Below are 56875 nucleotides of genomic sequence, written 5' to 3'. Positions count from 1 at the left end.
CTGCTTGCCGGCGCACCGGCGCTGGCGCTGCTGCAGGCCGGCTGCGCGGCGCCACGCCCCGGCGCCGCGATTCGCGAGATCAACCTTGTCGCCGCCCCGGCGCAGGTTCACGTGCGCGGCGCGGGCCAGCCGGCGGTGAACGCGTGGGCCTACGCCGGCCGCGTCCCCGGGCCGCAGATCCGGGCGCGGCAAGGCGAGCGGCTGCGCCTCGTCCTGGAAAATCGGTTGCCGCAGGAGACCACGGTGCACTGGCACGGCGTGCGCGTGCCCAATGCGATGGACGGCGTGCCGCACCTCACGCAGGCGCCGGTGCCGCCGGGCGGACGCTTCGTCTACGAGTTCGACCTGCCCGATGCCGGCACCTACTGGTACCACTCGCACCTGCACAGCGCCGAGCAGCTCGAACGCGGGCTGTACGGGACGCTGGTGGTGGAGGAGGCGCAGCCGGTCCCGGTGGACCGCGAGCTGACCTGGGTGCTCGACGACTGGCAGTTGCTGCGGGACGGTCGGCTCAATGAGTCGTTCGGCAATGCCCATGACATGGCGCATGCCGGGCGCATCGGCAACGTCGTCAACGTCAACGGCGTGGTGGCACCCCAGATCGCGCTGCGCGCCGGCGAGCGCGTGCGGCTGCGGCTGCTCAACGCCGCCAACGCGCGCATCTTCGCGCTGCAGTTCGACGGCCATCGCCCGCTGGTGATCGCACTCGATGGCCAGCCGGTCGCCGCGCACGAGCCGGCGCGTGGCCGGGTCGTGCTGGCGCCGGGAATGCGTTGCGACCTGCTGCTCGACGCCTCGGGCCGGCCGGGTGAGCGCTACGCCGTCGGCGACCTGTTCTCGCCGCGCGCGGCCTACGACCTGCTCCACCTGGCGTATGAACCCGAACCGCTGCGGGCCCGGCCGCAGTCCGGGCCGCTGATCCTGCCACCCAATCCGCTGCCCGAACCGGACCTCGCCGCGGCGCAGGTGCACGAGGTCCGCTTCGAAGGGGGGATGATGGGGACGCTGCACCGCGCGCTGCTGGACGGCCGGCCCACCGACATGATGAGCCTGCTGCGCGCCGGCAAGGCCTGGGCGGTGAACGGTGTCGTCGCCGACGGACATCGAATGGAGCCGATGCTGACGCTGCCGCGCGGCAGTTCCCATGTGCTGCGCATGCGCAACGATACCCGCTGGTTCCACCCGATCCACCTGCACGGCCACACCTTCCGCGTGGTCGGCCGCAACGGGCAGCCGACGCGGCACCGCGAGTGGCAGGACACGGTGCTGATGGCGCCGCAGGAGCTTGTGGAAATCGCCTTCGTGGCCGACAACCCCGGCGACTGGATGTTCCACTGCCATGTCCTGGAGCACCAGGAGGGCGGGATGATGGGGGTCCTGCGCGTCGCCTAGACACGCGCCGCACGAGAAGAGTCTGCTGCCTACACCGGGCCCGGCGCCGGCAGCACGGCATCGAGCGGCCGGCGCAGCGAGCGCGGCATGACCGGTCCGCGCCCGAAACGGATCACCAAGTGCGGGCGCCAGCCGCCGATGGCGAGCCAGCCTGCGAGCTGCTGCCGCAGCGCGGGGACCTCGACCGGCTGGTTCAGGTGCGCGGTCCGCACGCCCAGCGCCGTCGCATGCAAGGCAAAGCGTTCGAACGCACGCCCCGCCTCGATCCATTGCTGCGGGCCGTCGCCGCGCGACGCGAACACGGCGATGCCGGCCGAACTGCGCACCTGCGCCGCGTACCTGTCGCTTTCGCTCTTCGGGGTGACCGCGAAGTCGAACAGCCGGCTGCCGAGCCAGCGCGGCAGGGCGGGATTGCCCGAGCAGCGGGAGAACAGCCCGTCGCCGGTGCGGACCGCCTCGGACTCGCCGAAGCGGATCCACGCCTTCAGTTCGGCGACGAACCCCGGATCGCGCCACTGGGCCTCGTTGCCCTGGGTGACCAGGGCCAGGACCTGTTCCAGCGCGTTGCGGTCGGTCAGGAGCAGCGGCTGGATCCCCGGGCGGCTGCCGGCATGCGACAGTTCCTTGAGTTCGGCCGGCAGCAACGGCCTGCCGTCGAACTCGCCCCGGGTGGACTGGCGGGTGGTGATCGCGTGGAACAGGTCCGAGCTCGCCGGCCGCATCGGCTCCAGCATGACCTCGATGCGGTCGTCGCGCGGCTCGGCATGCGCCATGAAGCCGTGCGCCGCTGCCGCCTGCACCATGTTCTCGACGGCGCAGCCGAGCGACACGAACAGGTGGTGATCGTCCGGATCGACCACCGGGCAGCGGCGGGCGAAGTCGGGCCGGACCGTGATCGAGCGGGAGGCGAGCCGGAACTTCCAGCATTGGGTGTTGTGGCTGGACGGCGCCAGGGTGGCGCAGCGCACCAGTTCGCGCATCACCGCGCCATGCGGCCGCGCCGCCGGCGCGACAGCGCGCCAGGTGTCGCTCGCCGCCTGCTCGTAACCCGACCCGCCGGTCCCCGAGCACGCCGCGAGCGCGCCGGTGCCGGCCAGTACGGACGCGGACCGGAAAAAGTTCCTCCTGGTGGCCATGGCGGGCGTGAACGGGAGCATGCTTGTAACCGCTCGCGAGCCGTTGGACCTGTCCTGCCTCAAGGAGGCGCGTTGCGCGGGCTGGTCAGGCCGCCAGCGCCTGCAGCCGCGCCGCGGCTTCCCGCTTGCCCATGCCGCGCAGCTCGGCGATCCGCGGCAGGTGGCGCGCGCGGGGGCGGATCTTGCCCGACTCCCATTTGTAGACCGACTGGCCGGACGCCCCGATCAGGGCGCCGAACGCTTCGGCGGAAAGCCCCAGCCGCTTGCGCTGCGAAGCCAGTCCCTTCGCGCTGAAGCGCAGCTTCAGGTCGGCCTCCTCGTCGGCGGCGACAGCGGGAGCCTCGCGTCCCGGCCGCGCGAGGCGTTTGACCTGCTGTTCGAGTGCGCCGATCCGCCGCTTCAGGCGCGCGATCTCGCCGCGATAGGAGGCGCTGGCCTTCTTCAGGCCCTGCAGTTCCGCGCGCAGTTCACGGCGCGCGACCCGAGCGATCTCGCTCTTGAGCATGCTTGCGAGGTTAGCCATGGCGCCATTGTGCCCCTGATGAGCGGCGCTGTCTTGGCCCCGGCCCGCCGGTCACCAGGGGTCGACGAAGCGCGCCGTCGGGCCGCCGCGACGGGTGGCCGACGCCAGCCCCCGCGCCAGCCAGTCACGTGTGTCGGCCGGATCGATCACCGCGTCGATCTCCAGCGTGGCGGCCATGTTCATCGCCTGTCCGTTCTCGTACTGGCGGGCCACCAGCTGCCGATAGAGCGCCTCGCGCGCCTCGCCCTCGGCGGCCGCTTCGAGTTCCTTGCGGAATCCGAGCTTCACCGCGCCTTCGAGCCCCATTGCACCGAACTCGCCGGTCGGCCAGGCGATCGTGAACACCGGCGCGTCGAAGCCGCCGGCGGTCATCGCCTGGGCACCCAGCCCGTAGCCCTTGCGCAGCACCACGGCGAAGAAAGGCACCGACAGGTGCGCCGCCGCGACGAACATGCGGCAGCAGTGGCGCACCTGCGCTCGCGCCTCGATGTCGGGACCGACCATGAAGCCTGGCGTGTCCGTCAGCGAGACGATCGGCAGGCCGTGGGCGTCGCACAGCTGCATGAAGCGCGAAGCCTTGTCGGCCGCCTCGGGATCGATCGCACCGCCCAGGTGGCGCGGGTTGTTGGCCATGACGCCGACCGGCCGGCCTTCGATGCGTGCCAGGGCCGTGACGATGCCGCCGCCGAAACCGGCCCGCAGCTCCAGCAGCGAGCCGGTGTCCACCAGTCCGCGCAGCACCGTGTGCACGTCGTACACCCGCAGCCGGTTTTCCGGGACGGCGTGGCGCAGCGCCCGCTGGTCGGCGCAATCCCAGTGGGCGAGCCGTCCCTGGAAGTAGGACAGATAGCGGCGCGCCGCCGCGACCGCCTCGGCCTCGTCGGCCACCAGCAGGTCGACCACGCCGTTGCGCGTCTGCACTTCGGCCGGGCCGATCTCCTCCGGCTTGAAGGCGCCCAGGCCGCCGCCCTCGATCATCGCCGGGCCGCCCATGCCGATGTTGCTGGCGCGGGTGGCGATGATCACGTCGGCGCAGCCGAGCAGCGCCGCGTTGCCGGCGAAGCAGCGGCCGTGCACCACGCCCACCACCGGGACCTGCCCCGAAAGCGCGGCAAACTGGCTGAACGTGTGGTTGTTGAGGCCGGCCACCACCGGCATGTCGACGTCGCCGGGCCGGCCGCCGCCGCCTTCGGCGAACAGCACCACCGGTAACCGCAGCTGGTGCGCCAGCCCCAGCATGCGATCCTTCTTGTGGTGGTTGCGCATGCCCTGCGTGCCGGCCAGCACCGTGTAGTCGTACGCCATCACGACGCAGCGCGAACGTTCCGGCCCGAAGTCGCCGGCGTTCACGGTGCCGATGCCGGTCACCATGCCGTCGGCGGGCGTGTTGGCGATGAGGTCTTCCCGAGCCCGGCGGCGCGTCTGCGCGGCGACGGCCAGTGCCCCGTACTCGATGAAACTGCCTTCGTCGCAGAGGTCGGCCAGGTTCTCCCGCGCCGTGCGGCCGCCGGCGGCATGCCGCTTCGCCACGGCCTGTGGCCGGTTGGCATCCAGCGTGAAGGCGTGCCGATCGATCACGCGCTGCAGATCGGGCCGGATGGCATCCGGGTCGGCCGCCGCGCCCTCGTCCACGTGCGTCGCCGCGTCTTCGCCGGCGTCTTCCAGCACCAGCAGCACGTGCCCGTCCGCCACGTAGTCGCCGGGCTCCGCGCCTACCTGCAGCACGCGGCCGCTGGCTGGCGCATGGACCACGTGTTCCATCTTCATCGCTTCCAGCACGGCCACCGGCGCGCCGGCCGCCACCCAGTCGCCTTCGGCCACCTCGAGTTCCACCAGCCGGGCCGCCATCGGCGCGCGCACCGCCGCCTGCCCGTTCGCGAGCACCGCCTCTTCCGTCGTCTGAGCGAGCCCGCCGGGCAGCAGTTGCGGGCGTGGCCGCGCGAACGCCTGCGCTTCGTCCAGCAGCTGAGCCAGGGCCGCTTCGACGAAGCCGGTGTCGACCTGCTGCTGCTCGAACTGCGGCCGCGCCGCGATGGCCTGCAGCAGCGGCAGGTTGGTTGCGAGGCCCTCGATGCGACACTCGGCGAGCGCCCGCCGCGACCGTCGGACCGCATCGGCGAACGACGGCGTGCGCGAGTGCACCACCAGCTTGGCCAGCAGCGGGTCATAGTGCGGCGAGTGCGCGGCGCCGGCGACGGCATGGCTGTCGACGCGGATGCCGGGACCGGCGGGCAGTTCCAGGTGCTCGATCCGCCCCCCGGCGGGCCGCGCCGTGCCGTCCGCCTCCAGGATCTCGGCGTTGATGCGCCACTGGATGGCGAAGCCGAGTGCCGGTGGCGGGTGCTGCGGATCGAGCCCGATTTCGCCCAACCGCGCCCCCGCGGCGACGGCGATCTGCAACTGCACCAGGTCGAGCCCCGTGACTTCCTCGGTCACGGTGTGCTCGACCTGCAGCCGCGGGTTGGCCTCGATGAACACGAAGGGCAGTTCGCCGTCGACGTCCTGGACCAGGAACTCGAAGGTCGCGAGGCTGCGCAGGCGGGCGGCGCACGCCAGCGCGAGGGCGGCCTGCTCCAGTTGCGCGCGCCTGGGCGCCGCCAGCGTCGGACTCGGGGCGATCTCGACCAGCTTCTGGAAGCGCCGCTGCAGCGTGCATTCGCGCTCGCCCAGGCTGATGGCTTCCACGCCGTCGCCCAGCACCTGCACCTCGACGTGGCGCGCGTGCCGCACCAGCCGCTCCACGTAGACGCCCGGCACGCCGAACGACTTTGCTTCCGACACGCAGCGCGCGTACGCGCCCGGCAGGTCCTGGGCAGCGGTGACGACGCGCATGCCGCGGCCGCCACCGCCGCCCAGGGCCTTGATCACGATCCCGGCGCCGCCGTGGGCGGTGAAGAACGCGAGGGCCTCTTCGAGGCTGACGGCGCCGGCGCTGCCGGGGAGGACACTGACGCCGCACTGGCCGGCCAGCGCCCGGGCGCGCACCTTGTCGCCGAAGAGGGCGAGCTGCTCGGGCGTCGGACCGATGAAGGCGATGCCTGCCTGCTCGCAAGCCTGCGCGAAATCCGCACGTTCGGCCAGGAAGCCGTAGCCCGGATGCACTGCGTCGCAGCCGTGCTCGCGCGCGATGGCCAGCAGCCGCGCAATGTCGAGGTACGCGGCCGGGCCGCTGCCGCCGAGCGCGGCCGCGGCGCTGGCGTGCCGCAGCTGCGGCGCCTGCGCATCGTCGTCGGCGAACACGGCGACGCTGGCGATGCCGAGGTCGCGCATCGCGCGCACCAGGCGCAGGGCGATTTCGCCCCGGTTGGCGATCAGGATTTTCTGGAACATGCGTGGCCCCGTGGCGTGGTGCGGACGAGCATGATGCGCCGCCCGCGGATGGTGGCATCGCGCCGCGGGCGAGGGCTGTCACGCCCGCGTCAAGGCGGCACAATCGGCGCATGACTCCCTTCGTTCCCCTGATCGAAGCCACCCGCGGCGGCACGCCCGAGTGCCTGCACTTCGGCGCCGTGGCGGTCGCCGACGTTCACGGCCACGTGCTGGCGCATGCGGGCGATCCGCGACTGGCCACCTTCACGCGGTCCACGCTCAAGGCGCTGCAGGCGCTGCCGTTCATGCAGGCCGGCGGCCCGCGCGCCCTCGGCTTCACGCGCGAGCAGGTGGCGATGCTGTGCGCCAGCCACAGCGGCGAGGCAATGCACGTGCAGCAGGTCGACGGCATGCTGCACAAGGCGGGGCTGTCGTATCGCCAGCTCCAGTGCGGCTGCCACGTGCCGTTCTTCGTCGAGCTGGGCCAGGCCGCCGAGCCATACGACGAGCGGCATCACAACTGCAGCGGCAAGCACTCGGGCTTCCTCGCCTGCTGCGTGCAGCACGGCTGGTCGGTCCAGAACTACCTGGCGCCGGAGCATCCGCTGCAGCAGGCGATCCGCCGCGACGTGGCGCGGGCCCTGGGCATGGCGCCCGACGCGATGAAGATGGGCGTCGACGGCTGCTCGGCGCCCAATTACGCCGTGCCGCTGGCGAACCTTGCCGCCGGCTATGCGCGGCTGGCGAGCGGCGAGGACGACGCGCAGTTCGGCGCCAGCTTCGCGCACCTGGCCGACGCAATGACGGCGCATCCGGAACTGGTCTCCGGGACCGGACGCAACGATCTCGCGTTCATGCGCGCCGGGCGCGGCGACTTCATCAGCAAGGCGGGCGCCGACGGCATGCAGGTGGTGGCCAGCCGCAGCCGGCGCGAAGCGGTGGCCGTGAAGATCGCCGACGGCAGCAAGGTCGCCGCGGCGGCCGCGACGGTGGCGGTGATGGACCAGCTCGGCTGGCTCGACGAGCAGCAGCGTGAGGAACTGCGGCCCTGGCGTGCCGAGGTCATCACCAGCATCCGCGGCGCCGCCGTCGGGGCGCGGCGGGCGGTGTTTGCGCTGCAGCCTTAGGCAAGCCGCGTCATCGCCGCGAAATCCGGCATGGCGCCACTCGCGAAGCCGGTGCACTGCAGCGATCCCAGCGCGATGCGCCCGCCCGCGATGCGCAGGCGCACGGCGCCATGGCTGCGCTCGTACAGGTCCGGATGGGCGGCGAGGAAGGCGTCCTGCTCGGCTTGCGGCTGCGCCGCCATGCCGTTGACGTAGTAGTGGCCATTGCGCTCGACATGGGCGATGCCCAGCAGGTTCACCAGCGCGAGGTCCTGTTGCACCGACAGCCCGGCCTGCGTGGTGAGATCCTCCGCCGACATGAAGTAGCGCGGCTCGCCGGCCTCGGCGTTCCATCGCGCGCAGCGTGCGGCATTCAGCACCGACTTGTAGAACCCCTTGCAGGTCTTGGACGACACGCCGGCGTAGCCGCGCTCGCGAGCCTGCACGAAGGTGCCCAGTTCGCCATCGGACTCGTCGATGATCACCGGCTTGCCCAGTTGCGCGCCCCGCAGGTCGGCCTGCAGCGCCAGCTTGCGCGCGATCGGCTGCTCGATGAAGAGGATCGACTGCCACAGCCGCGCCAGCGCCGGCCGGGCGCGCAGGCCGGCCACGAGTTCGGCGACGCCGGCGGCATCCGAGTACTGCTCGTTGCCGTCCAGGCTGGCGAAATAGGGATGCGGCAGGCGATCCAGCACCGCCGCGATCGCTTCCAGCCGTGCCAGGTCGGCATCGATCTGCCCGCCGACCTTCAGCTTGAAGTAGCGATGCCCCCAGGCAGCGATCACTTCTTCCAGCGTTTCCGGCAGGCCGTCATTGACACGCTCGTGCGCGTCGGCGGCCGTGATCGCGTCGATCATGCCCACCGTGTGCCGCGCCTCGATCGAGCCGGACGGTTGCAGCCGCGCGAGGAAAGCATCGAAGTCGAACGGCGCGAACTCGGGATGGGCGGCGCCCATGCCCGGCAGGTTGCCGCGCAGCGCCTGCGCGAACGACGCGCCCCGGCTGCGGCACAGCGCATCGAGCACCGCGCGGTCGATCAGCGCCGGCCCGTAGCTGGCCAGCAGCGGGTTGAAGCCGCGCGCCTGCGCCGCCGCGAGATGTCCGCCGTGGTGCCGCGCGAAGTGGCCGAAGGCCGTGGCCGGCGCGGCATCGGACAGGTACGCCTCGCGCGCCATGCGCAGCACGTCGCGCAGCTGGTCGAAGTTGTCCTCGTTGGACAGCTGCAGGTTCTTGTCGAACCACTTGGGCGCCATCATCTCGGCGGCGGCGCCCCAGGCACTGGCGCCGTCGGCGAGTTCGATGCGCGCGCGCGCGAACGCCTGCGGACATTCGCGCAAGGTGACGACGCCGAAGCGGAACGGCAGCCGCAGGACGACCGGGCGCTCGTAGAGTTCGATCTCGCGGATGCGAAAGCGCGGCGCGTCAGCCATGGTGGTCCAGACCTTCGACGATGCCTTTCAGGTAGCCGATGGCGCGGGCGGCGCAGCCCGGACCGTCCGGCACGTAGTCGAACGGCTCCACCGCGACCACGCCCTTGTACTGGCCGGCGCGCTGCAGTTGCAGCAGCTTGTCGAGGATGGGAGCGAACGCCATCTCGCCCTGGCCCGGTCCGCGCCGGTTCGGATCGTTCACCTGGACGTGGGCCACGTGGCCGGTTGGCACCCAGTGCGCCAGCAGGTCGGGGATCGAAGCCTTCTCCATCTGGCCGGCCGCGCTGCAGTCGATCATCGTCTTCAGGCCCGGCGAGCCGACCTCGTCGACGATGCGAACGGCTTCGGCCACGGTGTGGATCAGGTTGGTCTCGCGGGTGGACAGCGGCTCGATGCAATAGACCACCCCGGCCTTGGCGGCCGTGCTGCCCACCTGCGCGAAGCAGTCGGTCGCCCGCGCCAGCGCCTCCTCGCGGGTGGAACCGGGCGGGATCGAGCGCTGCTTGGGCGAGCCGTGCACCAGGTACTTGCCGCCCATCAGCGCGCACAGTTCCACCAGCCGGCGCATGAAGGCCACCGTGCGCTCGCGCACGGCCTGGTCCTCGGCGACGATGGACAGCCCGGCCGGCGCCACCAGCAGCCAGTGCAGGCCGTCGATGGTGAGTCCCTGGTCCTGTGCCATCCGGCGGAACGCGGCGGCCTGCGCGTCGGTGATGTGCTCGGGGTTGTCGGCCAGCGTGAAGGGCGCCACTTCGAGGCCGTCGTAACCGAGCGTGGCCGCCAGCCGGCACTGCTGGTCGAACGGCATCGGCTGCAGCACCTCGTTGCAGAGCGAAAAGCGCAGCCGGCCAGCGCCGGCGGACGGAACGGTCATGTGGTTTCCAGGCGAGGTCTGCGGCTGAAGAAGCGGCGCACCGTGGGCAGGCGCAGCAGCACGATCAGCACGATGGTCGTCGCGAGCACGGCCGAAATCGGCCGCGTGATGAAGGGCAGCAGGTCGCCGTCGGACAGCACCAGCCCGCGGCGGAAGTTCTTCTCCAGCAGGTCGCCCAGCACGATGCCCAGCACCAGCGGCGCCATCGGGTAGCCGTACTTGCGCAGCGCGAAGCCGACGAGGCCGAAGGCGACCATCACCCAGACGTCGAACAGCCGCGAGGCAAGGGCGAACGTGCCGATCGTGCACAGCACCATCAGGATCGGCACGATGATGGTGGTGGGCACGCGCAGCACCTGGATCAGGAATTTCGTCAGCGTCAGGCCGTAGATCAGGATGCCGAGCGTCGCCAGCATCATCATCGCCACCACGTCGTACACGAACTGCGGCGACTCGATCATGATCATCGGTCCCGGCTTCACGCCGTGGATCAGCATGGCCGCCATCAGCACCGCCGCCGGCGCGGAGCCGGGAATCTGCAGCGTCAGCACCGGGATGATCGCGCCGGGCACGCAGGCGTTGTCGCCGGTTTCGGCGGCCATCAGGCCTTCCACCGAGCCCTTGCCGAACTGTTCCTTCTCGCGGCTCGCGCGCTTGGCGGCCGCGTAGGAGGACCAGGCGGCCACGTCCTCCCCGACGCCCGGCACGATGCCGATGAACGTGCCGATCACGCCGGAGCGCAGGATGGTGCGCCAGTAGCGCAGCACGTCGCGGATCTTCGGGATCACGGAGTCGAGGCCGCTGATGTTGACCGGAGGGCGGCGCTCCTGCATCGCCACCAGGATCTCGGCGAACCCGAACGCGCCGACCAGCGCCGGCACCAGCGAGATGCCGCCGGCGAGGTCGCGGTTGCCGAAGTTGAAGCGCTCGAAGGCGTGAATGCCGTCCTGGCCGATGGTGGCGATGAAGAGGCCCGCGAAACCGGCGATCCATCCCTTGAGCGCATCGCCGCCGGTGAGCGTGGCCGAGATGATGACACCGAACACCGCCAGCCAGAAGAATTCGTAGGCGCCGAATTTCAGCGCCACTTCACCCAGCAGCGGGGTGAACAGCGCCAGGAAGAACATGCCGATCAGCGTGCCGAGCACCGAGCCGCTGGTGGCGATGCCCATGGCCCGGCCCGCCATGCCTTGGCGCGCCAGGGCATAGCCGTCCAGGCAGGACGCAGCGGACGCCGGCGTCCCCGGGATGTTCAGCAGGATGGCGCTGCGGCTGCCGCCGTAGATCGCGCCGACGTACGTGCAGATCAGGACCAGCAGCGCCTGCGACGACGGCAGCTTGAGCGTGAGTGTCGTCATGAGCGCCACGCCCATGGTCGCCGTGAGGCCCGGCAGCGCGCCGATGACCACGCCGACCAGGGTCGAGGCCAGCACGAAGAAGATCGACTCCGGCGTGAGAAAGCCCGCCAGCGAGTGCCCGAAGGCGATCAGTCCCTGGAACATTGGATGGATGTGCCCCTAAGGCAGCCTGACGTAGAAGATTTCCTGGAACGCGAACGAGATCGTCGCACTGGTGGCGACGCCACAGGCCAGCGCCAGCAGCAACTGGCGCGCCGTGCTGCGTCCGAGGCCGGACTGCCGCCGGCGGTCGAAGAAGAAGATGAAGGCCGTGACGAACACGCCCGTGGCCAGCCAGAACGGCAGCCCGTGGCCGACGAACACGACGGAGTACGCCAGCATCGCGGCCATGACCAGCGCCGTGTACGTCCAGCCGCTGCGGGCGGCGGGCTTCGCCGGGCCCAGCGCGCCGCGGCGGATCGAGCGGACCGCCAGCATGATGCCGAGCAGCAGCACGGCGCTGCCGAGCAGGCCGGGCACGAGGCCCGGCACTTCGTACTTGTTGATGTGCAGGTGCTCGAGGCGGTCCATGCGCCAGGCGCCGATCGCGATGGCCCCCCCGACGGCCATCCAGACGAGGGCGGAGACGAGGTCGGCGCGCGCCGACACCTCGCCCTCGGGGGCGGACTCCATGCTCACCGCGGGTCAGGGCTTGGGAATGCCGACCGTGTCCGGCGCGACCTTGGTCTTGCCCGTGGAGTGCAATAGCCAGGCGTTGGCCTGGATCGCCGGCATCGCCGCGGCCAGCGCGGCATCGCCCGCGACCGGCGCGAACAAGGCGCCCTTGTTGGTCGCGTAGGCCTTGATCGCGGCGTTCTTCGCGATGTTCTCGGTCCAGATCTTCTGCACCGTGCTCACCACCTCGGCCGGCACGCCCTTGGGAATGAAGATGCCGAAGTAGTTGGCCGCCGCCTTGAAGCCGGGGATGGTCTTGCTGATCGGCTCGATGGTGCCGAAGCCTTCGATCTCCAGCGGCTTGTCGGACACCGTGGCCAGCGGACGGATGCGCTTGCCGCGGATCATCTCGGCCTGCTCCACCGCCAGCTGGGTCGTCAGGTCTGTTTCGCCCGACACCGTCGCGACGACGGCGGGGTTGCCGCCGTCATAGGTGACGTGGCGGTACTTGACGCCGGTCGCGCGCGAGATCGCTTCCATGGCGTTGTGGCCGCCGGAGGTAACGCCGGCGGTCGCGACCTTCACCTCGCCCGGCTTGGCCTTCATCGCGTCGAGCAGTTGCTGCATGTTCTGGTACGGCGTGTTGGCGCCGACGCCGACGACGGCGATGTTGGCCACGCTCAGGAACAGGTGCCAGTCCCTGGCCGGCACGTCCAGCATGCCCAGCGCCTGGTAGGCCCCCAGGTCCTGCGCCGCGCCGGCGGCCCAGGTGTAGCCGTCCTTGGGCGCTTCCCACGCGTTCTTGGTGCCGATCGAGCCGGACGCCCCCGGCTGGTTGACGATGATGATCTTCTGCCCCAGCACCTTCTCGAGCTCCGCCGCCGTCACGCGGGTGATCTGGTCGGTCGAGCCGCCGGCGGCCCACGGCACGACCAGGTTGATCGGCTTGGTCGGCTTCCACTGGGCGGCCGCCGGCAGTGCGAAGCCGAGCGCCAGGGCGGCCAGGGACACGGAACGCAGGAAAAAGCGCTTGTTCATGGGGTCTCCAGTTGAGGGCCTCCGGCCCTAATTCCCTAAACGGTTAATTGGGACTCTAGAGAACCCCGCCGGGGCTGTCAACGACGAAACCCCGGGGTGCGGCGCGCGCGCAAATACCTCGTCGCGAGGCGGTGCTCGCGACGAGGTGGGGCCCGGCTTCAGTCGCGCCGGCGGCGCAGCAGGTACACCGCCAGCGCCGTCACCGCTCCGGCGATCGCCGCCTTGCGGATGAACCCGGCGCGGTTGTGGCGCCACTCCGAGGCCATGCCCATCTCGCGAAAGACGTTGGGCACATGGCCGTGCGCCAGGTCCTCCAGCAGGCCTTCGCCGACGTTGACGCGATCGGCCGCCAGCAGGATCAGCCAATGGCGGAGGTCGTTCTCGCTGTAGCGGAACGCCAGGGCGCGCATCTTCCCCGACAGACCCGATGGCGGCACGGTGCTGCCGAACACCGGCGTCATGCCGGGCCGCTCGTTCGAGTGGAACACGGTGACGTGCCGCGGCTGCGGCGCCGGCTCGTCCCAGTGGACGTTGTGCAGCCGCGGCGGCGTGCGCTCCATCGGCACCGCGGGCCGGTTCGCCGGATCCAGGTCGGCGCCCCATCCGGGGACGTCGGTGGGCCGGTGGGCTTTCTGCCTTGCGTCGGGATCGGTCTTTTCCGCGTAGACGCGGTCGTTGGCCAAGGTCGGGCTGTCCATTTGATTCCTTTCAGTGCACCGTCGGCATCACCAGCACGGGCTTGATGCAGTTGTCCAGCTTGCTCGAGAAGATGTGATACGCGTCGCCGATGTCTTCCAGCGGGATGCGGTGGGTGATCACCTCGCCCGGCTTGACGCGGCCGGCCTGGATGTGCTCGATCAGGCGCGGCAGGTGGCGCTTCACGCTCGCCTGGTTCATCCGCAGGGTGAGGCCCTTGTTGAGCGCATTGCCGATCGGCACGGCGTTGAACGTGGGACCGTACACGCCCACGATCGAGACCGTGCCACCCTTGCGTACGGAGTTGATGCACCAGTGCAGCGCGGTGGCCGATCCCGCCTGCAATGGCAGCACCACGCCGGTGAGGTGCTGCATCGCGTTGCCTGCGGCCTCGCAGCCGACGGCGTCGATGCAGACGTCGGCGCCGAGCCAGTCGGTCATGCGCTTGATGTGGATCGCCATGTCGCCCACTTCCTTGAAGTTGATGACCTCGCAGTTGGCGAAGTTCTTCACGAACTCCAGCCGGTACTCGACGTGGTCGACCACGATCACGCGGCCGGCGCCCATCCACCATGCAGACTTTGCGGCAAAGATTCCAACCGGTCCCGCGCCGAACACGACCACGGTGTCGCCTTGCTGGATGCCGCCCATCTCGGCCGCCTGGTAGCCGGTGGGGAACGCGTCGGTGAGCAGCACCGCGTCGTCGAGGTCGATGTCGGATGGGATCACGGTGGGTCCGACGTCCGCCATCGGCACGCGCACGTACTCGGCCTGGCCGCCGTCGTACCCGCCGGCGGTGTGGGAGTAGCCGTAGATCGCCCCCACGGCGGTGGCCGACGGATTGGTGTTGTGGCAATTGCCGTAGAGCTCTTTCTGGCAGAAGAAGCACGAGCCGCAGAAGATGTTGAACGGCACCAGCACGTGGTCGCCGCGCTTGACGTTGCGCACCGACGGCCCGACCTCCTCGACGATGCCGGTGAATTCGTGGCCGAAGGTGGTGCCGACCCGGGTGTCGGGCACCAGGCCGTGGTACAGGTGCAGGTCCGAGCCGCAGATACACGAGCGCGTGACGCGCACGATGGCGTCGTTGGGGTGCTCGATCTGCGGCTCGGCCTTGTGCGAGGCGCGCACGCGGTACGGGCCGCGGTAGTTCATTGCCAGCATCGGCGGTTCCTTTCGTTCTTGAAGAGGTGGAAATGAAGGTCTCGGCAATCGCGGTGCCCGGCCGCACCCGCCCCACGATCGCGCGAGCCGATTCACAATGCGGCCGATGAAGAACATCTCCCTCATCGGCGCGCCGACCGACGTAGGCGCCAGCGTCCGCGGCGCGGGCATGGGACCGGACGCGCTGCGGGTCGCCGGCCTGGTCGAGGCCTTGCGCTCGCAGAAATTCGAAGTCCAGGACCTCGGCAACCTCGCCGGCCCGCCCAATCCGTGGGCTGCCCCCAGCGGCGGCCTGCGCCACCTCGAGGAAGTGACCGCGTGGAACCGCGCGGTGTTCGACGCGGTGGCCGCGGTGCTCGCCGCCGGCGATTTCCCGCTGCTGATGGGCGGCGACCACTCGGTGGCGATCGGCTCGATCAGCGCCGTCGCGCGCCATTGCCGCGCGGAGCGCAAGCACCTGCGCGTGCTGTGGTTCGATGCGCACACGGACGTCAATACCGAAGCGATCAGTCCCAGCGGCAATCTGCATGGCATGCCGGTCGCCTGCCTGCTGGGCCATGGGCCGCAGGCGCTGGTCGGCTGGAGCGGCGAGCGCGCGGCGCTGCGTCCCGAGGACATGGACTTCATCGGCATCCGCAGCGTCGACGCCGACGAGAAGGAGGCGATCCGGCTGCTGGGGCTGCAGGTGTTCGACATGCGGCACATCGACGAACACGGCATCCGCAACACGATGACGGAAGCGCTGCACGACATCGACGAAGGCACGCACCTGCACGTGAGCTTCGACCTGGATTGCCTGGACCCGATGGATGCGCCCGGCGTCGGCACCGGCGTGCGCGGCGGCCCGACCTATCGCGAGATGCAGTTGTGCATGGAGATGATCGCCGACACCGGCCGCCTCGGCTCGCTCGACGTGGTGGAGATCAATCCGGCGCTCGACGTGCGCAATCGCACGGCCGAACTGGCGGTGGAGTTCGTCCAGAGCCTGTTCGGCGCGTCGACGCTGGCGCGTTGAGCGCGCTACGCTGCCTGCGCCAGCTGCTGGTTGGCCGGGGCGGCACGGGCGCGGCGCGCGGCGCGCTCGTGCGCCACGTACTCCGGCTGGAAGCAGCGGCGCGAGCCGTCGGAAAAGGCGACGGTGACCTGCAGCGTGTTCGCCTCCTCGACGATCCCGCGCCCGTAGCGCCTGACCTTCACGATGTCGCCGCGGGCGAAGCTCGGCTCGTTGGCGGCCTCGGCGCCGCCGGCCGGCTGCGCCGCCAGGTGCGCCAGCACCGACTCGTGCGCCGCGATGCGGCGGCAGTTGTCGCAATTGCCGCAGCGCTCAAAGGGCACTTCGCCTTCCAGGTGTTCGAGCAGCACGCGCCAGCGGCACTGGCCCGTCTGCGCGTAGAAGACCATCCGCTCCAGGCCCTCGCGATCCTGCCCGCGCTTGGCGCGATAGGCCGCCATCAGGTGATCGAGCGCGTCGTGGTCGAGCCCGGGCTGCTCCAGTCGCAGGTTGCCGTCGGCGTCCTGGCTCGCGACCTTCTGCCGCCGCAGCAGGCCCAGCGCCACCTGCAGCTTGCTGCGCGGCCGCGCGAGCCGGCCTTGCAGCAGCGCGAGATTCCAGGCATCGCCATCGGGCGGCGGCTCGTGCAGCGTCGCGTACAGCGCCTGCGCGTCTTCCTCGGTCGGATAGCGCCCGGCCAGGAAGAACTGCTGCACCGCCTTGTCGCTGCGCAGGAACAGGAGCGTGCACACCGAATGCTCGCCGTCGCGCCCGGCGCGGCCGGCCTCCTGGTAATACGCTTCCAGCCCCGGCGGCAACTGGTAGTGCAGCACGAACCGGATGTCGGGCTTGTCGATCCCGAGGCCGAACGCGTTGGTGGCGACCATCACCCGGCAGCTGCCGCTCATGAATGCCTCCTGCGCCGCGTGGCGCTCGGCCGCGGGCAGCCGGCCGTGGTACAGCCCCACCGATTCCCCGGCGACGGCCAGCGCCTCGTGCAGTTCCTGCGCCGCCTTGATGGTGGCCGTGTAGACCAGTCCCGCACCCTCGCTGGCGGCGACGATCGCCACCGCGCGCGCCAGCTTGTCCGCCTCGCGCCCGACCTGCTCCACGCGCAGGTCGAGGTTGGCGCGGTAGCTGCCGGTGTCGACGAGACCGTCGGCCGGAATGTGCAATTGTTCCGAGACATCGCGCACGACGTCGTCGGTGGCCGTCGCGGTGAGCGCCAGCACCACGGGCTGCCCCAGGCGCTCGACGGCGGGCCCGATCTCGAGGAATGCCGGCCGGAAGTCGTGGCCCCACTGCGAGATGCAGTGCGCCTCGTCGACCGCGAGCAGGCTGACCGGGTGCCGCTGCAGCAGCGCCATGAATTCGGGCTCGGCCAGCCGCTCCGGCGTGGTCATCACGATCTTCGCCGAGCCGTCGGCCACGGCCGCCTCGGCCGCCCGCGCCTCGTCGCCATCCACGGCGCTGTTCAACTGCACGGCGGCGACGCCGAGTTCGCGCAGCGACTCGCACTGGTCCTTCATCAGCGCGATCAGCGGCGAGACGACCACCGTGCGGCCCCGCAGCAGGAGCGCGGGCAGCTGGTAGCACAGCGACTTGCCCGCGCCGGTGGGCATCGTGGCCAGCGTGGAGCGGCCGGCCAGGACGCGCTCGATCACCGCCTTCTGGCCCGGCCGCAGGCGGCTGAGCCCGAACGTGTCGCGCAGCACGTCCCGCAACCGGCGTCCAGGGTCCGCCGGCTTCCTGCGTGGCGCTGCCATCTTCAGCGGTCGCCGCCGTCTTCGTCGACGTCGTCCAGCGGTTCGTCGGCGTCGATGTCGGTGTACTCCCGGCCGTCGACGTCCTCTTCGGGAAAACCTTCGCCGCTGCCGGCGCGCACGATGCGGTCCGGCATGATGTCGCCGCCTTCGACGGCGTCGCCCGGCGTCACCGAGCCGCGCTCGCCGGTACCGACGGCGTCGCTGTCGGCATGCGCCTCGTGGGTGCCGATGGTGTCGCTGCCGCTGTCCGAGTTGTCGCTCGGGCCGAGCAGGTCGGCGTCGCGGCCGCTGGGGTGGGCCGGCGCCGGGTCGGCGCCGAGGATGCTGCTGTAGGCCATGTGTTCCTCCTGACGATGGTCACAGTGTGGCCAGGGTGCTGGGCCGTTTCAGTCGGAGACAGGGGCGCGGCTGCGTCAGCCGCCGCCGTGGTCGACGTGGGAATCCGGCTACGCGGGTGCCACGCATTGTCCGCAAGCCAATGCCCCATCCCCCGCGCGAACCCACGCCTTCCCGCACCAGCGCAAGTCACCCACGTCGGATGAGAAATGCCGCCGGGTGCGCCCCCGCCGCGCGTCATTTCTCACGCATCCTGGAAACATTACGATACGTGTAGTGACATCTGGAAACGAGCGGGGAATACTCGACCGTGAGGAGAGGGGGAGCTCTCTCGCCGATCCAGGAGTTACTCATGCAGTCTTGCCGTGCAATCGCGGCCCTTCCGGCCCGGTGCACTCCGGGCGGCCTTGTCGACGCGCGCCTGCAGGCCGTCCGCCGCCGGGCTGCGGCCGCGGTCCGCTGATGGCGGCCCCGCCTGCCCGCTCCCGCGGCCGGATGTTGCTGCTGGCCGCGCTGGTGGCGGCCTGGGCCGCCGTCGTCGTGGCCGTGTGGCGGCAGGGTCCCGTACCGGCACGGCCGGCCGCGTCGGCCCCTGACGTCCGGCCGGCGCCGGCACCGGCGCTGCCGGCGGCGAGCGGGACGCGCGGGTCTGCGCGATGAGCGTGACGGAGCCCGGCGCAATAACGCTTTCTTTGTAGAACAAGGATCAAGGACGCGCGGTTTTCGCGCCCGCCGCCGCGTTCCCCCGGAGCGGCCCCGGTGACATCTTGATACGTCTTTGGCAAGATGCTCGACGGTCGCCCAGGACGGTCGACGCTTCACCTCGAGGAGTTCCCATGCAGATTTCGCTCATCAGAAAGGCAGCGGTGGCGCTGTTCGTGGCGGCGCTCGGTGCTGCGGCGTCGGCGCAGATGACCATCGATTTTTCGAGCGCCCGCGGCATCGGCACCGCGTCCGACAGGGTGCTGGTCGAGAACATCCGGGTCCTGACACCCGGCCCGGCCGGCAGCAGCACGCCGGTCGAGAGCGGGTATAGCGTCGTCTTCAAGTTCGACCCGCAGTGGCTCTACCTCGTGCCCGAGGAAATCAGGCTGACGGAGGGCAGCGGCGCCACCACCTGCGCCAACGCGGAGGTCTCCGTGTACAACTCGGTTCAGGGCAGCACGGCGCCGATCGCCGGCGCCACGGTCACCATCGGCTCGCGTATCGCCACCACCAACGCGCAAGGGATCGCCGCCTTCAGCGGCCTGCCGGCGGGGCTGAACGCCGTCTCCGTCTACAACACCGGCTACCGGGCGGCGGCGCAGTCGACCCTGATGGGTTGCGCGGACACCAACAGGATGGCGGTGGCCCTGTCGCCCTCGTCGGGGCAGAGCGGCGGTCTCACGACCGGACAGTTCCGCGTGATCCTCACCTGGGGTGCCAATCCGGCGGATCTCGATTCGCACATGACCGGCGGCGTCAACGCGGACATCTGGACCCGCTGGCACCTGTATTACTCCGACAAGACCGCCGGCGGTGTCTGCAAGCTGGATGTCGACGACACCTCGTCCTACGGACCGGAAACCGTGACCTGCCCCGCCACCGGCAGCACCACCAGCCTGCCCGACGGCCTGTACCGCTACTCGGTGCACCACTACTCTGGTTCCGGCACCATCGGCACTTCGGGCGCCGGCGTACGGCTCGAATTCGCCAACGGCGCCGTCTACAACTACACGCCGCCGGCCGCCGGCTGGACGGGGTCGAACAACGTCTGGACCGTGTTCGAGCTGAGCGTCTTCAACGGCGTCGTCACGGTCGTCCCGGTGAATTCGATCACCGGCGGCGTCAGCAGCGGATCGGTGCGCGCGCCGAAGGTACCGTACGGCCAGCCCGAAGCGGCGCGGTTCTTCCAGGGACTGGCCAAGTAGACGGATGGCCGTCCCGCGTGCACGGGCGGGCCGCAGGGCGCTGGCCGGGGCCCTCCTCGCCGGGGCCACCCTGGCCGCGGCCTTCGTCTGGTGGGCCGGCCCGCCGCAGGATGTGCCTCCGATCGCGCCGGCTCCCCCCGCCCCGCGCTACGTGGCGCCGGCGCTGGTCCATTCGGCGGCCACGGCGGCGGCCGAGGAGGCCGACGGCGACGCCATGCCGCAAGTGCGGATCCCGCCGGGCAGCGCGGGGAACGATCCCTTCACGGCCGCGCTGGCCGCGGCGCGCACCGTGCCGCCCCCGGTGCCCCCCCCGGCCATCGTGCAGGCGAAGTCGTTCGAGGAGGCGATCGCCGCGATGCGCGCGGCCCGGGGCGAAGCGCCGCCCGCAGCTGCAGTCGTCAGTCCGTTCGGCGCCCGGTAGGCGCGGTAGGCGCGGCCGCGCGTCCGCGCGTCCAGATATCATTCGCATCCCTCACCGGGCACCGCGCGCCAGCGCGGCCGCGCCCCGCCGTGCCAGCCCCGATTGCCTCACTCACCCATGAACGAATCCCCGACCGCCGACCAGCCGGCAATCGATGCCGCGCAGCAAGCCGCGCCCGCGCCCGCGGTCGACCCGCAAGCGCCCCCGCCGCGCGAGAAGAAGCGTGGTGCCGCCCGGGCAGCCGAGGTGCAGCCGACGCTCGAGAAGCTGGCCGGTTTCTACCCGCATCTGTTCGGGGCCGTGTTCCGGCCGCTCAAGCGCGGCATCTTCCAGGACCTGCTCGAGGCGCATCCCGACGCGTTCGACAAGGATGCGCTGAAGGAGGCGCTGTCGTTTCATACCCGCTCGAGCCGTTACCTCACGGCCGTGGCGGCCGGCCAGCAGCGCCACGACCTGCAGGGCCAGCCGGTGGAAGCAATGGCGCCCGAGCACGTGCATCACGCCTTGCTCGAAGTGTTCCGGCGCCGCCAGGCGCGCGGCGGCGAAGACCTGAGGCCGAAGCTGCGCGACCGCATCGTGCAGGCGTTCGAGGCGTCCGGGCTTTCCGCCGAGGACTATGGCCAGCTGGTGCGCGGGCGCGACGAGTCGGCCAACGCCTTGCTCGACGAGGCGCTGGCGATCGCGGCCGAGCGGCGCGCGAAGGACGAGGCGCTGCTGCGCGCCTTCGAGGCGAGCGGCGGCGCCAGCGTGGAAGCCTTCGCGCAGATGTACGGGCTGGACCCGCGCGCCGCGGCCGCGTCGCTGCAGCGGGCGCGGCGCAGGAAATGATGCGCGCGGCGACTGGTTACGCGCCGAGGCCCAGCCCGGCCAGGTAGGCGTCGATGGCCTGCCGGCCGGCCGCTTCCAGCTGGAACTCGCCGGGATCGAGCAGCCAGTCCTGGATCAGTCCGGCCACCAGCGCGTGCAGGCCGCGGGCCGCGGCGATGGCCGGCATCCGCAGGCGCCGTCCGCGCGCGATGGCGCTGCGCTGCAGCGCCTGCTTCATCAGCACCACGCTGCGCCGGCGCGCGTCCAGGTGGCGCTCCCGCACCTTGCCGAGCGCGTCGATGTATTCCACTTTCTGCGTGGCGACCTCGAAGACGCGCCGCGTCTGCGGATCGGTGGCGGTGCGGCGCAGCGCGGCCAGCAGCGCCGCGCGCAGGCGCGGCAGCGGGTCCTCGCTCGCCGCGCCGCGGGCCTGCGGGAGCGCATCCTCCAGCGGCAGGGTGACGCGGTCCATCATGGCGTTGAACAGGTCGGCCTTGTCCTTGAAGTGCCAGTAGACTGCACCGCGGGTGGCGCCGGCGGCGGTGGCGATGTCGTGCAGCGAAGTGCCCGACACGCCTTGCGCCTGGAACAGGCGCTCCGCCGCGTCGAGCAGCGACTCGCGGGTCGCCAGGGCGTCTTCCTTGGTGCGGCGGGGCATGCGGCGAGTATACATTCATGAATGCATGTATACTGCGGCGCTTTCCGCGGGCGCGCCAGCCCGGCCGGAAGCGCGTGCGCGACCGGAGTCAAGAACACCGCCTGAGGAATCCGATGCCTGCCTTGTCCGCGAACCCGAGGCCCCTGTCCGTTCTTGCCGCCGCGCCGCGCACGGCCGCGCTGCTCGCCGCGTTGCTGCTGGCCGCCTGCGGGCAGGACGCCGCCAAGGGCAATGCACCGGCCGGCGCCGCCGCCATGCCGCCGCCGGAAGTGGCGGTGGTCAAGGTGGCGCCGGGCGAGGTCGGCCTGGTCACCGAGCTGCCCGGCCGGCTCGAGGCCTCGCGCGTCGCGCAGGTGCGCGCGCGCGCCGCGGGCATCGTGCAGAAGCGCCTGTTCCGCGAAGGCAGCGACGTGCGCGCGGGCCAGCCGCTGTACCGCATCGACCCGGCGCCGTATGCGGCGGCCAGCGCCAGCGCGCAGGCGGCGCTGATGCGGTCGCAAGCCAATCTCGGGCAGGCCACCGCCCTCGCCGAGCGCTACAAGCCGCTGGTGGAGGCGAACGCGATCAGCAAGCAGGAATATGCCAACGCGGTGGCGGCGCAGAAGGCCGCCGAGGCCGAGGTGGCAGCAGCTCGCGCCGCCGTGCAGACGGCGCAGATCAACCTGGGCTACGCGTCGGTCGTGGCGCCGATCGGTGGCCGCATCGGCCGCGCCCTGGTCACCGAAGGCGCGCTGGTGGGGCAGGGCGAGGCGACGCCGCTGGCCGTCATCCAGCAGATCCACCCCATGTACGTCAATTTCACGCAGCCGGCCGCCGACGTGCTGCGGCTGCGCCAGGCGCTGGCTCAGGGACGCCTGAAGCGGGCTGCCGGCGCCGAGGGCGCGCTGGTGCGCGTGGTGCTCGAAGACGGCAGCGAGCATCCGCAGCCGGGCAAGCTGCTGTTCTCCGACCTGTCGGTGGATCCCACCAGCGGCCAGATCACGCTGCGCGCCGAGGTGCCCAATGCCAACGGCAGCCTGTTGCCGGGCCTGTATGTCCGCGTGCGCCTGGAGCAGGCCAGGGCCGGCGACGCCGTGCTGCTGCCGCAGCAGGCCGTGACGCGCACGGCCCAGGGCGACAGCGTGATGGTGGTGGGCGCCGACGGCCAGGTGAGCACGCGCAAGATCCGGGTCGGGTCAGCTCAGGCCGGACAGTGGGTGGTGCTCGATGGCCTGAAGGCCGGCGAGCAGGTGATCGTCGAAGGCTTCCAGAAGTTGCGACCCGGCGCGCCGGTGAAACCGGTGCCGTGGAACGCCGCGCCGGCCGCGGCCCCGGCATCGGCGGCGAAGTAAGGAGCAGGCCGTGGCGCGCTTCTTCATCGACCGGCCCATCTTCGCGTGGGTCATCGCGCTGTTCGTCATCGTGATGGGCGGCGTGGCCATCACCCAGCTGCCGGTGGCGCAGTATCCGCCGGTGGCCCCGCCGTCGATCGTGGTGTCCGCCTTCTATCCAGGCGCGTCGGCCAAGACGCTGGAGGAAAGCGTCATCAGCGTCATCGAGCAGGAAATGAACGGCTCGCCGGGCCTCATCTACATGGAGTCGGTGAGCCAGGCCAACGGCGGCGGCCAGATCACCCTGAGCTTCCAGCCGGGCACCAACCCGGACCTCGCGCAGGTGGACGTGCAGAACCGGCTGTCCCGCGCGACTCCGCGCCTGCCTTCGGCCGTGACGCAGCAAGGCGTGCGCGTGGACAAGGCGCGCTCGAACTTCCTGCTGTTCACGATCCTGTCGTCCGACGATCCGGCCTACACCCCGGTGGCGCTGGGCTACTACGCCTCGCGCGCCGTGCTGCCCGAAATCCAGCGGATCCCCGGCGTCGGCCAGGCCCAGCTGTTCGGCACCGAGCAGGCGATGCGCGTGTGGATCGACCCGGCGAAGCTGGTGAGCTTCGGCATCTCGGCGGGCGAAGTGAACGCGGCCATCCGGGCGCAGAACGCGCAGGTGTCCTCCGGCACCATCGGCGACCTGCCCAACATCGGCGGCCAGGGCATCGCCGCGACCGTCGTCGTCAACGGCCAGCTCGCCAGCGTCGAGCAGTTCGGCAACATCGTGCTGCGCGCCAACATCGACGGTTCCACCGTGCGCCTGCGCGACGTCGCGCGGATCGAGCTCGGCGCGCAGAACTATGCGACCTCGGCACGCCTGAACGGCAAGCCGTCCACGGGCATCGGCGTGCAGCTGGCGCCCAGCGGCAACGCGCTGGAGACCGCCGCCGCGATCCGCACCCGGATGGGGGAACTGTCGAAGTTCTTCCCGGCCGGCATGAAGTGGGACATCCCGTACGACAGCTCCCGGTTCGTGAAGATCTCGATCTCGCAGGTGGTCATCACGCTGCTGGAGGCGGTTGCGCTGGTGTTCCTCGTCATGTTCCTGTTCCTGCAGAACTGGCGCTACACCATCATCCCCACGCTGGTGGTGCCGATCGCGCTGCTCGGCACCTTCGGCGCGCTGCTCGCGCTGGGCTTCTCGATCAACGTGCTCACGATGTTCGGCATGGTGCTGGTGATCGGCATCGTCGTCGACGACGCGATCGTGGTGGTGGAGAACGTCGAGCGGATCATGAGTACCGAGGGGCTGCCGCCGCGCGAGGCGACGCGCAAGGCCATGGGCCAGATCCAGGGCGCCATCATCGGCGTCACGGTGGTGCTGATTTCGGTGTTCGTGCCGCTGGCCTTCTTCGCCGGCGCCACCGGGAACATCTACCGCCAGTTTGCCGCGGTCATGGTGGCGTCGATCGGGTTCTCGGCATTCATGGCGCTCTCCCTGACGCCGGCCTTGTGCGCGACCTTGCTCAAGCAGGTCGAAGCCGGCCACCACCACGAGAAGGGCGGTTTCTTCGGCTGGTTCAATCGCGGCTTCGCGAATACCGCCAAGGGCTACGAAAGCGTCGTGGCGCGCATCCTCAAGCGGGCCGCGCGCTACCTGGTCATCTACGCGGCGATCATCGGCGCCGTGGCGTTGATGTATTCGCGCCTGCCGACGTCGTTCCTGCCGGCCGAGGACCAGGGCACGATGCTGGTCAACGTGCAATTGCCGCCGGGCGCGACCCAGCAGCGCACCGGCAAGGTGATGGAACAGGTGGAGGCGTACATGCTCAAGCAGCCGGAAGTGCAGAGCATGGTGAGCGTGCTCGGCTTCAGCTTCTCGGGCCAGGGACAGAACGCGGCGCTGGGCTTCATCACGCTCAAGGACTGGGGGCAGCGCGAAGGCCCCGGCCAGTCGGCGCAGGCGATCGCCGGCCGCGCGTTCGGCGGCCTCGCCGGCATCCGCGACGCCATCATCTTTCCGCTCAGTCCGCCGCCGATCCCGGAGCTGGGCGCCGCTTCCGGCTTCACCTTCCGGCTGCAGGACCGCGGCGGCGCCGGGCACGAGGCGCTGGTGGCCGCGCGCAACCAGCTGCTGGGGCTCGCGGCCCAGAGTCCGCTGCTGACGCAGGTGCGCCCCGACGGCCTCGAGGATGCGCCTCAGCTGCAGATCGACATCGACCGGGACAAGGCCGGCGCCCTGGGCGTGTCCTTCGACGCGATCAACTCGGTGCTGTCGACGGCGCTGGGCTCCAGCTACGTCAACGACTTCCCGAACCGCGGGCGGCTGCAGCGCGTGGTGGTGCAGGCCGATGCGCCGGCGCGCATGCAGCCGGACGACCTGCTGGAGCTCAATGCCGCCAACCAGCAGGGCAGGCTGGTGCCGCTGCGCGCCTTCGCCACCACGCGCTGGGTCACCGGCGCCATGCAGACGATCCGCTACAACGGTTATCCCGCGATGCGCATCTCCGGGGCGCCCGCGCCCGGCCAGAGCACCGGCGCGGCGATGGCGGAGATGGAGCGGCTCGCCGCGCAGCTGCCGCAGGGCTTCGGTTACGAGTGGACCGGCCAGTCGCGCGAGGAAAAGCTGGCCGGCGCGCAGGCCATGATCCTCTATGGCTTCGCGATCCTCGCGGTGTTCCTGTGCCTGGCGGCGCTGTACGAGAGCTGGTCGATCCCGCTGTCGGTCATTCTGGTCGTACCGCTCGGCGTGCTGGGGGTGCTGCTCGCCACCACGTTGCGCGGCTATGCCAACGACGTCTATTTCCAGGTGGGGCTGATCACCATCATCGGCCTCGCGGCCAAGAACGCCATCCTGATCATCGAATTCGCCAAGGACCTGCAGGCGCAGGGCAAGGGCGTCATCGAGGCGGCGCTGGCGGCGGCGCACCTGCGGTTCCGGCCGATCGTCATGACGTCGATGGCGTTCGGCCTGGGCGTGCTGCCGCTGGCGCTGGCGAGCGGCGCCGGCTCGGCGAGCCAGCGAGCGATCGGCACCGGCGTGCTGGGCGGCATGTTGACCGGCACGGCGCTGTCGGTGTTCTTCGTGCCGGTCTTCTTCGTCGTCGTGCGCGGCATCTTCAAGGGCAGCGAACGCCAGAACCGCATGTACCGGCACGAACTCGACGGGCCGGCCCCGGCCGAGGGAGCTCATCGATGAACCGATTCCAACTCGCCGCGGCGGCGCTCGCGATCGGCGCGCTGTCCGGCTGCTCCATGATGCCCACGTACGAGCGCCCGCCCGCGCCGGTGGCCGGCGGCTGGCCGGCGCCGGCGGCGGCCACCGGCACGCCGGCCGCCGACCTGCCGTGGCAGCAGTTCTTCGGCGACGAGCGGCTGAGGCAACTGATTGCCGTCGCGCTGCGCAACAACCGCGACCTGCGCATCGCCGTCCTCAACATCGAGCAGGCGCGGGCCCAGTACGACATCCGTCGTGCCGACCGGCTGCCCACCTTCGGGGCCACCGTGGGTGCCACGCGGACGCCGAGCGGCGAGGACAGCCGGACGACCTACACGGCGGGCCTCGGCCTGAGCAACTGGGAGATCGATTTCTTCGGTCGCGTGGCGAGCCTGAGCGCGGCGGCGCTGGCGCAGTACCTGGCGACCGAAGAAGGCCGCAAGGCGGCGCAGATCAGCCTGGTCGCGAGCGTCGCCAACACCTGGCTCGCGCTGGTCGCCGACGAGGAGCTGCTGGAGCTCACGCGCCGGACGCTCGCGACCCGCGAGGAGTCGCTGCGGCTGGTGCGGCTTCGCTTCGACAACGGCGTGACATCGGAACTGGACGTGCGCCAGGCGCAGTCGCTCACCGAGGCTGCGCGCGTCGCGCTGGCGCAGCTCACGCGCCAGCGCGCGCTGGACCTCGACGCGCTGGCCTTGCTGCTGGGGCAGCCGGTGCCGCCGGAGCTGGTGACCGAGGTCAGCACGGCCGCGCTGCGATTGCCGGACGTGCCGGCCGGCACGCCCTCCGACGTGCTGGTGCGGCGTCCCGACGTGCGGCAGGCCGAGCAGCAGCTGGTGGCGGCCAACGCCAACATCGGCGCCGCGCGGGCGGCGTTCTTCCCGCGCATTTCCCTGACGGCGGGGCTCGGCGCCGCGAGCACGGAGCTGTCCGGCCTGTTCAAGGGCGGCAGCTGGGGTTTCACGGCCGCGCCGCAACTGCTGCAGCCGATCTTCGACGCCGGCCGCAATCGCGCCGGGCTGGATGCGGCGACCGCCGCTCGCGACATCGCCGTCGCGCAATACGAGCGCGCGATCCAGGTCGCGTTCCGGGAGGTGTCGGACGCGCTGGCGGGGCGTGCCACGTTCGGCGAGCAGCTGCGCGCGCAAGGGCAGGTGGCCGAGGCCGAAAGCGTGCGCCATCGCCTGTCCGAGCTGCGCTATCGCAGCGGCGTGGCGAGCTCGCTGGACCTGCTGGACGCCCAGCGCTCGCTGTTCGCCGCGCAGCAGGCGCTGGTCCAGACGCGGCTGCAGCAGCTGCAAAGCCAGGTGCTGTTGTACCGGGCGCTGGGCGGCGGCTGGACCGAGCCGATGTGATTCCACTACATTCGCGCCATGGGCTACCTCCTCGCACTCGACCAGGGCACTTCCAGTTCGCGCAGCATCGTCTTCGACCCGCAAGGGAACGTCGTTGCCCAGGCCCAGCAGGAGCTGCTGCAGATCTATCCGCGCCCCGGCTGGGTGGAGCATGATCCGATGGAGATCTGGCGCGGCCAGCTCGCGACCGCGCGCGAGGCGTTGCAGCGGGCCGGGCTGAAGGCCGGCGACATCGCGGCGCTGGGCATCACCAACCAGCGCGAAACCACGGTGCTGTGGAACCGCCGGACCGGCCTGCCGGTGCACCATGCCATCGTGTGGCAGGACCGCCGCGGCGAGCCCTTGTGCGCGCAACTGCGCGAGCAAGGCCACGCGCCCCTGATCCAGTCCCGGACCGGCCTGGTCATCGACTCGTATTTCTCAGCGACCAAGATCCGCTGGCTGCTGGACCACGTCCCCGGCGCGCGCGAGCAGGCGCAGCGCGGCGAGCTGGCGTTCGGCACCATCGACAGCTGGCTCCTGTGGCAGTTGACCGAGGGCGCGCTGCATGCTACCGACGTCACGAACGCCTCGCGCACCATGCTGTTCGACGTGCACCGCAACGAGTGGGATGCCGACCTGCTGGCGCTGCTGGACATCCCCGCCTCGCTGATGCCCAGGGTCCTGCCGTCCAGCGCCGATTACGGCAAGAGCCGCCCTTCGCTGCTGGGCGCACCGGTGCTGATCGGCGGCGTGGCCGGGGACCAGCAGAGCGCCCTGTTCGGGCAGGCCTGCTTCACGGCCGGGATGGCCAAGAACACCTACGGCACCGGCTGCTTCCTGCTGATGCACACGGGCGACCAGGCCATCGCCAGCCGCAACAACCTGATCACGACGATCGCGTCGCAGGCGCCCGAGGCATCCCGCGGCTCCCTCCCCCGTGCGGGGGAGGGCTGGGGTGGGGGCGGGCACATGGAGCGTGCAACGCTTCCTTCCAATGCGTACGCATTGGAAGGAAGCGTGTTCGTCGGGGGGGCGGTGGTGCAGTGGCTGCGCGACGGCCTGCACGCGATCGAGGCCAGCGGCGAGGTGCAGGCGCTCGCCCAGAGCGTGCCGGACGCCGGCGGGGTGATGATGGTGCCGGCGTTCACCGGGCTGGGCGCGCCGTACTGGAAGCCGGACGCGCGCGGCACGATCACCGGCATCACGCGCGGCACGACGGTGGCGCACATCGCGCGCGCCGCGCTGGAGAGCATCGCCTACCAGAGCGCGGCGCTGCTGCAGGCCATGAGCCGGGATGCGGTCGCCGCGGGCGGCGCGCCGGTCAGCGAATTGCGGGTCGACGGCGGTGCCTGCGTCAACGACCTGCTGATGCAGTTCCAGGCCGACCTGCTGGGCATCCCCGTGGTGCGGCCGGCTTGCGTCGAGACGACGGCCCTGGGCGCCGCCTGGCTCGCGGGCCTCGCGGCCGGCGTGTACCGCGGCACCGATGAACTGGCCGGCCTCTGGCGCGCCGAGCGCCGGTTCCAGCCGACCCTGCCGGCCGAACGCGCCGCCGAGCTGATGGGCCGCTGGGAACGCGCGGTGCGGCAGGCCACCGCCGGCTGAGCGCCTCAGGCGCCGGTGGGCTTGACGCGCGAGCCGAAGATCGCCGTTCCCACCCGCACCATGGTGCTGCCGGCGGCGATGGCCGCCTCGAGGTCGGCGGTCATGCCCATCGACAAGGTGTCGAGCGCGAGGCCCTGGTCGCGCAGTTCGTCGAACAGGGCCCGCGTGCGGCGGTGCACGGCGAACTGCCCTTCGAAGTCGTCGCACGGCTCGGGGATGGTCATGAGGCCGCGCAGCTGGAGGTTCGGCAGCTGGGCGACTTCCCGCGCCAGGGCCGGCACGTCGCGCGGCGCCACGCCCGATTTGGTTGGCCCGCCGTCGATGTTGACCTGGAGGCATACCTGCAGCGCCGGCCTGCCTTCGGGCCGCTGCTCCGACAGGCGTTGCGCCACCTTCAGCCGGTCCACCGTGTGAACCCAGTCGAAGTGGGCGGCGACCAGGCGCGTCTTGTTGCTCTGGACCGGGCCGATGCAATGCCACTCAAGCGGCAGGTCGCCCAGCAAGGCGATCTTCTCCACCGCTTCCTGGATGTAGTTCTCGCCGAACGCTCGTTGCCCGTACGCGTGCGCCTCGCGCACCGCCTCCGGGCCGAAGGTCTTGGACACCGCCAGCAGTTGCACTTCGCCCACGCCGCGGTGTGCAGCAGTGCACGCTGCGGCGATACGCTGGTGGACAAGTTGGAGCTTGGCGGCAATCGTCGTCATAATTCACCGCACCCGGAGCATGCGAGGAACGAGGGACCCGTGGATATTACCCAGCTGCTGGCATTCAGCGTCAAGAACAAGGCGTCCGACCTGCATCTTTCGGCGGGACTGCCGCCGATGATCCGCGTCCACGGCGACGTCCGGCGCATCAACGTCGAGGCCCTGGACCACAAGCAGGTCCACGCGATGGTGTACGACATCATGAACGACACCCAGCGCAAGGCCTACGAGGAGTTCCTCGAAGTCGACTTCTCGTTCGAGATCGACGGCCTGGCGCGCTTCCGCGTCAACGCATTCAACCAGAACCGCGGCGCGGGCGCCGTGTTCCGGACCATTCCGTCGAAGATCCTGACGCTGGAGCAGCTCAACGCGCCGAAGATCTTCGGCGAGCTGGCGCTCAAGCCGCGCGGCATGGTGCTGGTGACCGGCCCGACCGGATCCGGCAAGTCGACGACGCTGGCGGCGATGGTCAACTACCTGAACGAAACCGAGTACGGGCACATCCTCACGGTGGAGGACCCGATCGAGTTCGTGCACGAATCCAAGAAGTGCCTGATCAACCAGCGCGAGGTCGGCAACATGACGCTGTCGTTCGCCGCCGCGCTGAAGTCCGCGCTGCGCGAAGACCCCGACGCGATCCTGGTCGGCGAAATGCGCGACCTCGAAACCATCCGGCTGGCGATGACGGCGGCCGAGACCGGCCACCTGGTGTTCGGCACCTTGCACACGTCCAGCGCGGCGAAGACCGTGGACCGCATCATCGATGTCTTTCCGGCCGAGGAAAAGGAGATGATCCGCGCGATGCTGTCGGAGTCGCTGCAGGCCGTGATCTCGCAGACGCTGTGCAAGACCAAGGACGGCAACGGCCGGGTCGCCGCGCACGAGATCATGATCGGCACTTCGGCCATCCGGAACCTGATCCGCGAGGCGAAGGTGGCGCAGATGTATTCGGCCATCCAGACCGGCAACCAGTTCGGCATGCAGACGCTGGACCAGAACCTGTCGGACCTCGTCAAGCGCAACCTCATCAGCGCCTCCGAGGCGCGCGGCAAGGCCAAGATCCCCGAGAACTTCCCGGGCGCCTGACGCGCCCGCGCCACTTGCGGCACCGACATCCCGAAGGACTTCCATGGAACGCGACCAGGCGACGAAATTCATCAACGACCTGCTCAAGCTGATGGTCAGCCGCAACGGCAGCGACCTGTTCCTCACGGGCGATTTCCCGCCGGCCATCAAGGTCGACGGCAAGATCACCAAGGTGTCGCCGCAGCCGCTTACCGGCGCCCACACGCTGGCGCTGGCGCGATCGATCATGAACGACAAGCAGGCGGCCGAGTTCGAGCGCACCAAGGAGTGCAACTTCGCGATCTCGCCGCCGTCGATCGGGCGCTTCCGGGTCAACGCGTTCGTGCAGCAGGGCAAGGTGGGGATGGTGTTGCGGGTGATTCCGCAGATCCTGCCCACCATCGACAAGCTGGGCGTGCCGCAGGTGCTCAAGGAAGTGACGATGACCAAGCGCGGCCTGTGCATCCTGGTCGGCGCCACCGGCTCGGGCAAGTCGACGACGCTGGCCGCCATGGTCGACTGGCGCAACGAGAATTCCTACGGGCACATCATCACGATCGAGGACCCGGTGGAATTCGTGCACCCGCACAAGAACTGCGTGGTGACGCAGCGCGAGGTGGGGCTGGACACCGACACCTGGGAGGCGGCGCTGAAGAACACGCTGCGGCAGGCGCCCGACGTGATCCTGATGGGCGAGATCCGCGACCGGGAGACGATGGAGCATGCGATCGCCTTCGCCGAGACCGGCCACCTGTGCATGGCGACGCTGCACGCCAACAGCGCCAACCAGGCGCTGGACCGGGTGATCAACTTCTTCCCCGAGGAACGGCGGGCCCAGCTGCTGATGGACCTGTCGCTGAACCTGCGCGCGATGATCTCGCAGCGGCTGGTTCCCAAGCAGGACGGGAAGGGCCGCGCCGCCGCGGTGGAAATCATGCTGAATTCGCCGCTGATCTCCGACCTGATCTTCAAGGGCGAGGTCTCCGAGATCAAGGAGATCATGAAGAAGAGCCGCAACCTGGGCATGCAGACCTTCGACCAGGCGCTGTTCGACCTGTACGAGAACAACGTGATCAGCTTCGAGGACGCGCTGCGCAACGCGGACTCGCTCAACGACCTGCGCCTGCAGATCAAGCTCAACAGCCAGCGCGCCAAGAGCACGGACCTCTCGGCGGGGACGGAGCACCTGTCGATTGTTTAACTTCGAAAACGCCGCGCGTTTTCGAAGTTGTCTGGACGGATGACGAAGGCCGGGGGACCCGGCCTTCGTCATGGTGTGGCCGGCTGCGCGCTGCTCCGCCCGGCCGGTGCCCCTGCGGGGACGCGTGCAGGGGTGACGTCTAGAATCTGCGCTTCGATCACTCGAGGACCAAAGCAATGGGCAGCACCAATCCCAAGACCTACGAATCCACCGCCCCGCGCAAGGTTGCGTTCCTCGGCCTGGGCGTCATGGGCTTTCCCATGGCCGGGCACCTGGCGCTGGCCGGCCATGACGTGACGGTCTACAACCGCAGCGCGGCCAAGGCGCAGGCCTGGACCGGCGAGTTCAAGGGCCGATCGACGTCGACCCCGAAGGCGGCCGCGGAAGGCTGCGACTTCGTCTTCTGTTGCGTTGGCAACGACGACGACCTGCGCTCGGTGGTGCTGGGCCCGGATGGCGCGTTCGCCGGAATGAAGCGCGGCGCGATCCTGGTCGATCACACGACGGCGTCGGCGAACGTCGCCCGCGAACTGTTCGCCGAGGCGCAGCGCCACGGCGTGCAGTTCGTCGATGCGCCCGTGTCAGGCGGCCAGGCGGGCGCGCAGAACGGCATGCTCACCGTGATGTGCGGCGGCGATGCCGCGGCCTTCGAGGCGGCGAAGCCCGTCGCCATGGCGTTCTCGCGCGCCTTCACGCTGCTGGGAGCCGCCGGCTCGGGCCAACTCGCCAAGATGGTGAACCAGATCGCCATCGCGGGCCTGGTGCAAGGCCTGTCGGAGGCCATCGCGTTCGGCCAGAAGGCGGGGCTGGACATGCTGCAGGTGCTGGAAGTGATCGGCAAGGGCGCCGCCCAGAGCTGGCAGATGGACAACCGCGGCAAGACGATGATCGAAGGCAAGTTCGATTACGGCTTCGCGGTGGACTGGATGCGCAAGGACCTCGGCCTGTGCATCGAGGAAGCCAGGCGCAACGGCGCGCGGCTGCCGGTGACGGCGCTGGTGGACCAGTTCTACGCCGACGTGCAGCAGTCCGGCGGCCGGCGGTGGGACACGTCGAGCCTGATCACGCGGTTGAAGTAGGAAACGGCGCCGGACAGCCGGAACCCCAAAAGCGGCTGTTGGGTCTTCAACGGGCAGCGCTCGCCGGCCGCGCCGGAGCCGGCGCCGGCGCCGGCGCCGAGCGGCCAACGGTCGGCGTGATCCGCCGCAGTTCCTCTTCGCTGATGATCTCGAAGATGCGCACCACGCGCTGCACGCCGTTGACGTGGCGGGCGATCTGCGTCGCCCGGTCGGCTTCGCGCTGCGTCACCCGGCCCATCAGGTAGACGGTGCCCCGCTCGGTCACCACCTTGAACGCCGACACCGACAGGCTGCTGTCGTCCACCACCGAGGCCTTGACCTGGCCGGTGATCAGCGTGTCCGACGAGCGCTGCGAGAGGCTCGACGGCGGCATCACCGCCAGTTCGTTGACGGTGCCCTTCACGTTCTCGACCCGGGACACGATCTGCTCGGCCTGCTGCTTCGCCTGTTCGCTCGGCACCTCGCCCGTGAGCAGCACCTGGCGGTTGTAGCTCGTGACGTTGACGTGGGCACGGTCGCCGAACGCGTCGCGCACGCGGCTGGCCGCGCGCAACTCGATGCTCTCGTCCTCGATCTGTGTGCCGGATGTGCGGCGATCGAACGCCATCATCGCGCCGACGGCCGCGCCGCCGATCACCAGCGGCGCACAGGCCGAGAGGGTGGCGCCGAGCGCCGTGGCGGCCGCGAGCGCCAGCGCCGCGCGGGACAGCATGTGGTGTGTCTTCATGTGGGGGGTTCCTGTTCTCCGAGCAACTGGGCGTCGACGCCGTCGCAGATGCAGTGCAGCGCGAGCAGGTGCACTTCCTGGATGCGCGCGGTCCGCTCGTGCGGCACGCACACGTGCACGTCGGTCTCGCGCAGCGCGTTGCCGATCCTGCCGCCGCCGCGCCCGGTGAGCGCCACCACCGTCATCTCGCGCTCGTGCGCGGCCTCGACCGCGGCCAGCACGTTGGCGGAGTTGCCGCTGGTTGACAGCGCCAGCAGCACGTCGCCGGCCTGGCCGAGGGCGCGCACCTGCTTGGCGAACACCCGCTCGAAATCGTAGTCGTTGGCGATCGCCGTGAGGATCGATGTGTCGGTGGTCAGCGCGATCGCGCCGAGCTCCGGGCGCTCGCGCTCGAAGCGGCCGACGAACTCGGCCGCGAAATGCTGCGCGTCGGCGGCCGAGCCGCCGTTGCCGCAGGCGAGCACCTTGCCGCCGCTGGTCACGCAGGCCAGCACGGCCTGGACGGCGGCCGCGAGCGGCTTGCTCAGCGTCTGCGCCGCCTGGTACTTGAGGTCGGCGCTGTCGATGAAGTGCTGCTGGATCCGTTGTTCGAGCATGGCTCGCGATGATACCCGCCGTCCGCGGCGCAGCCCTCGCGGCGGCCGATCAGCCGGCGTCGAACGCGGCCCGCAGCCATTCGATGCGCGCGCCCTCGACGGTGACGACGTCGAAGCGGCAGGGCGGCGGCGCGGCCAGGCGCATCAAGAAGTGGCGCGCCGCGAAGACGATCCGGCGCTGCTTGACCGGCCCCACGCTGGCCGCGGCCCCGCCGAAGCCGCGGCTGGCCCGCTGCCGCACCTCGACGAAGACCACGGTGCCGCCCGGCTCGCGCATGATCAGGTCGATCTCGCCGCCGCCGCGGCCCGGCGTCCGATAATTGCGCGCCAGCAGCTTCAGGCCGCCGTCCAGCAGGTGGGCGAGCGCGCGGTCCTCGGCGGCGCGGCCCGCCTGCCGGGTCGTGGCGGCCGCAGCCGCTGTCTTGCGAGGGAATTCCATTGAGCGCGTCCTTTTCCTTGGCCCTCGACGCAGCGCGGGCCGCCGCCGCCGCCCAGCATTATCCGCAGGGGGCGCTGTACGTCGTCGCGACGCCGATCGGCAACCTGGCCGACATCAGCTTGCGGGCGCTGCACGTGTTGCAGCTGGCGGACGCCATCGCCTGCGAGGACACGCGCCATACCCAGGCCCTGCTGCGCGCCTACGGGATCGACCAGGGCCGCTGGCTGGCCGTGCACCAGCACAACGAGGCGCAAGGCGCCCAAGGGGTGATCGAGCGCCTGCGCGCCGGGGAGCGGGTGGCCTACGCCAGCGACGCCGGCACGCCCGGAGTGAGTGACCCGGGCGCGCGGCTGGTGGGGGCCGTGAGAGACGCCGGCCTGCCGGTGGTCCCGGTCCCCGGCGCCAGCAGCATCACCGCCGCCCTGAGCGTGGCCGGCGTGGTGCAGGAGGGAGGCGCCTTCGTGTTCGCCGGCTTCCTGCCGGCCAAGGCGGGCGAGCGCGACGCCGCGCTGGCGGCGCTGGCCCAGGAAAGCCGGCCCGTGGTGCTCCTGGAAGCGCCGCACCGGATCGAGTCGCTGGCGCGCGGGCTGGCCGTGCTCGGGGCGCGCGCGGTCACGGTGGGACGCGAGCTGACCAAGCAGTTCGAGGAGATCGCGACGGTGGAGTGCGCAGGGCTGGCCGGTTGGCTGGCCGGCAATGCCAAGCGCGTGCATGGCGAGTTCGTGCTGGTGCTGCACGCGGCGCCGCAGGCGCCGGCCGCCGACGAGGGCCTGCGCGTGCTGAAGCTGCTGCTGCAGGAGCTGCCCGTGAAGACCGCCGTGAAGCTGGCGGCCGAGATCAGCGGCGCCGGGCGCAACGATCTCTACCAAGCGGCGTTGTCGCTGAAGTCGGCCGCCACGCCGCCGGCGGCCTGACCGCGGGGGACGTCAGATCGCCAGCGGATCGACGTCGATGGCCCAGCGCAGCAACCCGCGCTCGCGGCTTGCCTGGAGCAGGGGCCGCCACTGGGCCAGGAAACGCTGCAGCGCCGGGCGGGACGCGCCCTCCACCAGCATCTGGGCGCGTTCGACGTTCGCCACGCGCTGCACGCTCATGGGTACGGCCGAATAGAGCGTGACGCCGTGGGCGGCGGCGAGGTCCTGCGCCGCCGCGCTGCCGGCCTGCAGGAACGCCTGCGCCGTTTCCTGGGTGCGCGCTTCGGCGCGCACCAGCGCCTGGAAGCCGAACGGGGGCATGCCGGCCTGCTCGCGTTCCTTGAGCTGCTGCGCGGCGAAGGCCGGATAGTCGTGGCGGCGCAGCGCGGCGAACAGCGGATGGCCCGGATTCCAGGTCTGCACCCACATCTCGCTGGCCGCCGCTTGCGCGGCATCGCGGCCGGCCCGCCCGGCCGCCTGCAGCAGCAGCGCGAACAAGCGCTCCGGCGCGCGGAAGTCACTGGAAAACAGTGCCGAATCGGCCTGCAGCGCCGCCACCAGCGTGATGCGCCTGAAGTCGTGGCCCTTGGTGACCATCTGGGTGCCCACCAGCACGTCGACCGCGCCGGCATGGACCTGCGCGAGCTGCTCCTGAAGGGCGCCCTTGAGCCGGACGCTGTCGGCGTCCATCCGGGCCACGCGCACCGGCTGGCCGTCGGGCCGGACGGCCTCGGCGAGCAATTCCGCCAGGTGTTCCTCCAGCCGCTCCGTGCCGCGGCCTACCGGCGCGATGTCGGCGTTGCCGCAGGCCGGGCAATGCCGCGGCACCCGCTCGGTGAAGCCGCAGTGGTGGCAGCGCAAGGTGCGGTCGATCTTGTGGAAGACGCGAAAAGCGCTGCAATGCGGGCACTCGCTCTTCCAGCCGCAGTCGGTGCAGGACAGCACGGGGGCATAGCCGCGCCGGTTCAGGAAGATCAGCGACTGCTCGCCGCGCGCGGCCCGCTGCCGGATCGCATCGACCAGCGGCGGCGCGAACACGGCGTGCTTCGGCTGCAGGTTCATGTCCACCAGGCGCACGGCCGGCAGCGCGCCGGCGCCGATGCGGCTGGCCATCTCCAGCCGCCGGTAGCGGCCCTGCTCGCTGGCATGCCAGCTCTCGAGCGACGGCGTCGCCGAGCCGAGCAGCACCTTCGCGCCCTCGAGCCGGCCGCGCAAGACGGCGAGGTCGCGAGCCGAATAGCGGGCTCCTTCCTGCTGCTTGTAGCTGGGGTCGTGCTCCTCGTCGACGACGATCAGCTGCAGGCCCGGCATCGACGCGAACACCGCCATCCGCGTGCCGAGCACGATCCGGGCCGCGCCCTGGTGGGCGGCCAGCCAGCTTTTCAGCCGCTGCGGATTGGTGAGGCCGCTGTGCATCGCCACCACCTGCCCCGCGCCGAAGCGCTCGACGAATCGCTCCTGCAACTGCGGCGTGAGGTTGATCTCGGGGACCATGACCAGTGCCTGGGCCTGCGGATCGCGCGCCAGCAGGCCCTGCACGCACTGCAGGTACACCTCGGTCTTGCCGCTGCCGGTGGCGCCGTACAACAGGAAGGTGCCGTCGTTCGCGTCGATCGCCCGCAGCGCTGCCGCCTGCTCGCCGGTGAGCTCGGGCGCCGTGTCAGGCGTCCCGGCGCTGTCGGTCGCGGCGCTTCGCTTCAGGCGGCGCGCCACCTGGGCGGTCGTCAGGTCGCGCAGCTGCGGGGGCAGCGCTGCCAGCGCCACCTCCCCGAGCGAACGCTGGTAATAAGCTGCGCAAAAAGTAACCAGATCCCGCCACTGCCGCGATAGCGGCCCGATACCTTCCAGGGCGCCGGCAACGGGACGCTCGGCGACGCCGGCGTCGGGTGACAGCGCTGCCGCCTCGCCGTCCCAGACGACGCCCAGCACCTCGCGCCGGCCGAGGGGAACGCGCAGCAAGGTCCCGGGGGCAAGTGCCAGCTCACTTCGGTAGCTGAGTGGGCCGGCGACCGAACTGTGCGCTGGGGTGGGGACGACGACGGCAAGGCGGTGCACCATCGAGAAGTGTCAGTTAGCGCTCGAACTTCAGGCTTGATTCAGGAATCGGCCCTAACCCGTTGATTTTTCTCAAAATGCCGGACGCCCCGATTTTCTGTGGATAACTTTGTTGAAAATTTCTGGCGCCTGCCGTAGTCCCGCAGAAAAATCAAGAGCTTAACGTCGCCGGCCGAAAAAACTGCCGTGCTTCAATTCGTGGAAAATCAACGACTTAGCGGCGCTATGGATTTTGGAGCAGGGGCAGGCCTGAAAAAATGTCCGGACCGCGTGTTTTGTGCATAAGTGGGAGTTCGCACAAACAATTTGCCCGAACTCACACTAGGGAAAATACCGATGCGGCGTGGGGTCAATCCCGCCCGCGCAGTTTGGCCGAATGAGCATGGACGGTGTCCACCAGCACCTGCACGTGCTCTGGCGGCGTGTACTGGCTGATGCCATGCCCGAGGTTGAAGATGTGGGTCGGGCCGGTGCCGGCGCCGCCGTGCGGCTGCCCGAAGCTGTCCAGGAGCTTGATCGCTTCCGCCTCGATCCGTGTCGGCGGCGCGAACAGCACATTGGGATCGAGGTTGCCCTGCAGGGCCTTGTGGCCACCGACCAGGGCCCGGGCGCGTCCGAGGTTCACCGTCCAGTCCAGGCCCAGCACTTCGCAATCGAGGCGTCCCATCTCTTCCAGCCAGAGGCCGCCGCCCTTGGTGAAGACGATGCGCGGGACGGTGGCGCCTTCGGCGCTGCGCTTCAGCTGCGCCAGCACGCGCGCGGTGTACGCCAGGCTGAACTCCTGGAACGCGCCGTCGGCCAGCACGCCGCCCCAGCTGTCGAAGACCATCACCGCCTGCGCGCCGGCGTCGATCTGCGCATTCAGGTAGGCCGCGACGGCATCGGCGTTGATCTCCAGGATGCGGTGCATCAGGTCGGGCCGGCTGTACATCATGGTCTTGACCAGCCGGTAGTCGTCCGAGCCGGCGCCTTCGACCATGTAGCACGCCAGCGTCCACGGGCTGCCGGAGAAACCGATCAGCGGCACCCGGCCGGCCAGGGCGCGCCGGATCGACGTGACCGCGTCGAATACGTAGCGCAGCTGCTCCAGGTCGGGCACGCGCAGCGCGCGCACCGCGGACTCGTCGCGTACCGGCGTGGCGAATCGGGGGCCTTCGCCTTGCGCGAACGTGAGGCCCAGGCCCATCGCGTCGGGCACCGTGAGGATGTCGGAAAACAGGATCGCGGCGTCGAGCCGGTAGCGGTCGAGCGGCTGCAGGGTGACTTCCGTCGCATAGTCCGGATTCATCGCCAGCCCCATGAAGCTGCCGGCGCGCGCGCGCGTCTCGCGGTATTCGGGCAGGTAGCGGCCGGCCTGCCGCATCAGCCACACCGGCGTGTGCGGCGTCGCCTGCCGCAGGCACGCCCGCAGGAAGCTGTCGTTGCGAAGCGGCGCGAAGCTCATTGCCCGGCCTCCCGGCGGCTGGTGGCGGCCGCGGGGCCGCCGAGGTGGTGATTGGCAGTCATCCGCTGATTGTCGCAGGCACGGACGGGCCGACCCTATGATCAAACTCAGGCGGGCAGCAGATGGGGGAACGATGGGCGGCAACTTCGAGCGGGCACGGGACTTCTTCATGCGCGGTGTCGCCCACTACGAAGCCGGCGACTTCGCGGCGGCCGAGCGCGAGTTCGCCGCCGCGCTGGCGCTGGTCCCCGGGCGCGCGTCGGCGCTGACCAACCTCGGCGCCGTGCGGCTGAAGCTGGGACGCCCCGCCGAGGCGGCGGCGCTGCTGGAGGAGGCACTGGCGCAGGAGCCAGGCAATGCCGAGGCGCTGCGGCAGCGTGCCGCGGCACTGGCCGAACTGGGGCAACTCGAGGCGGCGCTGGCCAGCATCGACGCCGCACTGCAGGCGCAGCCGGCCAGCGGGCCGGCCTGGACCTTGCGCGGCAGCCTGCTGCGCTCGCTCGGACGGGTGGCCGAGGCCGCGGCGGCGTACCGGGCCGCTGCTGCGAACGGCGACGACAGCGCGCTGAATCGCTATTTCCTGGCCTCGCTGGGTGAGGGTGCGACACCCGCCAACGCGCCGCGCGAGTACGTCGAGGCCCTGTTCGACGGGTACTCGCAGGACTTCGATGCCCACTTGGTGCAGGTGCTGCACTACCGCGCCCCCGAACGGCTGGTGCAGGGGCTGCGCGGCGCTCGCGCCGCCGCCGCACTCGACCTCGGTTGCGGCACGGGCCTGTGCGGCCCGCTGCTGCGGCCGCTCGCGGAGCGGCTCGACGGCGTCGACCTGTCCGCCCGGATGGTCGAGCGCGCCCGGGCCGGCGGCGCCTACGACGACGTCGTGCAAGCCGACATCGCCGACTACCTGCGGACCACGCAGCGCCGCTACGACCTGGTGGTGGCCGCCGACGTGTTCATCTACGTCGGTGCGCTGGAACAGGTCTTCCAAGGCGCGGCGCGCGTGATCCCGCCGGGCGGCCGCTTCTGCTTCTCGGTGGAGCTTGCCGGGGCCGGACAGGAGCTCGTCCTGCAGCCCAGCCTGCGCTATGCGCACTCCGCCGGTTACATCCACAAGCTGGCGAAGCAATCCGGTTTCGAAATCTCCGCCACAAGCGAAGCTCCCATCCGCGAGGATCAGGGTTTACCCATTCCGGGGCTGTTTGCCTGGCTGGCGCGGCAGTAGCCGCTCCGCATGCGCCGCCGCCTCATCGCCGGCGGCGCCGGCGTGGACGCCGGGCGCCGGCCGCCGCGCGCCAGCGCAGCCGCGACGAGAACAAAAGGAGTGTTGTTTGGATTTCGCCTATCCCCGTCCCCAGCTTCAACGCAGCCAATGGACCAGCCTCAACGGCCCCTGGCGCTTTCGCTTCGACGACGAATGCGCCTTCACCATTCCCGCGGAGATCGACGGCTGGCCGATGCAGATCACCGTGCCGTACCCCCCGGAGTCCAGGGCCAGCGGCATCGCCGACCGCGGCTTCCACAAGGCCTGCTGGTACCAGCGCGAGTTCGACCTCGAGCCCGGCAGTGACCGGGTGATCCTGCGTTTCGGCGCCGTCGACTACGCGGCCCGGGTCTGGGTCAACGGCCGGCTGGTCGTGACGCACGAGGGCGGCCACACGCCGTTCTGGGCCGACATCACGCATGTGCTGGACGCGTCCGGCCGGCAGACGGTGACGGTGCGGGTCGAGGACGATCCGCACGACCTGACCAAGCCGCGCGGCAAGCAGGACTGGCAGCTCGAGCCGCACTCGATCTGGTATCCGCGCACCACCGGGATCTGGCAGACCGTCTGGCTCGAGCGCGTGCCGCGCACCTACGTCGAGAAGATCCGCTGGACGCCCGAAGTCGAAGGCTATGCGATCAAGATCGAGGCGCGGGTCGGCGGCGACGCCGCGGACGACCTGGCGATCGAGGTCGAGCTGCGCCATGGCGAGCGGCTGCTGGCCCGCGACCGCTACCAGGTGCTCGAGCGCGAGGTCGACCGCGAGATCGTCCTGTCCGATCCCGGCATCGACGACTTCCGCAACGAGCTCCTGTGGAGTCCGGAGCGGCCGACCTTGCTCGATGCAAGACTGCGGCTTTACCGCGGGAACCAGCTGCTGGACGAGTTCTCTTCGTACACGGCGCTGCGCTCGGTGCACATCCTGCGCGACCGCTTCATGCTCAACGGCCGCCCCTACACGTTGCGCATGGTGCTCGACCAGGGATACTGGCCCGATACGCTGCTGGCGGCTCCCGGCGACGCGGCCTTGCGCCGCGACGTCGAACTGGCCAAGGCCATGGGATTCAACGGGGTGCGCAAGCACCAGAAGATCGAGGACCCGCGCTACCTCTACTGGGCCGATCGGCTGGGGCTGCTGGTCTGGGAGGAAATGCCGTCGGCGTATCGCTTCACGCGCACCGCCATCAAGCGCACCGTGCGCGAATGGACCGAGGCGATCGACCGCGACTACAGCCACCCCTGCGTGATCGTGTGGGTGCCGTTCAACGAGTCGTGGGGCGTGCCGGAGCTGACGGCGGTGCGCGTGCAGCGGCACGCGGTGGAAGCGCTGTACCACCTGACCAAGACGCTCGACGCGACCCGGCCGGTGATCGGCAACGACGGCTGGGAATCGAGCGCGACCGACATCATCGGGATCCACGACTACGACATCAATACCGAGCACATCCGCCAGCGCTACGGGGCCGAGATCGCGCCGGAGCAGCTGTTCGACCGGCGCCGGCCGGGCGGCCGCATCCTGACGCTGGACGGCTATCCGCACCGGGGACAGCCGATCATGCTGACCGAGTTCGGCGGCATTGCGTTCGAGAAGGAGCCGGATCCGGACGTCAAGCGGATCTGGGGCTACACGGTGGCCCGCAGCGAGGAGGAGTTCGACCGCCTGTACAGCCAGCTGCTCGAGACCGTGATCCACACGGCCTTGTTCAGCGGGTTCTGCTACACGCAGTTCGCCGACACGTTCCAGGAGGCCAACGGGCTGCTCACCGCCGACCGCAAGCCGAAGATTCCGCTGGAGCGCATCGCCGAGGTGACGAAGGTCTCGCGCACGTACATCCCCGGGGGCGTCTGATGTATCGGCTGGAGCTCACGAAGCCGGACGGCCGCCAGCTGGCGCTGTACGGGCGCCAGCCGATCGATCCGCACCTGCAGGCGCCCAGCCCCTTCGCCGAACCGCTCAACGCCAGCGCCCACCTGCGCTGGCATCCCCTGCGCGGCGAATGGGTGACGTATGCGGCGTATCGCCAGGGCCGCACTTTCCTGCCGCCGCCCGAATACAACCCGCTGGCGGTGACGCGCGATCCGGCCAATCCGACCGAGCTGCCGGCCGGTGGCTGGGACGTCGCGGTGTTCGACAACCGCTTTCCGTCGCTGGGACAGGCGCCCGGCGCGCCCGCGCCGCCCGAGCTGATCGTGCCGACCGCGCCGGCCGCCGGCAAGTGCGAGGTGGTGGTGTTCACGCAGGACCCGGGAGCGTCGCTGGGGGCACTGCCGCTGGACCACATCGAACTGCTGCTGCAGGTGTGGGGCGAGCGCACGCAGCGGCTCGGCGAGCGCGAGGACATCAAGTACGTGCTGCCGTTCGAGAACCGCGGCGCCGAGGTCGGCGTGACCTTGCACCACCCGCACGGCCAGATCTATGCCTACCCGGTCGTGCCGCCGGTGCCGGCGCGGATGCAGCAGGTCGCGCAGGAGCAGTACGCCGCCAAGGGCCGCGGCCCGCTGGACCTGCTGATCGAGGCCGAGCGCGCCAGCGGCGAACGGGTGATCTACGAGGGCCCGCATGCCATCGCATTCGTGCCGGTCTGCGCGCGCTATCCCTACGAGGTGTGGCTGGCGACCATCGAGCCGGTGCCGGGCTTCGCCGGGCTCACGCCGGCGCAACGGGCCGACCTGGCGCGCGCGCTCAAGACCGTGCTGCTGAAGTACGACGGGCTCTGGCAGCGGCCGCTGCCCTACCTGATGGCCTGGTACCAGGCTGCCACCGACGGCCTGGAGCACCCGGAAGCCCACCTGCACGCGCAGCTCTATCCGCCGTACCGCACGCGCGACCGGCTGAAGTATCTGGCCGGCACCGAGCTGGCGGCCGGCTTCTTCGCAATGGACGCGCTGCCGGAAGAGAAGGCGCGCGAGCTGCAGCAGGTCGAGGTGCGGCTGTGAAGGGCGATCCGCTGACGAGCGGCTTCGAGCAGGTGTTCGGCGGCGCGCCGGACGCCGTCGCCGACGCCCCGGGCCGCGTCAACCTGCTGGGCGAACACACGGACTACAACGACGGCTTCGTGCTGCCCATCGCGATTTCCCAGCGCACGCGGGTGGCGATGCGGCGGCGGTCCGCGCCCGGCTTCGCCTTGCACGCGCAAGGGCAGGGCGACACCGTGCACTTCGCGTTCGACGCGCCGCCCGGGCAACACTTTGCCAGCTACGTCTACGGCTGCCTGGTGCTGGCGCGCAGCCGCGGCGCCGACATTCCCGGGCTCCAGATCCACGTCGACTCCGACGTCCCGATGGGGGTGGGACTGTCGTCGAGCGCCGCGCTGGAGGTCGCCACGCTGCGCTGCCTGCGGCAGTTGCTGGGCCTGAGCTTCGACGACGTCGCGGTCGCGCAGCTGGCCCAGCGCGCCGAGATCGAGCATGCCGGGGTCAACTGCGGAATCATGGACCAGATGGCGTCCAGCCTCGCCGACACCAGCCGCGCGCTGCTGCTGGACACGCGCAGCCTCGAGCGCCGCATGGTGGACCTGCCGCGCGGCACGGCCGTGCTGGTGATCGATTCCGGCGTCGCCCGCACGCTGGCCGGCAGCGGCTACAACGAGCGCCGCGCGCAGTGCGAGGAAGCGGCACGGCTCCTGGGCGTGGCCTCGCTGCGTGAGGTGGACGACGTGCAACGGCTGGCTTCGCTGCCGCCGCTGCTGCAGCGGCGGGCGCGGCACGTGGTCACGGAGAACGCGCGCGTGCTGCAGGCCGTGGCGTGCAGCACGGGGCGGGCGTTCGGCGAGCTGATGAACGCCTCGCACGCCAGCCTGCGCGACGACTACGAAGTGTCGACGCCGGAGCTGGACCTGCTGGTGTCGCTGTTGCAGCAGCAGCCCGCGGTGCATGGGGCGCGGCTGACCGGCGCCGGTTTCGGCGGCGCGTGCGTGGCGTTGTGCGAGGCAGGCGGACTGCAGCAGGCGGCGGCGAACGTCGTGGCGCAGTACAACGCCGCCGGCCATCGTGGCCAGGTTCTGGTGCCGCCGGTGGCGCCTTGATAAACATCCGACCGCAGAAGCCGCAAAGGAAGCGCAAAAGCCGCAGAAGAAGACACAGGAACAAGAAAAATTACTTGTCTTCTTTTTGCGGCTTCTGCGAAATCTCTGCGGCTTCCGCGTTCGGCTGTTGGTCTTGAGCTTTCAGGCAGCAGCCCGCAGCGGCCAGTCGCCGGCGAAGCGTTGGCAGTCGCCGAAGTACCGGTCCAGCGCGTGCTCCAGCGGCGGCATGAGCAGCGCGCGCTCGCTCGCCAATACCGAATACGCCGGCCGCCTGGCCACCAGGCTCAGCGCCGACGTCGGCAAGCCCTGGACCAGCGCCGGGTCCAGCCCGGCCGCTTCCGCGACCATCTCCGCGAACCGCTGCCAGCTCACCTGTCCCTGGTTGCTCAGGTGCCACAGGCCGCGCTCCCCGTCGACCAGCAGGTCCAGCGAGGCCTGCGCCAGGTCGGGCACGTAGGTCGGGGAAACGACCTGGTCCTGCGCCGCGTGCCAGCGGTCGCCGCGGCGCAGGTGCTCCAGCGCCTGCGCGACGAAGTTGTGCGGATCCCATGGCCCGAAGAATGCGGCGGTGCGCACCACGAGCGAATCGGGCGCGTGGTCCAGGACCAAGCGCTCGGCTTCCAGCTTCGCCCGTCCGTAGGCGTTCAGCGGCGCCGGCGCATCGCTCTCCACATAAGGAGCACTCTTGCCGCCGTCGAACACGAGGTCGCTGGAGAAGGTCACCAGGCGGATGCCGCGCTGCCCGCATTCCTGGGCCAGGATGGCCGGGCCGATCAGGTTGTCGCGCCACTGGCGCGGATCGCGCTCGGCATCGTCGACGCGCACGAAGCCTGCCGTGTTGACGACCGCCCAGGGCTGCCAGCGGTCGAGCGCGGCCGACACCGAGGCGGCGTCCGCGATGTCCATGTCGGCGCGCGACAGCAGGCGATACGGCAGGCCGCGCAGGTCACAGAAGCGGGCGAAGGCCCGGCCCAGCGTGCCGGAGGCGCCCGTGATCAGGAGCGGGCGGCCCTGCACCGGGAGCGACTCCAGGTCGCCGTGCGGCGGGTACGCCAGGCGCAGTTCGCGCTGCCACCAGCCGGGGCCGTCGAGCACGGGGTTGTCGGGCGTCTCGCCCTGCGCCAGTTGCCGCGCCAGCGCGGCCAGCGCCGTGGGCCGCGGCTCGCCGCTGCTGACGTCCCACAGTCCCGGCTCGTAATGGCCTTGCCGTCTCGTCACCAGGCTGTCCCAGTCGTAAGTACCGAATGCGGCCCAGACGGTGACGGCGCGCACGTCGTGCCCGGCGTCGCGCAGCTCCTGTGCCGCGCTCCACGCCTGGTGCAGCCAGCGCAACTGCTCGTCACGGCTGCAACCGAGGTGGACCTCGGTGATCGCCACGGGCAGCCGGTAGCGCTCGCTGGCCTCGCGCAGCCGGGCGCGAAAGCCGCCGATCGACCGGCCATGAACCCGCGCCAGTTCGAGGTCGACATAGGCGTCGCGTCCGTTGCCGCCATGCAGGTGCGGCGGGTACAGGGCGACGCGCTCGTCGAGAAAGCGCTCGCTGGTGACGTAGCTGTTGATGCCCACGATGTCGGGAGGGCAGGGCGCATCGACGAATTCCTGAAGCTCCTGCTCGCTCGCGCCGTGGTTGCGCAGGTAGCCGCGCAGCGGATGCTGGGCATCGACGCGGCCTGCCAGCAGGTCGAAGCTGAGCCATCGGCGCAGGTTCTCGAACTCGGCCTGGTAGCGCAGGCCCGGCGTCGAGTCGGTGCAGCCCAGGTCCTCGGTCTGCACCAGCATCGCCCGCGGATTGATCTCGCGCACGGCCCGCATGGCCAGCACCGTGGCGCGCACCTGGTTCAGCAGCGCTCGCACGAAGCTCTTGTCGTCGCGGCCGTGCGGATACCACAGGCCGTAGAGGCCGCTGAAGCGCGCGGTCGTCAGCGGCTCGTTCACCGGCGTGTAGGCATCGATGTCCGGGTAACGCGCCGCGAGGGCGCGTGCGTATTCGGCCAGCAGTCCGGGGAACGCGGGATCCAGCAGGTTGGTGTGGCGCGGTCCGCTGCCGTGGTGCACCAGGCCGGCGATCGGCTGCACCCCGAGCTCGCGCAGCCGGGCGATCCGCTCGTCGCTCCAGCGCCAGTCGACGGTGCCGCGCTGCGGGGCGAGGCGCTCCCACAGCAGCGGAAACCGCAACCGCCTCGCCCCGATGCCGGCCAGGCGGTCGAGATCCTCGATCCGGCGGTCGAAGCCGCTGGCGGCGAGCTGGTCGAAGTACTCTTCGCCGACCCGGTTGACGGTGCATTCCGGGCCGGCCCACAGTTCCAGCCGACTCAGCGGGAAACCTCCGCCCTGCCGGGCTGCGGGGCCATGGGCGTGCGGAGCGGCCGGGCGGCTCATGCGCCGGCCTGCGCCAGGGCCTCCACCGCGAGCGTGCTGGCGGTCACTGCCTGGTGGCGCTGTTCCAGGCGCTTGAACGCGGCGAGCGCCTGGCCCACCACCTGGTCCATGTTGTAGTACTTGTAGGTCGCCAGGCGCCCCACGAACGTGACGTTCGCGGTGGCCTCGGCCTCCGCCTCGTACTTGCGATAGAGCTCGGCGTTCTCGGCGCGCGGCACCGGGTAGTACGGATCGCCTTCGGCGCACGGATATTCGTAGACCACCGACGTCTTCCCCGGCAGCGTCTGCCCGGTGATGTGCTTGAACTCGCTGATCCTGGTGTAGCCGTAGTCGTTGGGATAGTTCACCGTCCCCACCGGCTGGAACTGCTCCTGCGGCACCGTCACGTGCTGGAACCGCAGGCTGCGGTACGGCAGCTTGCCGTACCTGTAGTTGAAGAACGCGTCGACCGGTCCGGTGTAGACCATGTGCCGCCAGGGCACGATGTCGGCGACCTCGCGGTAGTCCGTGCTGAGCATCACCTTGATGTTGGGATGGTCCAGCATCTTCTCGAACATGCGGGTGTAGCCGTGCAGCGGCATCGCCTGGAAGGTGTCGGTGAAATAGCGGTCGTCGCGGTTGGTGCGGGTCGGCACCCGGGCCGTGACGCTGGCGTCGAGCTCGGACGGATCGAGGCCCCACTGCTTGCGGGTGTAGCCGCGGAAGAACTTGTTGTACAGCTCGCGCCCGACCTTGCTGACGACGACGTCCTCGGACGTCCTGACGCTGTCCTTCTTCTCCGCCACCGACTCGAAGAACTTCTCGACCTCGAAGGAGGTGAGGTTCAGCCCGTACAACTTGTTGATCGTGTCGAGGTTGATCGGCATCGGCACCATCTGCCCGTCGACGCTCGCGAGGACCCGGTGCTGGTAAGGGCGCCACTGCGTGAAGCGCGACAGGTACTCGAAGATGTCGGCCGAGTTGGTGTGGAAGATGTGCGGCCCGTACGGGTGGACGAGGATGCCGTCGTCGTTGTAGCGGTCGTACGCGTTGCCGCCGATGTGCGGCCGTTTTTCGACCACCAGCACGCGCTGGCCCAGCCCGCGCGCCAGCCGCTCGGCCAGCACGCTGCCGGCGAAGCCGGCGCCGACGACCAGGTAGTCGAAGCCGCGCCGGCCGGGCACCGCCGCCGACACCGCGCCTTGAAAACTCTCACTGCCTTTGTCCATGAAGACTCCCTTGTTGCGGTAGCACGCTGGAAAACCGCGGCTGTACCGTTGGGCTCGAAGCGGCAAGCGGTTCGCCCGCAGTGAGGGGCGCTCCTGCCGTGGCGCCGGTCGAGCCGCACCTTTGTACCGGGCGCCGGCCTACGCGCGGGTCAGCAAAAGCCGCGTCTTCTTGAGGGAGGGGGAAAGGGCCGAGCCGCAGGCTCAGCGGGTGGCGGCGCGCAGTGCCTGGTCGATGTCCCAGACGATGTCGGCCGCGTCCTCGATGCCGACCGACAGCCGGATCATGTCGGGCCGCACGCCGGCGCGCGCCAGCTCCGCGGCATCGAGCTGGCGGTGCGTGGTCGACGCCGGGTGGATCACCAGCGTCTTCGCGTCGCCGATGTTGGCCAGGTGGCTGAGGAACTGGCAGGCGTCGATGAAACGCTCGCCGGCTCGCGCCGGGTCATCGGCCTTGATGCCGAAGGTGAGGACGCCCGACGCGCCGGGCAGTCCGTCTACGGGGCGGAACTGCTTCGTGGCCAGCGCGTGGTGGCGCGAGCTTTCCAGCCCCGGGTAATTCACCCAACTCACCAGCGGATGGTCGCCCAGGAAGCGGGCCACGTGCAGGGCGTTGCGGCAATGCGCCTGCATGCGCAAGTGCAGCGTCTCTATGCCTTGCAGGATCAGCCAGGCGTTGAGCGGCGAGAGCGCGCCGCCGAAGGTGCGATTGACCTCCATGCGGGCCTTCATCGTGTAGCCGAAGTCGCCGAAGGTCTCGTAGAACTTGACGCCGTGGTAGGCGCGGCTGGGCTCCAGCATCTCGGGGAACTTGTCGCGCGCGAGCGGCGAGCCCCAGTCGAACTTGCCCGATTCCACCACCACGCCGGCCATGGTGGTGCCGTGGCCGCCGAGATACTTGGTCGCGCTGTGCACCACGATATCGGCGCCGAACGCGAACGGATTGCACAAATACGGGCTCGCGACCGTGTTGTCGATGACCAGCGGCACGCCGTGCTGGTGGGCGATGGCCGCCACCGCTTCGATGTCCAGCACGTTGACCAGCGGATTGCCCAGCGTCTCCCCGTACACCGCGCGGGTGTTCGGGCGGATCGCGCGGCGGAAGTTGTCCGGGTCTTCCGGATCGACGAACGTCGTTTCGATGCCGAGCCGGCCGAAGCCGATCCCCAGCTGGCCCACGGTACCGCCGTACAAGGTGGAAGCGGCGACGATGTGGTCGCCGGCCTTGACGATCGCGAGCAGCGCCGTCATCTGCGCCGCCATCCCGGTGGCGCAGGCGAGTGCCGCGCGGCCGCCCTCCAGCGAGGCAACGCGCTCTTCGAGCACGGCCACGGTGGGGTTGCTGATCCGGCTGTAGACGTTGCCGAAGGTCTGCAGGTTGAACAGGCTGGCGGCGTGCTCCGCGGAATCGAACACGAAACTCGTGGTCTGGTGGATGGGCGTCGCCCGCGCGCCGGTCGCCGGGTCCGGCACCGCGCCCGCGTGGATGGCGCGGGTGCCGAAGCCGTAGTCGTGGTCGGCACCGGGCCGGCTGTCCTTCTCGCTGCTCATGTGCAAACCCCGTCAGTACGGCAGTTGTTGCGGGCGGCGCGAGGAGATCACCCTGGTGTTCACGCCGGCCCAGTTGAGCCCGCCGAAGAGGCGTGCATGTTCGATCTTCACGCACCGGTCCATCACCACGTCCAGGCCGGCGGCGCGGGCGCGGGCGGCGGCTTCCTCGTTCACCACGCCGATCTGCTGCCACAGGCACTTCGCTCCGACGGCGATGGCCTCCTCGGCGAGCGGGCCTATGTCCTCGGTGCGGCGGAAGCAGTCGACCATGTCGATGCGTTCCCCCTTGGTGGCGAGCGCGCGCGCGGCTTCGGTCACGCTCGGATAGGAAGGCTCGCCCAGGATTTCCGGAGCGGTCGGATTCACCGGCACGATCCGGTAGCCGTGGGCCTGCATGTACTTGGCGGCGAAGAAACTCGGCCGGTGCCATTGCGGCGACAGGCCGACCACGGCGATGGTCCGGCAGGTGCCGAGGATCCGGCGCAGCGTGGCGATGTCGTTCATGGCGCCAGTGTAAGCACACCGGCCCCGGTCACAGTGCGGCGATGGCCGACCGCACTTCCTTGACGCTCAGGACCTCGGACAGCACGACCGGCGGGCGCCCCTTCTTGTAGAAGACGTACACCGGCACGCCGTTGCGGCCGAGGGCGGCGAGCGCCGCGGTGATCGCCGGGTCGCGCCGGGTCCAGTCGGCGCGCAGCAGCCTGACCTTCTTTGCGGCCAGGTCGCTCATGACCTCGTCGCGCGCGAGCGTCGTCTGCTTGTTGTACTGGCAGGTCACGCACCAGGCGGCCGTGAAGTCGACGAACACCGTCTCGCCCGAGTCGATCAGCTGTTCGACGCGGCCGGGTTGCCACGGCTGCCACACGTCGTTCTCGGCCCGCACGGCCCGGTCCGCCGCGGCGTGCGTGATGTTCGGGCCCGCACCCCACGCCAGCAGCACCAGCACGGCGACGGCGACCGAGGCCAGCACCGCGCGGCTGCGACCGTGCAGCGTGAACGCCCACACCACCATGCTCAGTGCCACCAGCAGCGCCAGCAGCGCGCCGGCACCGTTGATGCCGCTCTGCTGCCCCAGCACCCAGACCAGCCAGGCGACGGTGGCGAACATCGGGAAGGCCATGGCCTTGCGGAAGGTGTCCATCCAGGCGCCGGGGCGCGGCAGCAGGCGCGCCACCGCGGGCACCCAGCTCGCGGCCAGGTACGGCACCGCCATGCCGAGGCCCAGCACGACGAAGATCAGCAGCGCCTGGACGGCCGGCAGGCCGATCGCCAAGCCGAGCGACGCGCCCATGAACGGCGCCGTGCAGGGCGAGGCGACCGCCACCGCGAGCACGCCGGAGAGGAAGGCGTTGGCGGCCGGATGGCGCGCCTCCAGCGAGGCGACGCGCGACGGCAGGAAGCTGCCGAAGTGGAAGACCCCGGCGAGGTTCAGGCCGATCAGCGTGAACAGCACCGCCAGTGCGGCGACCACCCCCGGCGACTGCAGCTGGAAGCCCCAGCCGAGCTGCTCGCCCGCCGCGCGCAGCGCCAGCATCAGTCCGCCCAATGCCGCGAACGAGGCGACGACGCCCGCCGTGTATGCCAGGCCCGCCACGCGGTGCCCGCGCCGATCGCCGGCGTGGCGGGTGAAACCCACCACCTTGATCGCCAGGATAGGGAACACGCAGGGCATCAGGTTCAGGATCAGGCCGCCGACGAGGGCGCCCAGCAGCGCCGCGACCAAGGTCACGGAAGGCGCCGGGACCGCCGCTGGCACGGCCGGGCTGGCGCCACCGCTCTGGGCGAGCGCGGCGGCCAGGGCAGGCGACACGGTCGGCGCCTGGACGGACGGCCACTGGCCCAGGACCTTGGCTTGGGTCCGCCAACCTTGCGGCCCCGCCGCCAGCACGATCGGCAGCACGGTGGGGCTGGCCGTGCGATGCGCAGAGAGCGGAACCTGCGCCGTCCAGGTGCCACCCTGCCAGGCCTGCGTCCATTTCGCGGCCGTTTCGATCACTTCGCCGGTTTCGGGGAAGAACTCGAGGTCCTTGCCGTGCACGGACGCGGGCAGTCCGTCGACCTTGACCTTGATCGCCTGGCCGGCGATCTCGACCTGGCTGGCGCCGGACAGCGGCTTGGGCTGCGCGTCGAAGCTGGCCTGGAAGACGGCGCCGTTGCCAGCGGTCGTGCTGCGCACCGGCACGCTCAAAGCGAACTCGCCGTCCTCCGGGATGCATTCCTGGCGGCACACCAGCCAGGTGACCTTCAGCTTGACCGGCAGGTCACCAGCGAGCGACGGCTTGAAATCGGGAGCGATCGTGAGCGGCACCGGCAGCAGCACCGTGCCTTCGTAGCCGTAGTTCGCCAGGTGCCCGATCGGGATTTTCTTGGGCACCGGCCACGCGATGTCGCCGGCGACGACGCCGGCCGGCAGCGTCCACTGCAGGCTGGTCGGCAGTCCCGAGTCGCCGGGGTTCATCCAGTAGGTATGCCATTCCGGCGCGTGCGCCAGCTGCAGCCCCAGCCACACCTGCTTGCCCGGGCCGATGCCGTCCGGCGCATGGGCCATCAGCTCGGCCCGGACCCGCTCCGTCTTCACCACGGTGGTGGCACCGGTCTGGGCCAGGGAGGTCAAGGGCAGCGCACAGGCGGCGGCGAGGGCCAGGCCGGCGACGCGACGGACGGAAGACATCATGATGGGTGGAGCTCAGCGTTGCCGGGGAAGTTCCGCGAGGCGAAGCCGAGGACGACGCGCCGGGTGGTGGCACTTTTCTTTTCGATTTTCGTGACCACGACCGGGCCGATTTCGGCCGTGTTGGCGACATGGGTACCGCCGCAGGGCTGGAAGTCGATGTGTTCCTTGCCGCCGATGCGGATGGTGCGCACCCGCCCCGTGCCGCGCGGCGGCTGCACCGACATGCTTTTGACCAGTGCCGGGTTGGCGTCGAGTTCCTCGTCGGTGATGGAGCCAACCTGCACCGGCAGGCCGGCGGTCACCAGCCGCGCGATCCCGGCGGTGAGCTCCTCCTTGTCCAGCGGATCGGTCATGTTGAAGTCCAGGCGCGCGTACTCGGGCGTGATCGAGCAGCCGTTGACCAGTTGCGGCACCAGGTGGCACAGCAGGTGGGTGGTCGTGTGGAAGCGCATCAGCTTGTGGCGGCGGTCCCAGTCGACGCGCGCGGTCACCGTCGCGCCGGCTTCCAGCCGGGCAAGGAGGGCGTCCTGTCCCGGCGCCGGCACGTGCACGATCTCGGACGTGGCACGGCCTTCCTCGTCCTTGCCCTTGCGGGTGTCGGCGATGGCGATTTCCGCTCCATCGCCGAGCACCAGCAGGCCCGCGTCGCCGGCCTGGCCGCCGCCGAGCGGATAGAACACGGTGCGATCCAGGGTAATGCCATGCGCCCCCACGGCCGCCACGGTGGCCGTACATTCCTTCAGATAGGCGTTTTCACGGAAGAGATCCTGGGTCATGCCACTATTTTCGCGTTTCCTGACGACCGTCCCCTGGACATCGGTCAAGCAGCCCCGCCGGGCCCGGGGCTCCCTCGGTGCCGCGCTGCTGGCGGCCGGTCTGCTCGCGGCTTGCGGCGAGACCTCCCGCCTGCCGCCCGGCGCCGACGAAGGCGCCCGTCCGACGCTGCTACCGCCGGTCAAAAGCCTCGTGCCGACGGTCAGGATCGCGCCGGCCAAGGGCTGGCCCGAAGGCCAGTCGCCCAAGGCGCCGGCCGGCTTCCAGCTGACGGCGCTGGCACGGGGTCTTTCCCATCCGCGCTGGCTGTACGTGCTGCCCAACGGCGACGTCCTGGTGGCCGAAAGCAACAAACCGGCACCGCCGCCGGGCCAGGAGCCCAAGGGCATCAAGGCCTGGATCACCCAGCTGGTGATGAAGCGTGCCGGCGCCGGCGTGCCCAGCGCCGACCGCATCACCTTGCTGCGCGACGCCGACGGCGACGGGCAGGCCGAACTGCGCAGCGGTTTCCTGTCCGGACTCCATTCGCCGTTCGGGATGGCGCTGGTCGGGGGCGACCTGTACGTCGCCAACGCGGACGGCGTCGTGCGGTTCCCGTACCAGCCGGGGCAGACCCGCATCGAGGCACCGGCAATCAAGGTGACCGACCTTCCCGCAGGCGTCAACCACCACTGGACCAAGAACATCATCGCCAGCCGCGACGGCAGCAAGCTGTATGCGACCGTCGGCTCCAACAGCAACGTGGCCGAGCGCGGGCTGGCCGCGGAGGAGGGCCGCGCCGCGGTCTGGGAAATCGACCGCGCGACCGGCACCAAGCGCCTGTTCGCCACCGGGCTGCGCAACCCGAACGGCCTGGCCTGGGAGCCGGGTACGGGTGTGCTGTGGACCGTCGTCAACGAGCGCGACGAACTTGGCAGCGATCTCGTTCCCGACTACCTCACGTCGGTACGGGAAGGCGGCTTCTACGGCTGGCCGTGGAGCTACTGGGGCCAGCACGTCGACGAGCGGGTCGAGCCGCCGCGGCCGGACTTGGTGGCGCGCGCCATCGTTCCGGACTACGCGCTCGGCTCGCACGTCGCACCCCTGGGCCTCGCGTTCTCGGACGCGCGCATGCCGCCGCCGTTCGCGAGCGGCGCCTTCGTCGGCGAACACGGTTCCTGGAACCGCAAGCCGCTCGCCGGCTACAAGGTGGTGTTCGTGCCATTCGCGAACGGCCGGCCCTCGGGCGCGCCGGTGGACTTCCTCACCGGGTTCGTCAGTCCCGAAGGAGACGCCTGGGGCCGCCCGGTCGGCGTGGCGCTGGACGGCCGCGGGGCGTTGCTGGTCGCCGACGACGTGGGCAACGCGGTGTGGCGGGTGGCGCCGCGCTAGATCCGCTTCAGGGGCAACGCGGTCTTGTAGCGCACCTGCTTGAGTGCGAAGCTGGAGCGGATCTTCTCGATGCCTGGGATCGGGGTGAGCTGCTCCAGGATGAAGCGTTCCAGCTCGGCGATGTCGCGCACGGCCACCCGGATCAGGTAGTCGCTGTCGCCGGTCATCAGGTAGCACTCCATCACTTCGTCGTGTTCGGCAATGCGGCGCTCGAACTCGGCCAGGGATTCCTTGGCCTGCTCCTTCAGGCTGATCGAGATGAACACGTTGACGCCCAGGCCGATCGCCTTCGGGTCCGCCAGCGCCACGTAGCGCTGGATGACGCCCGCCGCTTCGAGCGCCTTCACCCGCACCAGGCAGGGCGAAGGCGAGAGGTGGACGCGCCGGGCCAGTTCGACGTTGGTCAGCGCGCCGTCGTGCTGCAGCTCGGCGAGAATTCGCAGGTCAATCGCGTCGAGTTGCATGGAATGCTATGCATGGCGATATTTGCGGCATTTTATGCTGAACAGTCGGGAGCCGACGCACATTTCCGAACCCCTATTTCGCCACCGATTTTCTACAGTCACGCATGACCGACCACAGCCTGTCCCGCTTCCTGGCCGCAGATTCCGGCGACATCGATCCCGTCGAAACGGCGGAGTGGCGCGACGCCTTCCTGTCCCTGGTGGCCGCGCACGGCCCGGCCCGCGCCCGCTTCATCCTCGACCAGCTCGCGGTGCTCGCGCGCGGCCCGCACATCGGCTGGTCGCCGGAACTGGTCACGCCTTACGTCAACACGATCGCCGTCGACCAGCAGCCGGCTTTTCCGGGCGACCTGGCGCTCGAGGAGAAGCTCGCCTCCCTGATGCGCTGGAACGCGCTGGCCATGGTCGCGCGCGCGAACATGGCCTACGGCGAACTGGGGGGCCATATCGCCAGCTACGCGAGCGCCGCCGACCTGTTCGAGGTCGGCTTCAACCATTTCTTCCGCGCGCGTGCCGCCGGCCACGGCGGCGACCTCGTCTTCTTCCAGCCGCACAGCGCGCCCGGCGTCTACGCGCGTGCCTACCTCGAGGGACGGCTCGACGAGCAGGACCTCGCGCACTACCGCCAGGAAATCACCGGTCCGCGCCGCGGCGCCCGCGGCCTGTCGAGCTATCCGCACCCCTACCTGATGCCTGACTTCTGGCAGTTTCCGACCGGGTCCATGGGCATCGGGCCGATCAGCTCGATCTACCACGCGCGGTTCATGCATTACCTGACGCATCGGGGCCTGCTCGATTGCGCCGGCCGCAAGGTGTGGGGCGTGTTCGGCGACGGCGAGATGGACGAGCCCGAGAGCATGAGCGCGCTGACCCTGGCCTCGCGCGAGCGGCTGGACAACCTCGTGTGGGTCGTGAACTGCAACCTGCAGCGCCTGGACGGCCCGGTGCGCGGCAACGGCCGCATCATCGACGAGCTGGAGAAGCTGTTCCACGGCGCCGGCTGGAACGTGATCAAGCTGGTCTGGGGCAGCGACTGGGACGGCCTGTTCGCACGCGACCAGGCCGGGGCCCTGGTGCGGGCGTTCGCCAGCACCGTCGACGGCCAGATGCAGACCTTCGCCGCCAAGGACGGACGGTTCAACCGCGACAACTTCTTCGGCCAGAACGAGGAACTGGCGCGGCTGGCGCAGGGCATGACCGACGAGCAGATCGACCGCCTCAAGCGCGGCGGGCACGACCTCGTGAAGATTCACGCCGCCTACGCGGCCGCCGCCGCCCACGTCGGCGCGCCCACGGTGATCCTCGCCCACACCAAGAAGGGTTACGGGATGGGGACGGCGGGCCAGGGGAAGATGACCACCCACAGCCAGAAGAAGCTGGACGACGCGGCGCTGATCGAGTTCCGCAACCGCTTCAACCTGCCGATCTCGGACGACCAGGCGCGCGGCCTGGAGTTCTTCCGGCCGGCGGCGGACAGTCCGGAGATGCAGTACCTGCACGAGCGGCGGGCGCGGCTGGGTGGCTATGTGCCGCGGCGCCGGTCCGACGCTGCGCCGGTGCCGGTGCCGGCCCTCGCCTCGTATGCAGCCTTTGCCACCGCGGCCGGCGGCAAGGAAATGTCGACCACCATGGCGTTCGTGCGCATGCTGGGCAACCTGCTGAAGGACCCGCAGCTGGGTCCCCGCATCGTGCCGATCGTGGCCGACGAGGCGCGCACCTTCGGCATGGCCAACCTGTTCAAGCAGGTCGGCATCTATTCCAGCGTGGGTCAGCGCTACGAGCCGGAGGACATCGGCTCGGTGCTGTCGTACCGCGAGGCGCTCGACGGCCAGATCCTGGAGGAAGGAATCAGCGAAGCCGGCGCGGTCGCGAGCTGGACCGCGGCGGCCACCAGTTACAGCGTGCATGGCTT

46 protein-coding genes (2 of these 46 running past the window's edge) are annotated in these 56875 nt (G+C 70.4%); 20 read left to right on the top strand and 26 right to left on the bottom strand.

Features of this window, described 5'->3' with window-relative positions; genetic code table 11:
• Positions 1-1392 carry the 3' portion of a multicopper oxidase family protein gene (locus RAMLITH_RS20700; protein WP_168109340.1) on the top strand. The gene continues 36 nt to the left of window position 1, outside the view, so 1392 of the gene's 1428 nt are visible here — the last part of the coding sequence; the start codon falls outside the window, past its left edge; the stop codon is at positions 1390-1392.
• 29 nt (positions 1393-1421) lie between these two features.
• On the opposite strand, the gene RAMLITH_RS20695 is transcribed toward RAMLITH_RS20700, so the two are convergent.
• From RAMLITH_RS20695 to RAMLITH_RS20685, 3 genes are all read right to left on the bottom strand, one after another.
• Complete coding sequence (locus tag RAMLITH_RS20695) at positions 1422-2528, bottom strand: Acg family FMN-binding oxidoreductase (protein ID WP_168109339.1); 1107 nt, start codon at positions 2526-2528, stop codon at positions 1422-1424.
• 85 nt (positions 2529-2613) lie between these two features.
• Complete coding sequence (locus RAMLITH_RS20690) at positions 2614-3051, bottom strand: helix-turn-helix domain-containing protein (RefSeq protein WP_168109338.1); 438 nt, start codon at positions 3049-3051, stop codon at positions 2614-2616.
• Positions 3052-3102: 51 nt separating this feature from the next.
• On the bottom strand, positions 3103-6381 hold the full coding sequence (locus RAMLITH_RS20685; protein ID WP_168109337.1) for an acetyl-CoA carboxylase family protein: 3279 nt from the start codon (positions 6379-6381) through the stop codon (positions 3103-3105).
• Positions 6382-6491: 110 nt separating this feature from the next.
• Here RAMLITH_RS20685 and RAMLITH_RS20680 point away from each other — a divergent pair, with 110 nt between their 5' ends.
• Positions 6492-7487, top strand: coding sequence for an asparaginase (locus RAMLITH_RS20680; RefSeq protein ID WP_168109336.1), 996 nt, complete (start codon positions 6492-6494; stop codon positions 7485-7487).
• Here the strand turns inward: RAMLITH_RS20680 and RAMLITH_RS20675 are convergent.
• From RAMLITH_RS20675 to RAMLITH_RS20645, 7 genes are all read right to left on the bottom strand, one after another.
• Positions 7484-8896 (bottom strand): enolase C-terminal domain-like protein, encoded by a 1413-nt coding sequence (locus RAMLITH_RS20675; RefSeq protein ID WP_168109335.1) that lies wholly within the window; start codon positions 8894-8896, stop codon positions 7484-7486. The genes RAMLITH_RS20680 and RAMLITH_RS20675 overlap by 4 nt on opposite strands.
• Positions 8889-9770, bottom strand: a complete 882-nt coding sequence (locus tag RAMLITH_RS20670) for a sugar phosphate isomerase/epimerase family protein (protein WP_238344301.1) — start codon at positions 9768-9770, stop codon at positions 8889-8891. Before RAMLITH_RS20670 ends, RAMLITH_RS20675 begins: the two co-directional genes overlap by 8 nt.
• Entirely contained in the window at positions 9767-11272 is a 1506-nt protein-coding gene (locus tag RAMLITH_RS20665; protein ID WP_168109334.1) for a tripartite tricarboxylate transporter permease, read from the bottom strand. The genes RAMLITH_RS20670 and RAMLITH_RS20665 overlap by 4 nt, the downstream gene beginning before the upstream one ends.
• A gap of 15 nt (positions 11273-11287) precedes the next feature.
• Positions 11288-11800, bottom strand: coding sequence for a tripartite tricarboxylate transporter TctB family protein (locus RAMLITH_RS20660; RefSeq protein WP_168109333.1), 513 nt, complete (start codon positions 11798-11800; stop codon positions 11288-11290).
• Positions 11801-11812: 12 nt separating this feature from the next.
• A complete protein-coding gene (locus RAMLITH_RS20655) occupies positions 11813-12820 on the bottom strand; it encodes a Bug family tripartite tricarboxylate transporter substrate binding protein (protein WP_168109332.1) in 1008 nt (335 codons plus the stop codon).
• A 158-nt stretch (positions 12821-12978) separates the two neighbouring features.
• Positions 12979-13518: a hypothetical protein gene (locus RAMLITH_RS20650; protein ID WP_168109331.1), complete on the bottom strand. Its 540-nt coding sequence runs from the start codon at positions 13516-13518 to the stop codon at positions 12979-12981.
• A gap of 10 nt (positions 13519-13528) precedes the next feature.
• Positions 13529-14680, bottom strand: a complete 1152-nt coding sequence (locus tag RAMLITH_RS20645) for a zinc-dependent alcohol dehydrogenase (protein WP_168109330.1) — start codon at positions 14678-14680, stop codon at positions 13529-13531.
• Between the two features lie 106 nt (positions 14681-14786).
• Here RAMLITH_RS20645 and rocF point away from each other — a divergent pair, with 106 nt between their 5' ends.
• Positions 14787-15695 (top strand): arginase, encoded by a 909-nt coding sequence (gene rocF / locus RAMLITH_RS20640; protein ID WP_168109329.1) that lies wholly within the window; start codon positions 14787-14789, stop codon positions 15693-15695.
• A 5-nt stretch (positions 15696-15700) separates the two neighbouring features.
• Here the strand turns inward: rocF and RAMLITH_RS20635 are convergent, their stop codons facing one another.
• Entirely contained in the window at positions 15701-17437 is a 1737-nt protein-coding gene (locus RAMLITH_RS20635; protein WP_168109328.1) for a RecQ family ATP-dependent DNA helicase, read from the bottom strand.
• A gap of 2 nt (positions 17438-17439) precedes the next feature.
• Positions 17440-17775: a hypothetical protein gene (locus RAMLITH_RS20630; RefSeq protein ID WP_168109327.1), complete on the bottom strand. Its 336-nt coding sequence runs from the start codon at positions 17773-17775 to the stop codon at positions 17440-17442.
• Positions 17776-18609: 834 nt separating this feature from the next.
• Here RAMLITH_RS20630 and RAMLITH_RS20625 point away from each other — a divergent pair.
• From RAMLITH_RS20625 to RAMLITH_RS20615, 3 genes are all read left to right on the top strand, one after another.
• A complete protein-coding gene (locus RAMLITH_RS20625; protein WP_168109326.1) occupies positions 18610-19683 on the top strand; it encodes a hypothetical protein in 1074 nt (357 codons plus the stop codon).
• Positions 19684-19687: 4 nt separating this feature from the next.
• Entirely contained in the window at positions 19688-20104 is a 417-nt protein-coding gene (locus RAMLITH_RS20620) for a hypothetical protein (protein WP_168109325.1), read from the top strand.
• 117 nt (positions 20105-20221) lie between these two features.
• Positions 20222-20932: a ProQ/FINO family protein gene (locus RAMLITH_RS20615; RefSeq protein ID WP_168109324.1), complete on the top strand. Its 711-nt coding sequence runs from the start codon at positions 20222-20224 to the stop codon at positions 20930-20932.
• A 16-nt stretch (positions 20933-20948) separates the two neighbouring features.
• Here the strand turns inward: RAMLITH_RS20615 and RAMLITH_RS20610 are convergent, their stop codons facing one another.
• Positions 20949-21569: a TetR family transcriptional regulator gene (locus RAMLITH_RS20610; protein ID WP_168109323.1), complete on the bottom strand. Its 621-nt coding sequence runs from the start codon at positions 21567-21569 to the stop codon at positions 20949-20951.
• A gap of 113 nt (positions 21570-21682) precedes the next feature.
• On the opposite strand from RAMLITH_RS20610, the gene RAMLITH_RS20605 reads away from it, so the two are divergent.
• From RAMLITH_RS20605 to glpK, 4 genes are read left to right on the top strand one after another with little or no spacing between them, the layout of a single operon-like run.
• Entirely contained in the window at positions 21683-22900 is a 1218-nt protein-coding gene (locus tag RAMLITH_RS20605; protein WP_168109322.1) for an efflux RND transporter periplasmic adaptor subunit, read from the top strand.
• A gap of 10 nt (positions 22901-22910) precedes the next feature.
• Positions 22911-26072 (top strand): efflux RND transporter permease subunit, encoded by a 3162-nt coding sequence (locus RAMLITH_RS20600; RefSeq protein ID WP_168109321.1) that lies wholly within the window; start codon positions 22911-22913, stop codon positions 26070-26072.
• A complete protein-coding gene (locus RAMLITH_RS20595; protein ID WP_168109320.1) occupies positions 26069-27445 on the top strand; it encodes an efflux transporter outer membrane subunit in 1377 nt (458 codons plus the stop codon). The genes RAMLITH_RS20600 and RAMLITH_RS20595 overlap by 4 nt, the downstream gene beginning before the upstream one ends.
• An 18-nt stretch (positions 27446-27463) precedes the next feature.
• A complete protein-coding gene (gene glpK / locus RAMLITH_RS20590; protein ID WP_168109319.1) occupies positions 27464-29032 on the top strand; it encodes a glycerol kinase GlpK in 1569 nt (522 codons plus the stop codon).
• A 5-nt stretch (positions 29033-29037) separates the two neighbouring features.
• On the opposite strand, the gene RAMLITH_RS20585 is transcribed toward glpK, so the two are convergent.
• Complete coding sequence (locus RAMLITH_RS20585) at positions 29038-29736, bottom strand: YggS family pyridoxal phosphate-dependent enzyme (protein WP_168109318.1); 699 nt, start codon at positions 29734-29736, stop codon at positions 29038-29040.
• A 39-nt stretch (positions 29737-29775) separates the two neighbouring features.
• Here RAMLITH_RS20585 and RAMLITH_RS20580 point away from each other — a divergent pair, with 39 nt between their 5' ends.
• The 3 genes from RAMLITH_RS20580 to RAMLITH_RS20570 all read left to right on the top strand — a co-directional run bounded on the left by RAMLITH_RS20580 (position 29776) and on the right by RAMLITH_RS20570 (position 33081).
• A complete protein-coding gene (locus tag RAMLITH_RS20580; protein ID WP_168109317.1) occupies positions 29776-30822 on the top strand; it encodes a PilT/PilU family type 4a pilus ATPase in 1047 nt (348 codons plus the stop codon).
• A gap of 43 nt (positions 30823-30865) precedes the next feature.
• Positions 30866-32002 carry a PilT/PilU family type 4a pilus ATPase gene (locus RAMLITH_RS20575; RefSeq protein ID WP_168109316.1) on the top strand — a complete coding sequence of 379 codons (1137 nt, stop codon included), beginning with the start codon at positions 30866-30868 and terminating at the stop codon, positions 32000-32002.
• Between the two features lie 176 nt (positions 32003-32178).
• Positions 32179-33081, top strand: coding sequence for an NAD(P)-dependent oxidoreductase (locus RAMLITH_RS20570; protein WP_168109315.1), 903 nt, complete (start codon positions 32179-32181; stop codon positions 33079-33081).
• Between the two features lie 46 nt (positions 33082-33127).
• On the opposite strand, the gene RAMLITH_RS20565 is transcribed toward RAMLITH_RS20570, so the two are convergent.
• The 3 genes from RAMLITH_RS20565 to RAMLITH_RS20555 are packed head-to-tail and all read right to left on the bottom strand — an operon-like array spanning position 33128 to position 34843.
• On the bottom strand, positions 33128-33808 hold the full coding sequence (locus tag RAMLITH_RS20565) for a BON domain-containing protein (protein WP_238344300.1): 681 nt from the start codon (positions 33806-33808) through the stop codon (positions 33128-33130).
• Positions 33805-34404, bottom strand: a complete 600-nt coding sequence (locus tag RAMLITH_RS20560) for a phosphoheptose isomerase (RefSeq protein ID WP_168109314.1) — start codon at positions 34402-34404, stop codon at positions 33805-33807. The genes RAMLITH_RS20565 and RAMLITH_RS20560 overlap by 4 nt, the downstream gene beginning before the upstream one ends.
• A gap of 49 nt (positions 34405-34453) precedes the next feature.
• The gene (locus RAMLITH_RS20555) at positions 34454-34843 is read right to left on the bottom strand and encodes a YraN family protein (protein WP_168109313.1); all 390 of its coding nucleotides are present in this window, start codon (positions 34841-34843) and stop codon (positions 34454-34456) included.
• On the opposite strand from RAMLITH_RS20555, the gene rsmI reads away from it, so the two are divergent.
• Positions 34843-35757 (top strand): 16S rRNA (cytidine(1402)-2'-O)-methyltransferase, encoded by a 915-nt coding sequence (gene rsmI, locus RAMLITH_RS20550; RefSeq protein ID WP_168109312.1) that lies wholly within the window; start codon positions 34843-34845, stop codon positions 35755-35757. The two genes, RAMLITH_RS20555 and rsmI, sit on opposite strands and share 1 nt — an antisense overlap.
• A gap of 12 nt (positions 35758-35769) precedes the next feature.
• On the opposite strand, the gene priA is transcribed toward rsmI, so the two are convergent.
• A complete protein-coding gene (gene priA / locus RAMLITH_RS20545; RefSeq protein ID WP_168109311.1) occupies positions 35770-37815 on the bottom strand; it encodes a replication restart helicase PriA in 2046 nt (681 codons plus the stop codon).
• Positions 37816-38161: 346 nt separating this feature from the next.
• Positions 38162-39256, bottom strand: coding sequence for a uroporphyrinogen decarboxylase (hemE, locus tag RAMLITH_RS20540; protein ID WP_168109310.1), 1095 nt, complete (start codon positions 39254-39256; stop codon positions 38162-38164).
• Positions 39257-39389: 133 nt separating this feature from the next.
• Here hemE and RAMLITH_RS20535 point away from each other — a divergent pair, with 133 nt between their 5' ends.
• The 4 genes from RAMLITH_RS20535 (at position 39390) to galK (ending at position 44542) form a co-directional block, all read left to right on the top strand.
• The gene (locus RAMLITH_RS20535) at positions 39390-40478 is read left to right on the top strand and encodes a class I SAM-dependent DNA methyltransferase (RefSeq protein WP_168109309.1); all 1089 of its coding nucleotides are present in this window, start codon (positions 39390-39392) and stop codon (positions 40476-40478) included.
• A 106-nt stretch (positions 40479-40584) separates the two neighbouring features.
• Complete coding sequence (locus tag RAMLITH_RS20530; RefSeq protein ID WP_168109308.1) at positions 40585-42366, top strand: glycoside hydrolase family 2 protein; 1782 nt, start codon at positions 40585-40587, stop codon at positions 42364-42366.
• A complete protein-coding gene (gene galT, locus RAMLITH_RS20525; RefSeq protein WP_168109307.1) occupies positions 42366-43454 on the top strand; it encodes a galactose-1-phosphate uridylyltransferase in 1089 nt (362 codons plus the stop codon). Before RAMLITH_RS20530 ends, galT begins: the two co-directional genes overlap by 1 nt.
• A complete protein-coding gene (galK, locus tag RAMLITH_RS20520) occupies positions 43451-44542 on the top strand; it encodes a galactokinase (RefSeq protein ID WP_337786185.1) in 1092 nt (363 codons plus the stop codon). Before galT ends, galK begins: the two co-directional genes overlap by 4 nt.
• 141 nt (positions 44543-44683) lie before the next feature.
• Here galK and RAMLITH_RS20515 read toward each other — a convergent pair whose 3' ends face one another.
• From RAMLITH_RS20515 to RAMLITH_RS20490, 6 genes are all read right to left on the bottom strand, one after another.
• Positions 44684-46921 carry a family 1 glycosylhydrolase gene (locus RAMLITH_RS20515; protein WP_168109306.1) on the bottom strand — a complete coding sequence of 746 codons (2238 nt, stop codon included), beginning with the start codon at positions 46919-46921 and terminating at the stop codon, positions 44684-44686.
• Positions 46918-48129 (bottom strand): UDP-galactopyranose mutase, encoded by a 1212-nt coding sequence (gene glf, locus RAMLITH_RS20510; RefSeq protein WP_168109305.1) that lies wholly within the window; start codon positions 48127-48129, stop codon positions 46918-46920. Before glf ends, RAMLITH_RS20515 begins: the two co-directional genes overlap by 4 nt.
• A gap of 201 nt (positions 48130-48330) precedes the next feature.
• Positions 48331-49677 carry an O-acetylhomoserine aminocarboxypropyltransferase/cysteine synthase family protein gene (locus RAMLITH_RS20505; protein ID WP_168109304.1) on the bottom strand — a complete coding sequence of 449 codons (1347 nt, stop codon included), beginning with the start codon at positions 49675-49677 and terminating at the stop codon, positions 48331-48333.
• Positions 49678-49689: 12 nt separating this feature from the next.
• Complete coding sequence (locus tag RAMLITH_RS20500) at positions 49690-50181, bottom strand: CoA-binding protein (RefSeq protein ID WP_168109303.1); 492 nt, start codon at positions 50179-50181, stop codon at positions 49690-49692.
• Positions 50182-50209: 28 nt separating this feature from the next.
• Entirely contained in the window at positions 50210-52351 is a 2142-nt protein-coding gene (locus RAMLITH_RS20495) for a protein-disulfide reductase DsbD family protein (protein ID WP_168109419.1), read from the bottom strand.
• Positions 52351-53130, bottom strand: coding sequence for an alanyl-tRNA editing protein (locus RAMLITH_RS20490; RefSeq protein ID WP_168109302.1), 780 nt, complete (start codon positions 53128-53130; stop codon positions 52351-52353). The genes RAMLITH_RS20495 and RAMLITH_RS20490 overlap by 1 nt, the downstream gene beginning before the upstream one ends.
• Here RAMLITH_RS20490 and RAMLITH_RS20485 point away from each other — a divergent pair.
• Positions 53129-54499, top strand: coding sequence for a PQQ-dependent sugar dehydrogenase (locus RAMLITH_RS20485; protein ID WP_168109301.1), 1371 nt, complete (start codon positions 53129-53131; stop codon positions 54497-54499). The genes RAMLITH_RS20490 and RAMLITH_RS20485 overlap by 2 nt on opposite strands.
• On the opposite strand, the gene RAMLITH_RS20480 is transcribed toward RAMLITH_RS20485, so the two are convergent.
• Positions 54496-54963 carry an Lrp/AsnC family transcriptional regulator gene (locus RAMLITH_RS20480; protein ID WP_168109300.1) on the bottom strand — a complete coding sequence of 156 codons (468 nt, stop codon included), beginning with the start codon at positions 54961-54963 and terminating at the stop codon, positions 54496-54498. The two genes, RAMLITH_RS20485 and RAMLITH_RS20480, sit on opposite strands and share 4 nt — an antisense overlap.
• A gap of 104 nt (positions 54964-55067) precedes the next feature.
• On the opposite strand from RAMLITH_RS20480, the gene mdeB reads away from it, so the two are divergent.
• Positions 55068-56875 carry the 5' portion of an alpha-ketoglutarate dehydrogenase gene (mdeB, locus tag RAMLITH_RS20475; RefSeq protein WP_168109299.1) on the top strand. It continues 805 nt past the right edge of the window, so only the first 1808 of its 2613 coding nucleotides appear in the window; its start codon is at positions 55068-55070; its stop codon lies beyond the right edge, outside the window.

Source organism: Ramlibacter lithotrophicus, from assembly GCF_012184415.1.
GTDB lineage: Bacteria > Pseudomonadota > Gammaproteobacteria > Burkholderiales > Burkholderiaceae_C > Ramlibacter > Ramlibacter lithotrophicus.
The sequence above is the reverse complement of the archived record's forward strand: the minus strand, read 5'-3'. Positions and strand labels throughout refer to the sequence as shown.

Coding starts and splice junctions, on each gene's coding strand:
- RAMLITH_RS20695 (WP_168109339.1), bottom strand. CDS start 2,528: ATGGCCACCAGGAGGAACTTTTTCCGGTCCGCGTCCGTACTGGCCGGC.
- RAMLITH_RS20690 (WP_168109338.1), bottom strand. CDS start 3,051: ATGGCTAACCTCGCAAGCATGCTCAAGAGCGAGATCGCTCGGGTCGCG.
- RAMLITH_RS20685 (WP_168109337.1), bottom strand. CDS start 6,381: ATGTTCCAGAAAATCCTGATCGCCAACCGGGGCGAAATCGCCCTGCGC.
- RAMLITH_RS20680 (WP_168109336.1), top strand. CDS start 6,492: ATGACTCCCTTCGTTCCCCTGATCGAAGCCACCCGCGGCGGCACGCCC.
- RAMLITH_RS20675 (WP_168109335.1), bottom strand. CDS start 8,896: ATGGCTGACGCGCCGCGCTTTCGCATCCGCGAGATCGAACTCTACGAG.
- RAMLITH_RS20670 (WP_238344301.1), bottom strand. CDS start 9,770: ATGACCGTTCCGTCCGCCGGCGCTGGCCGGCTGCGCTTTTCGCTCTGC.
- RAMLITH_RS20665 (WP_168109334.1), bottom strand. CDS start 11,272: ATGTTCCAGGGACTGATCGCCTTCGGGCACTCGCTGGCGGGCTTTCTC.
- RAMLITH_RS20660 (WP_168109333.1), bottom strand. CDS start 11,800: ATGGAGTCCGCCCCCGAGGGCGAGGTGTCGGCGCGCGCCGACCTCGTC.
- RAMLITH_RS20655 (WP_168109332.1), bottom strand. CDS start 12,820: ATGAACAAGCGCTTTTTCCTGCGTTCCGTGTCCCTGGCCGCCCTGGCG.
- RAMLITH_RS20650 (WP_168109331.1), bottom strand. CDS start 13,518: ATGGACAGCCCGACCTTGGCCAACGACCGCGTCTACGCGGAAAAGACC.
- RAMLITH_RS20645 (WP_168109330.1), bottom strand. CDS start 14,680: ATGCTGGCAATGAACTACCGCGGCCCGTACCGCGTGCGCGCCTCGCAC.
- rocF (WP_168109329.1), top strand. CDS start 14,787: ATGAAGAACATCTCCCTCATCGGCGCGCCGACCGACGTAGGCGCCAGC.
- RAMLITH_RS20635 (WP_168109328.1), bottom strand. CDS start 17,437: ATGGCAGCGCCACGCAGGAAGCCGGCGGACCCTGGACGCCGGTTGCGG.
- RAMLITH_RS20630 (WP_168109327.1), bottom strand. CDS start 17,775: ATGGCCTACAGCAGCATCCTCGGCGCCGACCCGGCGCCGGCCCACCCC.
- RAMLITH_RS20625 (WP_168109326.1), top strand. CDS start 18,610: ATGCAGATTTCGCTCATCAGAAAGGCAGCGGTGGCGCTGTTCGTGGCG.
- RAMLITH_RS20620 (WP_168109325.1), top strand. CDS start 19,688: ATGGCCGTCCCGCGTGCACGGGCGGGCCGCAGGGCGCTGGCCGGGGCC.
- RAMLITH_RS20615 (WP_168109324.1), top strand. CDS start 20,222: ATGAACGAATCCCCGACCGCCGACCAGCCGGCAATCGATGCCGCGCAG.
- RAMLITH_RS20610 (WP_168109323.1), bottom strand. CDS start 21,569: ATGCCCCGCCGCACCAAGGAAGACGCCCTGGCGACCCGCGAGTCGCTG.
- RAMLITH_RS20605 (WP_168109322.1), top strand. CDS start 21,683: ATGCCTGCCTTGTCCGCGAACCCGAGGCCCCTGTCCGTTCTTGCCGCC.
- RAMLITH_RS20595 (WP_168109320.1), top strand. CDS start 26,069: ATGAACCGATTCCAACTCGCCGCGGCGGCGCTCGCGATCGGCGCGCTG.
- glpK (WP_168109319.1), top strand. CDS start 27,464: ATGGGCTACCTCCTCGCACTCGACCAGGGCACTTCCAGTTCGCGCAGC.
- RAMLITH_RS20585 (WP_168109318.1), bottom strand. CDS start 29,736: ATGACGACGATTGCCGCCAAGCTCCAACTTGTCCACCAGCGTATCGCC.
- RAMLITH_RS20575 (WP_168109316.1), top strand. CDS start 30,866: ATGGAACGCGACCAGGCGACGAAATTCATCAACGACCTGCTCAAGCTG.
- RAMLITH_RS20570 (WP_168109315.1), top strand. CDS start 32,179: ATGGGCAGCACCAATCCCAAGACCTACGAATCCACCGCCCCGCGCAAG.
- RAMLITH_RS20565 (WP_238344300.1), bottom strand. CDS start 33,808: ATGAAGACACACCACATGCTGTCCCGCGCGGCGCTGGCGCTCGCGGCC.
- RAMLITH_RS20560 (WP_168109314.1), bottom strand. CDS start 34,404: ATGCTCGAACAACGGATCCAGCAGCACTTCATCGACAGCGCCGACCTC.
- RAMLITH_RS20555 (WP_168109313.1), bottom strand. CDS start 34,843: ATGGAATTCCCTCGCAAGACAGCGGCTGCGGCCGCCACGACCCGGCAG.
- priA (WP_168109311.1), bottom strand. CDS start 37,815: ATGGTGCACCGCCTTGCCGTCGTCGTCCCCACCCCAGCGCACAGTTCG.
- hemE (WP_168109310.1), bottom strand. CDS start 39,256: ATGAGCTTCGCGCCGCTTCGCAACGACAGCTTCCTGCGGGCGTGCCTG.
- RAMLITH_RS20535 (WP_168109309.1), top strand. CDS start 39,390: ATGGGCGGCAACTTCGAGCGGGCACGGGACTTCTTCATGCGCGGTGTC.
- galT (WP_168109307.1), top strand. CDS start 42,366: ATGTATCGGCTGGAGCTCACGAAGCCGGACGGCCGCCAGCTGGCGCTG.
- RAMLITH_RS20515 (WP_168109306.1), bottom strand. CDS start 46,921: ATGAGCCGCCCGGCCGCTCCGCACGCCCATGGCCCCGCAGCCCGGCAG.
- glf (WP_168109305.1), bottom strand. CDS start 48,129: ATGGACAAAGGCAGTGAGAGTTTTCAAGGCGCGGTGTCGGCGGCGGTG.
- RAMLITH_RS20505 (WP_168109304.1), bottom strand. CDS start 49,677: ATGAGCAGCGAGAAGGACAGCCGGCCCGGTGCCGACCACGACTACGGC.
- RAMLITH_RS20500 (WP_168109303.1), bottom strand. CDS start 50,181: ATGAACGACATCGCCACGCTGCGCCGGATCCTCGGCACCTGCCGGACC.
- RAMLITH_RS20495 (WP_168109419.1), bottom strand. CDS start 52,351: ATGTCTTCCGTCCGTCGCGTCGCCGGCCTGGCCCTCGCCGCCGCCTGT.
- RAMLITH_RS20485 (WP_168109301.1), top strand. CDS start 53,129: ATGCCACTATTTTCGCGTTTCCTGACGACCGTCCCCTGGACATCGGTC.
- RAMLITH_RS20490 (WP_168109302.1), bottom strand. CDS start 53,130: ATGACCCAGGATCTCTTCCGTGAAAACGCCTATCTGAAGGAATGTACG.
- RAMLITH_RS20480 (WP_168109300.1), bottom strand. CDS start 54,963: ATGCAACTCGACGCGATTGACCTGCGAATTCTCGCCGAGCTGCAGCAC.